Raw genomic sequence first — 57671 nt, 5'->3', positions numbered from 1 at the left:
GCAGAAAGAGTTGTAGATAAAGTTCAGAAAAAACTAGAAAAAGAAACACAAGTAAATTACAAAGATGTATTTACAGATAAAATACCTTTAACCGGTGGTCCATGGAAAAAATATAAAGAAGTAAAAAAATACATAAAAAAGTTAACAAAAGACCTAGAAGAATACGGTTTTGAGCCTTATACGGCTTGGTATTTAACAACTACTTATGGGAAACAATCGGAACAAATAATAGCTAATTTTAATACTAAAATAGGAAAGGATATTGAAGAAAAACTACTATTAGCAGAATTAGATTTTTGCGTGCAAAATGAAATGGTAGCAACACCAATAGATTTTTTTGTTAGAAGAACTGGGCGTTTGTATTTTGATATAGATAGTATAAAAATGTATTTAGAAAGAGTGCTGCTAGAATTTAGTACAATTTTTAATTATTCAGATTCTCAAATAGAAGAGTTTCGTAAAACTATGTTATCCGAAATAGCAAAACATTCAGAATTTTAATCTCCTATTTTTAAGTTTAAAAAGGCTGCATTTATGCAGCCTTTTTTTATATACATAAAACACTTTTTATCTCTTATGTTTTCTTTTGTTAAGAGAAGATTATATTACTTCATTTTTTTAATTAATAGTATTGAATTTCCTTTTTTTTGTTTTCATTTGCCAAAAAAAACGGAACACTATTTTTTGTGTTTTTCTAGACAAAATAAGAGTACTTTTAAGAGAGTATTTTTTAATAAAATTTAAGAATATAATTTATGGCAGTAAGTAATTTAGGAATTATAGGTAGTGAGGAATGGTGTGTTTTTAAAGATTTAGGAGTTCCTGCAATAAAAGCTAGGGTAGATTCTGGTGCAAAAACCTCGTCTATACAAGCCACAAATATTAAAGTGTATTCCAAAGGAGCAGAAGAATGGGTTAAGTTTGATATTAATCCGCTTCAGGAAAATAGAAGTATAACTATAGAATGTGATGCTAAATTAGTAGATCGTAGAATGGTAAAAAGTTCTTCCGGAATTTCTGAAGAGCGTTTAGTAATTAAAACAGCCGTTACTTTAGGAGATGGAGTTTTTGAAATAGAACTAACACTGGCTAATAGAGATACTATGGAGTTTAGAATGCTCTTAGGTAGAGAAGCAATTAACCAGAGATTTATGGTAAACTCTGCAGAGAACTATTTAATCCAAAATTTTACAAAAGAAGAGATAGATGAAAAGTATAAAGCCTATTTTAAAGAAAAAACGGGATTAAAAATTGCGCTGTTAGCAAGTAACCCAAAGTTATATAGTAATAAAAGAATTATAGAAGCTGCCGAGGCTAGAGGCCATGAAATTGTATTTTTAAATGTAGAGCAGGCATATATGAAATTAGATGCCAAGTCTCCAGAAATGCGTTATAGAGGAGGTGCTATTTTAAATGATTTTGATGCTGTTATACCAAGAATTAAACCAGCAGTTACTTTTTACGGTTGTGCACTTATTCGTCAGTTCGATTTTTTAGGGGCGTATTGTCAAAATTCTGCGGAAGCAATTACACAGTCTAGAGATAAGTTATTTGCATCGCAATTATTTTCTAAAAATGATATACAAATACCAATAACTGGCTTTGCAAAATCTCCAATGGATACTAAAGACTTAATACGTATGGTAAATGGAGCACCATTAATAATAAAGCTATTAGAAAGTACCCAAGGTAAGGGTGTGGTTTTAGCAGAAACTAATAAAGCTGCAGAAAGTGTAATTAACGCTTTTAAAAGTGTACAAACAAATATCTTAGTCCAAGAGTTTATTAAAGAAGCAAATGGGCAAGACATACGTTGTTTTGTGGTTAATGGTAAAGTAGTTGCTTCTATGCAAAGACAAGCACAAAAAGGAGAGTTTAGAGCTAATATTCATCAAGGGGGAAAAGCATCTGTTGTAAAAATTACATTAGAAGAAAAAAAGCTAGCTATTAAAGCTGCAAAAGCCTTAAGACTTGCTGTTGCAGGGGTAGATATTATTAGGTCTAATAAAGGGCCTTTATTACTAGAAGTTAACTCTTCTCCTGGTTTAGAAGGTATAGAAAATGCAACAGGAAAGGATATTGCAAATAGTATGATTGTTGCTATTGAAAACAAACTTAAATTTTCGAGCAGTACTGTAAAATAAAATTTCTATACTAGGAAGATTATTAAATCTGCTCCTAAAATTTGTACCTTCGTAGTATGAGAAGCGTATTTATTTTAGGAGCTCTTTTTTTGACTTTTTTTAGCTGTAACACTAAAGAAAAAGAAGTTAGTTCTACACAGAATCAGATAGTTAAAATAGAAACTACAAAATGGCCTAAAAAGCTAACTGTTGCTAGTAAAGCGGCCACTATTTTAAGTGCGTGGCCAGAATTTAATGCTTTTGACTCTAGTTTTGACCCTATTTATGATGTAGAAGGAAAAGAAGATTTAATTTTAATAATAGAAGATTTAATAGAAAAACAGAAGTTACTAGCAAAATCTACATATCCAGAAGAGTTTAATTTACCCCAAGTAAAGAGTAGACAAAAAATAGCGCTTACGTATCTATTAAAAACCAAAGGCGATTTAGAATACCAAATAAACGCGGAAGAATCTGTCATAGAATTTATAAATGCATATAATGCTATGCGTAATCAATTTAATGTGTTGCTTAATAATACATTAAATAATAAACTTATTCTAGATGAAGAATAGTCTACTTTTTGTTTTGTGCATGTGTTTGGGAATGTTTTATTCTTTTTCACAAACTAAAAAAAAACAAATAAATGCCCTAGTAACTGCATGGCACCAAGCAGCTGCAGATGCAAATTTTGATGCGTATTTTGGAAAAATGACCAATGATGCTGTTTTTGTTGGTACGGATGCTACTGAGAATTGGCAAAACAAGGAATTTAAAGAGTTTTGCAAGCCCTATTTTAATAATGGAAAAGCTTGGAGTTTTACTACTATAGAAAGAAATATTTATAGCACAGAAAAGAATATTGCTTGGTTTGATGAGCTTTTAAATACACAAATGGGTATTTGTAGAGGCTCTGGAGTAGTAAATAAAGTTGGCGGACAGTGGAAAATTGCACATTATGTGTTGTCTATTACTATTCCTAATGAGAAAATTAAAGAAGTTGTTTTATTAAAAAAAGTAGAGAAAACTGCTCTAGAACATAAGTAAACTACCTCGGGGCAAGCCCACGAGGTATTTATAGGAAACTGATTTTGATTTCGAGGCAAGCCTCGGAGCATTTAAATCTCGATTATCGAGTAAATAAAAAAGGGAAAAGCAAAGCTTTTCCCTTTTTTAATGCCTATTAATAGGTGTTTATTATTTATTATTTTCAGTAGGTTTTTCTTTTCTGGCTACCAAGGCTTGTTTACTTAAACTAGCTAAGTTAAATTTTGGATCTATAGCAAGAGCTTGATCAATTAAAGCTATGGCTTCATCTACATTAGTCATATCTGCTTTATAAATTGCCAAAGCTTTTAAATGTAAAAAAGCTGCTTTTAAAGGTACTTCGTAAGGTTGCTGGCGTTCATAAAAAGCATATTTCATATCTTCTTTAGCATTAGTAATACCATATTCTATATGTGTTGCAGCTCCAGTTTTATCACCAGTTTGTATTTTTAAATCAGCAATTTCATAAGCTAAATAAACATTTGGAGTCCTTTTGTTTAAAACTTCAAATTGTTCTAATGCTCTTTTAGGTTGGTTTAATGCTTTTAAAGAAATCCCTTTTACCTGTACAGCTAAATCAGAATCCGTATCTATTTTTTCTATTCCTATGGTGTTTAATGCTTGTAAATGTTGATTGTCATTAGCATAAATAAACGCTAAGGTGTCTTTTCTTTGTTTAGAAGGCGCAATAACGTTTAAATGTGTAAGTGCATTAATAACACCATTTACATCGCCTTGTAGCCTCATTTCTTTATAAAAAGCTTCATAATGCTTTTGTAATTCGGTTTTAGTTTGTGCAATAGCAGAAAAGCCTATAAGTAATAGTAGGGCTAAAAATATCTTTTTCATTTTTGTTAAAATTTAGTGTACTAAACTATTAAATAATTTAGAGTAATCTGTTAATATTATCTTTAAAACACATTTTAATAAAAAAAGGGATACTTTAAGCACCCCCTTTTCTATAATTTATTAGTGAATAATTTAAACAACACTAAGTTTTATTTCTTTTTTTGTAAAAGCTCTAAGTAAGCTGGCATAAAAAGCTAAACTTTTGGTATCCTTTTCTATACAAGAGTTTAAAAAATCTTTTAAATTTTCAAAACACAAATTTGTGTAGATTGTACTGAGGTTTGTATTTATTGTTTTTGGATCATATTGTTTATCATCCACAATGATATTCATAGTAACACGGTTTCTATTATAATCTATAGAAACATCTGCTGCATTGTAATGCTTTTTTAATATAGCAACATGTAGTTTGTTAAACTTTGAACTACTTTTTTGAAAGGAGCTACTTCTAGAAATTAAGTTTTCTACATCCAGTAAAATTCTCCTTTTTAAACTTGAATTTTTCATGGCTTTTATATTTAAAAATATAATATAAAGGTATGTATTTCATCGATAAACTTCTGTTTTTCAAGTATATAATTAACACAAAATCCTTCTTTTTGTTGTGAAAAACGTTTGTTTTGATGTGTTTTAACTATAAATAGAGGTGTGAAAATGGTATTTTTTAACATTTATTAGCCAAGTAGAGTCCACTTTTTTGTTGTTTACTTCATTAGAAGTTATATAATTTGGGGGTTTTATGCCCCTTAATAATGCTTCTTGCGTATAATATTCTTTTTTAGTTGGGTGTAATGGGTGTACCGCATTCATAATGGTATTCCACCAACCTTTATTAATAGTAGTTTTAATAATAGAGATACAATCCTGTAAATGAATTAAATTAACAGGGGCATTTCCATTAGTTAAGTTTTCTTTCCCTGAAAGCATTGTTACAGGATGCCTATCCGGTCCAATTAATCCACCAAACCTAATAATAGTAGTTTGTAATTCAGGATCATCTAAGAAAAGATTTTCGCATACGAGTAATTGTTTTCCAGATTCCGTGTTTGCTTGGGTTGGACTTTCTTCGGTAACTGTTCCACTTACATTCCCGTAAACAGCAGTACTACTAATAAATATAATTTTAGAACATTTTACTTTTTTTATTTCTCTATGGAGGAGAGTCATTTTTTTTACAAAATTCTCTTTGTTTTTTCCTCTTAGTCTAGGTGGAGTATTAATAATTACTATATCTAAGGGTTTTAGAAAGGTACTAATGTCTCCTTCAATTTTATTTTCAAAGAATATAATTTTGGAAGCTTTTATTCCATCATTTTTTAATTTTTCTACTTTGCTATGTGTGGTTGTAGAACCATATATAGTATACGCATTTTTTAAAAGTTCTTTTGCTAGTGGGTATCCTAGCCAACCGCAGCCTAAAATTCCAATATTTTTCATATAGTTTGTAGTACTATTTATTGTAAATATAAGCGGTAATATAGTTGTTTTATGTTACTGTAAGTATAATATTTTTTGAATATGAATTTTGTATCAAAATCTTTTTAATGGTGATGTTAATTCAATTAATAGTAATATTTGTTGCGTAATTCATATTTTTTTATATCTTTAGTAATCAACCTAAAAATAACGTATATGGGAATTAAAAGCTTTCAAGGAGTAAGGAAAAGTACTAAAAAGGAATTTGATGCTCCTTTTTTGGTTGAAGATTATATGACAAAAAAACTCCTTACGTTTAGTCCAGAACAATCTATTTTAGAGGTAATGGAGCTTTTTGCTAAAAATCATATTTCTGGTGGCCCTGTTATAGATTCTAATGGGTTTCTTGTTGGTATTATATCTGAAGCAGATTGCATGAAACAAATATCTGAAAGCCGTTATTTTAACCAACCTATTCTAGATAAAAGTGTAGAAAGGTTTATGACTAAGAATGTAGAAACTATTGATAATGACATTAGTATTTTTGATGCTGCAGGAGTGTTTTATAATAGCAACAGACGTAGATTACCTGTAATGAAAAACGGTATTCTTGTAGGGCAAATAAGTAGAAAAGATATTGTAATTGCTGCTTTAAAATTAAGCGGGCAAAATTATAAATAAGTTTACTCTCTTTTAACTATCATATAGTAATCATTATCTAAAGGCAAATAACCTAAATCATAAACAAAGAAATAGGTTGTGCCTTTTTTTGTTGTATAAAGGTTTGTAATAAAATCAAAATCGAACCCTTTATCTAATAACCTAGTTCTAGTGGTGTTAGTTTTACCGTCTTTTAGAGCAAAACTATCTAGTACTCTATAATTTTTTCTAAGTCTGTTATTTATATTTCTAATTAAGTTTTTACTGTCTTTATTTACTTTGTTATTATAAGCGTTTCTACAGTAATCTGAACAGAATTTTTTATCAATTCTACCAGCTATTTCGGTACTACATTCCAGGCATTTCTTTTTCATTAATTACAGTTTTTTGTAATTAAATTTCTCTTCTTTTTTTGTACCATCTTCGTGTTCTATTAGAACGTATATATTTATCTCATTAGTAGTTACTTTTTCCATTGTAAAGCCCTCAAAATATACTTTGTTTTCTTCTATTTTTACAAGTTTAAAATCTATTGTTTCGTCCTTAGTTTCCCAACCTTTTAAGTTGCCACTAAAGTGTTTTAATTGTAATAAAAGTGTTTCTTCTTGTTCTTGAATATGGCCAATTTCATAAAATTGAACTTTGCCATTTACTAGTAGTTTAAAAACAAACATCATGGAATTGCCTAATGGTGGGCTCCATATTTCTTCCGTTATACCTCCAAATGCTTCTCCTTGCCAATGACCAGCAATCCAAGAAACGTCTTCTAAACTTGCTTTTGGAGATTTTAGACCTTCTTCTAGTTGTATCGTATTTTGACAATATATAGGTAAAGAAATAAAGAGGAAAAGGATATAGGAATATTTCATTAGTAATGATTGTATTTAATACAAGATACAAATTATACAAAAATAATTAAATCACTGTTATATCGTGTTTGGTTAATAAACCTTTTAGATTACTGCTAGAAAATTTTGCTTTTTTTATAGTATTAACTTCTGGGTCTAAGCTTATGTTATATGCAGTACTAAAATCTACTTTTTCTAATTTTGTTCTTTCAAAATGGGCCTTATCTAAATTACAATTTTTAAATATGGATTGGTTTAAATTAGTATTCGTAAAATCTACTTGTACTAAACTACAATTTATAAATTTTTGTTTTTTTAAGGTTAACTCATAAAAAGTAGAGAAGTTTAAATTACAATCTGTGAAAGTAAAATCTATTAAAAAAGTATTACACGTTTCAAATTTTACTCCTAACATTTTACTATTCATAAAGTCTACTTCTTTAAAAATAGTGTTAGTTATATTTGTAGAACTAAAATTGCAGTCTATAAAAGTACACTCCATAAAGTTTTGCCCATCTAATAAACCATTCTCAAAATTACATTCTTTAAAAATACAATTCTCATATTCGGCTCTTGACAACCTGTTAGTTGTAAAATCTTGTCCAGTGTATGTTTTATCTACAATAAAAGGGATTTGCATATTTTAGGTTTAAAGTTGTAATGTATTGATTTTGTATTACTTGTAAATGTTAAAAATATGTTAACATATTAATTGTAAGAAAAAACTTATAAAAATATTTTTACTTTCGCTTCGACCCCCAATTTTAATTAAAATTTTGATTATATGTTTTATAATAAGAAAGTAATTTTAATATTGGCGGGAGTATTTTTTTTAATTTTTGAGTCTTGTGAGAAGGAAGAAACAGAAGATATTAAAGATTCTAAGCAAGAGGTTTTTAGTACAGAAACTACCGAAATAATTTCAGATTCCATTTTACGAGCTGTTTTAGAGGAAGAGGATAGTTATAAAGAAGCCATATTAGCAGGAAGGGTAGTAGATATTTCTGGAATGGATGTGGTAAAAAGTAACCCCAAAAAAGTATATGCGCATTATATGCCTTGGTTTCAAAGTTTAGATTTTGATGGGTATTGGGGACAGCATTGGACAATGGCAAATAAGAACCCAAATAATATAGATGCTAATGGTAAAAGAGAAATAGCCTCCTACTATTATCCAATTATTGGCCCATATTCTACTAATGATCCAGATTTACAGGAATATCATTTTTTAATGATGAAGCTATCCGGAATTGATGGAGTAATTTTTGATTGGTACGGAAGCAAAAATGTTTATGATTATGAGCTTATTAAGCAATCTACAGAATCTTTTATGAATAAGATAGATGATTTAGGAATGGAATTTTCCATTATGTATGAAGATAGGGTAGCACAAGATATTTATAATGCAGGACTAGCATCAAGTGTTGTAGATGCTGCTATGATGGATTTTAATTATATTAAAAACACTTATTTTAATAAGTCTAATTTTCTAAAACATAATTCTAAAGAACTTATGTTTGTTTTTGGTCCCGGAACTATAACAACAACAACAGAATGGGATAGTATTTTTTCGGTATTTCCTCCAAATCAAGAGCCTTATTTTTTAACCCTATGGGCTGCACAAAATAGGGTTGGGAATAGTGCTTCTGGTGAATTTTTATGGGTAGCTGGGGATCATCTTTTAGCACATGAATATTATTACGATACTTATTTAACAAATAACTTAGTTACCGTTGGGAGTAGTTATCCTGGTTTTAATAGTTTTTATGAAGAAGGTGGCTGGGGGTTACATCATACTTGGAATATAAACCATGCAGATGGAGATACGTTTGTAGAGACATTAAATTATACGCATCATGAAGCTGCAGATTTTATTCAATTAGTTACCTGGAATGATTTTGGAGAAGGAACCATGTTAGAACCAACAGAAGAATATGGTTTTCTTAATTTACAATTGCTTCAAGAATATACTGGAGTTTCTTATGTTCCTGAAGATTTACAAGTTGCATTAGATTTATATACTGCAAGAAAAGAATTTAAAGGTAATGCTATTGTAGAATACTATTTAAATAGAACGTACTCAAAAATTAAACAATCAAATTTAGAAAGAGCTCGTTTAATATTAAGAGCAGTAAATAGGTTTTATAACCCTAAGTAACTCCTAATAATATACCTAACAGTATGTATTTTTAATGTGATTTACAAGAATATTTTGTAAATCTTAATACATGGTTTTGTTTAATATATAGTTTTAATTTTCAATTAATTAGACTTATCATCATTGGTATATGTATTTATAATATACCAATTGGTATAGTAATTTTAGTATTTTTTAGTATCTGAAATATATTTTCAATTATAAATAAAAAATGAAAACTTTAGGTGTGCTTGTTAGAGCTAAATTGGCATGAAAATGGAGATGATTGTACTATCTTAGTAAACTACCTCGGGGTAAGCCCGCGAGGCATTTATTTGGAAACTAATTTTGATTTCGAGGCAAGCTCGGAGCATTTAAATCTCGATTATCGAGTAAATAAGATACTTTATTTAGGAGTATTAGCGTCTGCCATTTTACGCTCTAATTCTGCCTGGAATTCTTCCATAACAGGTTTAACTGTACTCTCCGGTAAGTCTGCAATTTTAATATACATTAAACCATCAACAGAGTTGTTAAAAAGAGGGTCTACATTAAATGCAATTACTTTAGCATTCTGTTTAATATATTTTTTAATAAGGACAGGTAGCCTAAGATTACCTGGTTCTACTTCATCAATAAGTCTATCAAACTTATTTAAATCTGCCTGGGTTTCGTCAAAAACAAAATCTTTATCGGCATCTTTAAGTTTAACTTTAAATTCTTTTTTAGGACGTATATATTGTGCGACATAAGGATCCCAGTAATTAGATTTCATAAACTCTATCATTAAAGATTTAGAGAAATTAGAAAACTGGTTGCTTATACTTACACCACCTATTAAATATTTATGTTCTGGATGCCTTAAGGTAGTATGTACAATACCTTTCCATAATAAGAATAGTGGCATTGGTTTTTGTTGGTATTCTTTAATTATATAAGCTCTACCCATTTCAATAGAATTTTGCATCATTCCATATAATTCGGGTTCCACTCTAAATAAATCCTGCAAATAAAATCCATTTATACCATGTTCAGGGAATATTTCTGAGCCCATCCCCATTCTATAAGCACCAACAATACATTTTTCTGTATTATCCCACAAAAAAAGATGGTAGTAATAGGAGTCAAAAACGTCTAAATCTATTGCTTTATTTGTGCCTTCGCCAATAGCTCTAAAGGTTACTTCTCTTTGCCTTCCAATTTCCTTTAAGATAAAAGGCATATCTTTTTCTTGTGCTAAGAAAACCTCATAATTTTTACTTTGTAAAAGGCGACAATCTTTTTCTCGTAATTTTTCTATTTCGCCTTGCATTACCTCTGTTGGAATTGGAGAGGCAATTTTCTTAGGAGCTTTAGGTATTTTAAGCGTTGAAGGTATTTGGTCTATTAAGCGCTCTTTTTCGTAGGCGTTGGATAGTATATAGGTTTTTCTTCGTAAAAGCTCTGTAAATTCTTCTAATGTGCCCTGTTCCTTTTGTGTTTTTACAGATATAGGTTGCCCTATACGAATTTTTATAGGACGGTTTTTTTGCGAATATAACTCTGAAGGTAATTTAGCAGTTCTAAATACATCACTTATTTTAGATAAACGATAAAATAATTTACTGTTCTTGGCATGAAAATATATTGGTACAACAGGCACTTCTGCTTTTCTAATAAGTTTTAATGCTGCTTCTTCCCATGGTTTGTCTACTATTAACTTTCCATCTTTATAGGTAGATACTTCTCCTGCAGGAAAAATACCTAGTGGGTGGCCATCATTTAAATGTTTCATTGCATTTTTAAAACCAGCAATACTACTTTTAGCACTTTTGTGATTTTCAAAAGGATTAACAGGTAAAATATATGGTTTTACAGGCTCTAACCTGTGTAATAAAAAGTTAGCAATAATTTTAAAATCTGTTCTATGTGTTAGAATAAGCTTTAATAATAATGCACCATCTATTCCACCTAACGGGTGATTAGATATGGTTATATATGCACCGTCTTTAGGAAGTCTTCTAAAATCTTCTTCAGGTATTTTAAAATCTATTTCGTAATGCTTTAGTATTGCTTCTAAAAACGGAATACCTTCTAGATGTTTGTATGTATCATAACATCTATTTATACTAGATATTCTGGTAACTTTCATTAGAACCCATCCAATAAAAGTACCTAGAAATCCGTATTGTTTTAGGTTAATAGCTGCTGCTACTTCCTTTGCGGTTACTAAACCCATAGAATTTAAAAAATTTCAGAACCGTAAATATAGCAAAAACCAGCTTTAAGCACTTCCTTTTTATATTTTGGAAGTTTTTATTTTACAACTAACTGCACAGTTTCTTTAGCACGTTGTTCTAGTAAAACTTCATTTCCATTTTGTAAAGAGGCTATGGCATCGGAATTAAAATGACGAATTGTATATAAAGAAACACCCTCTTGGTGTACTACTTTAAATCGGCTTTTTAGGGTGTTCAATAATTCTTCTAGACGACCAAATCTATTGTCTACACAAACAGAAAAACTAATAGCAGAGTTTTGTATTAAATCTACCTTCATTTTATATTCATGAAAAAGTTTAAATAGCTCACTAATATTATCTTCCACAATAAAAGAGAAATCTAAGGAAGAGAGTTTCATTAATACCTGGTCTTTTTTAACAATAAAGCAAGGTACTTTAGGCTCTATACCATTTCCTTTTCCTACGGTAGTACCATCATTTTTTGGATTAATAAAAGATTTTACAAGTAGTGGTATTTCTTTACGTTGTAGTGGTTGTAATGTTTTTGGGTGTATTACAGAGGCACCATAAAAGGCAAGTTCTATTGCTTCTCTATAAGATATTTTATTTAGTAATTGTGTTTCTTTAAAATATCTAGGATCTGCATTTAATACACCAGGAACATCTTTCCAGATAGTTACAGAATCAGCATTTAAACAATATGCAAGTATTGCAGCAGTATAATCCGAACCTTCCCTTCCCAAAGTAGTAGTAAAGTTGTTATCATCACTACCTAAAAACCCTTGGGTAATATTAAGAATTTTTTTATCTACAGTTTGGTTTATTTGTTCTTGCGTTTTTTCCCAATTAACAGTAGTATCTCTATACATGTTATTGGTTTTTATTAAGCTACGAACATCTAACCAGTTATTTTGCATGCCAATTTCATTTAAATAGGCACTTATAATACTGGTAGATATTAATTCGCCATAACCTACAACTTGGTCGTATACAAAATTGTAATTAGGAGATTTATTCCAAGCTAAAAAACCTTGAACTTCATCAAATAAAACTTTAACTCTCTTATAAACTTTATGTTCTTTATTTGGAAATAAATCGTGTAAAATAACAGCATGATAATCTATAACTTCTTGTATTTTAGATGATAAGTTGTTTTTATCATCAAAATATGCCCCAACAATGGCTTCCATACCATTGGTGGTTTTTCCCATAGCAGAAACTACTACTAAGGTATTCTTATAACCTACTTCTTGTAATACTTTTACAACATTTTTTACTCCATCGGCATCTTTTACAGATGCTCCTCCAAATTTAAAAACTCTCATTAAGCTTAATTTTTTACCCCGAGTAGGGTTTATTTTATTTATTATTTTTTAAATAGTCTTCTATTCCTTGCTCATCTAATTGTACTACATCCCAGTCTCTCATTACATTTGCCCCTTTAGATTCATAAAAAGATATTGCAGGTTCGTTCCAATCTATTACTTCCCAACTAATTCTTTTTACATTTAATTTTTTACTGTATTTAACTACAGAGGTTAATAATGAGGAACCTAAACCTGTTCCTCTATATTCTTTAGTAACAATAAGGTCTTCTAGGTGTATAACAGGACCTTTCCAAGTAGAATATCTTGGGTATACTAAGGCCATGCCTACAATTTTAGAATTACTTTCTGCAACAAAACAATGAAATAGTGGGTTTTCTCCAAAACCGTTTTTTTCTAATTGCTCTACAGTTACTTCTACAGCATCTTCTTCTTTTTCAAAAACAGCTAGTTCATTAATTAGCCCTAAAACTTGAGGCATATCATTTTTTTTACTATTTCTAATAATAAAACTCATTGTTCAATTTTTTAATTCTAAAAAGCAATTTGTCTGTAAATAAGGCGTTTAACCTTAATATTATTTAGAAGGAAAAACTATCATGTTACAAATATAACACATAGTTATAAATTTAAAAATCAAAAAAAGTCGAAAACGTTATAGTATCACAAAATATGCGATATTTGTAATCAAAATAAACACAATCATAATAATGCTTAAGAAAAACAAAACATTAGGAGAGTTTATTATTGAAAATCAATCTTCTTTTCAATACTCATCTGGAGAATTATCAAAACTTATTAATGCACTTAGATTAGCAGCTAAAGTTGTTAATCATGAAGTTAATAAAGCGGGCTTAGTAGATATTCTTGGAGATGCAGGAGATACTAATATACAAGGGGAAAGTCAACAAAAACTAGATGTTCTTGCAAATGAAAAATTTATTCAAACATTAAAGAATAGAGAAATTGTTTGTGGAATTGCATCGGAAGAAGAAGACGATTTTATTACTATTAATAGTAATGACGAGAATCATCAAAATAAATATGTAGTATTAATAGATCCTTTAGATGGGTCTTCTAATATAGATGTGAATGTATCTGTGGGTACTATTTTTTCAATATATAGAAGAGTAACTCCTGTTGGTACTCCTGTAGAAATGAAAGACTTTTTGCAGAAAGGAAGTGAGCAAGTTGCTGCAGGCTATATTGTTTACGGTACTTCTACAATGTTAGTATATAGTACTGGAGATGGGGTTAATGGGTTTACATTAAACCCTGCATTAGGTACTTTTTATCTTTCGCACCCTAATATGCAGTTTCCTGAAGAGGGTAAAATTTATTCTGTAAACGAAGGTAATTATGTGCATTTTTTACAAGGAGTAAAAGATTATATAAAATATTGCCAAAAAGAAGAAGGGGATAGACCGTATACCTCAAGATACATAGGTTCTTTAGTCTCCGATTTTCATAGAAATATGATTAAAGGCGGAATTTATATGTACCCAAAAAGCAGTATTGCAGAGAACGGTAAATTACGTTTGTTATATGAATGTAACCCTATGGCATATTTAGCAGAACAGGCCAATGGTATTGCTAGTGATGGCTTTGGAAGAATATTAGATATAGAACCAACAGAGCTACACCAAAGAGTTCCTTTTTTCTGTGGGAGCAGAAAAATGGTAGAAAAACTCCATGAGTTTATGGCAAAAAATGCATAAAAAAAAGCGGTCTATTTTAGACCGCTTTTTTTTATTTTAATACTTGTATTATTATTTTAAAAGAGATTGGTAGTCTTCAAAATCTATTCTTCCGCTAAAAATAGCAATAGAACGCTCTATTAATTTATTAGCTTTTTCTGAAGAGTAACCAAGACCAATAGCGTATTTTTTTAGAAGAACCATTTCTTCATCATCTATAAAGTGATCCGAGAAAATTATTCTAAATAAATCGTACAAACGCTCTAATCTTTTTTCAGAATTTACAGGAGGTTCAATAGGATACTTGTTAGCAGGTTTCATTACCTCTTTGTATTCTTCTTCTGAAATATTAAGTTTATTAGCAAAACGATCTAATAAAGTTTTTTCTTGATCAGAAATTACGCCGTCCGATGCAGCTAAAGTAGCCATAGCTGCAAAATGAGCTAAATTACTTTTGTGCTCGCTATTACCGTATAAATCTTTAAATGACATATTTTTTATTGTTTAAGAGCACAAATATAAATTTTTATAATAACTATTTATATTTCAATTATTTTTTAATGTAAAAAAAGAAGATTCCTTTTTGTACACACTATATGTAGAAGTTATATTTGTACAAATTTATACCGTTGACCTATTCTATTATTCAACAAGGTTTTGCACAGTCTCCGCAATCGCAGAAACTGCAAAAAACTATTGCCCAATCCGAAAAAAACATTGCTTTAACAGGAACTACAGGTTCTGCTCTATCATTTATTTTAGCAGATGCTTTTAAGAAAGCAGAAAGTCCTTTTTTATTACTTTTTGATGATAAAGAAGAAGCGGCCTACTACCTAAACGATTTGGAGCAATTTATAGGAGAAAATGATGTGCTTTTTTACCCAGGAAGCTATCGTAGACCTTACCAAATTGAAGAAACAGATAATGCAAATGTACTTTTAAGAGCAGAAGTATTAAATAGGGTAAATTCTAGAAAAAAACCAGCGGTAATTGTTACCTACCCAGATGCTATTTTTGAAAAAGTAGTAACAAGAAAAGAGTTAGAAAAAAATACATTAAAAATAAAGGTTGATGATACGTTAACCTTAGATTTTTTGAACGAGGTTTTGTTTGAATATAAGTTTAAAAGAGTAGACTTTGTAACGGAACCAGGAGAGTTTTCTGTTCGTGGCGGAATTGTAGATGTATTTTCATTTTCTCACGATCGGCCTTATAGAATAGAATTTTTTGGAGATGAGGTAGATAGTATTAGAACGTTTGATGTAGAAACGCAACTTTCTTTAGAAAAAATTTCTAAAATAACTATTATATCAAATGTAGAAAACAAACTCTTAAACGAAACTAGAGAAAGTTTTTTAAAATATATAGCAAAGGATACTGTTGTCTATGTAAAAAACTTAGATTTTGTATTAGATAGATTAGATACTTTTTTTGCAAAAGCAATTACTGCATTTTCAAAATTGTCTGAAGATATAAAGCATGCAGAGCCCCTAGAGCTTTTTGTTAATGCTACTTTATTAAAAAAACAACTTGGCGCTTTTAGAATTGTAACTTCCGGAAAAAATGCATCTGCTTTAGCAAAGGTTGCAACTATACCTACCGAGGAAATTGTATACAAAACAAAACCGCAACCCTCATTTAATAAGAAGTTTGATTTACTAATTAATGATTTAAATGAGAATAATACCAAGGGGTATACAAATTATATTTTTTGTGCAACAGACCAGCAAGCACAGCGTTTTCATGATATTTTTGATGAGGTAGAGGAAGAGGTTCATTATAAAACTATAGTTTTTACTTTACACCAAGGGTTTATAAATGATAATCTAAAAATAGCCTGTTATACAGACCATCAAATTTTTGAGCGTTACCATAAATTTCATTTAAAAAATGGGTACGCCAAAAAGCAAGCTATTACTTTAAAAGAATTAACAAAGCTTGATGTTGGGGATTATGTAACCCATATAGATCATGGAATTGGAAAGTTTGGAGGTTTGCAAAAAATTGATGTAGAAGGAAAAAAACAAGAGGCTATAAAATTAATGTATGGGGAGAGAGATATACTTTATGTTAGTATACATTCTTTACACAAAATATCCAAGTTTACAGGTAAAGACGGTAACCCACCAAAGATTTTTAAGTTGGGTTCTGCAGCATGGAAAAAACTAAAACAAAAAACAAAATCTAGAGTTAAAAAAATAGCTTTTGACCTTATTAAAGTATATGCAAAAAGAAGGTTAGAAAAGGGTTTTCAATATGCTCCAGATAGTTATTTACAACATGAGTTAGAAGCCTCTTTTATCTACGAAGATACACCAGACCAAAGTAAAGCTACAGAAGATATTAAAAAAGACATGGAAAGTGAGCGCCCTATGGATCGCTTGGTTTGTGGTGATGTTGGTTTTGGTAAAACAGAAGTTGCTATTAGAGCAGCATTTAAAGCAGTAGATAACGGGAAACAAGTTGCAGTATTAGTGCCAACTACTATTTTAGCTTTTCAGCATGCGCGTTCTTTTTCAGAGCGTTTAAAAGAAATGCCGGTAACGGTAGATTATCTTAATAGGTTTAAAACTGCTAAAGAAAGAAAATTAACCTTAGAAAATTTAGAAGCTGGTAGGGTAGATATTATTATTGGAACGCATCAACTAGTAAATAAGAATGTAAAATTTAAAGACTTAGGACTTCTTATTGTAGATGAAGAACAAAAGTTTGGCGTATCAGTAAAAGACAAATTAAAATCTATCAAAGAAAATGTAGATGTTTTAACCTTAACAGCAACGCCAATACCTAGAACTTTACAGTTTAGCTTAATGGCGGCAAGAGATTTATCACAAATAAATACAGCTCCACCAAATAGGTACCCTATAGAGAGTGAAGTTATCCGTTTTTCCGAAGAAACTATTAGAGATGCTATTTCCTATGAAATACAAAGAGGTGGGCAATCTTTTTTTATTCACAATAGAATAGAGAATATTAAAGAGGTAGCTGGTATGATCCAGCGCTTAGTGCCAGATGCTAAAATAGCAGTTGGTCATGGGCAAATGGATGGAAAAAAATTAGAAGCACTCATGATTTCTTTTATGAATGGTGAGTTTGATGTTTTAGTTTCTACTACTATTATAGAAAGTGGCTTAGATGTAACTAATGCTAATACCATTTTTATAAATAATGCAAATAATTTTGGATTGAGCGATTTGCACCAAATGCGTGGTCGTGTTGGTCGTAGTAATAAAAAAGCATTTTGCTATTTTATAACGCCACCTTATGAGGTAATGACCAATGATGCTCGTAAAAGAATACAGGCTCTAGAACAGTTTACAGACTTAGGTAGTGGATTTAATATAGCTATGAAAGATTTAGAAATTCGTGGCGCAGGAGATATTCTTGGAGGAGAGCAGAGCGGATTTATAAATGAAATTGGTTTCGATGCCTATCAAAAAATACTTTCCGAAGCTATTAGTGAGTTAAAGGAAAATGAATTTAAAGATTTATATGAAGAGGTAGAAGGCGCCCAAGAGAAAATATATGTAAAAGAAACCCAAATAGATTCGGATTTTGAACTTCTTTTCCCAGACGATTATATTAATAATATTACAGAGCGTCTTACTTTGTATACTAATTTAAATAGCCTTAAAGAGGAAGAAGAATTAGTAAAATATGAGAAAGAATTAGTAGATCGCTTTGGAGAATTGCCAACACCTGCGGTAGATCTGTTAAACTCTGTTCGTATAAAATGGATTGCTAACCAAATAGGGTTAGAAAAAATTGTAATGAAACAGAAAAAACTCATTGGCTATTTTATTGCGGATCAACAGTCCGATTTTTACCAAAGCCCAATATTTACAAGAGTATTGCAATTTGTACAGGCAAATTCAAAAGTTTGTAAAATGAAAGAAAAACAAACAAGAAACGGGCTCCGTTTATTGTTAGTTTTTGAGAATATAAATACGGTAGAAAAAGCATTAAAAGCTTTACAGCCTTTAAAAATTAAGTAGTACCATTTTATGGTATCATTTTTGAAATATAACTAACACCAGTTCTTGAAAAGAGTACTATTATGAAAAAATATATCCTAGGTTTCTTATTATTTTTTAGTGCGTTTGTTTTTGCACAAAATACTATTTCTGGAACCTTTGCGCCAGCAAAAGACTATAGTTGGTTAATTGCATATAGATTAAAGCCTGGGACACAAGTTTATGTTGCAGATACAGCAATTAAAGGAGGTAAATTTACTTTAAACATTCCAGAAAACTCTCCTAAAGGAATGTATAGATTAGTTTATGCGGTTCCACAAGAGGAGTTTTATTTTGATGTGGTTTATAATGGTGAGGAAGATATTAAACTACATTTTACAACAGAAAACGGAGTGTCTTTTTTAGAATCTAAAGAGAATATTATTTTCAATAGTTACTTTAATGAAACACGTACAATAGAAAATGAAATAATTACATATTACTCCTCTGGAAGCACAAATAAGAAACAATATTTAAATCTTATTAAAAAATTAAAAAACATACAGTCTAATTACGAAACTAAATCGGCAGGATTAATGGCTAATACTTTTATAAAAGCTAATAAATTGCAGCTGCCAGAAACATACGTTGATGTTTTTACCTTTGTTTCAGAAAAAAAGAAAAATTATTTTAATGACTTAGATTTTACAAATACAACATTGCAAGCATCTGGTTTCTTAACAGATAAAATTCTTAATTATGTATTTACTGCTTTGCCTTTAGAACAAATGACAAAAGAGGCTACTGAGGGAGTAATACAAGATAATGTAGATCAAGTTAACCTAGAGACTAAAGGGGTAGATTCTAATTATAGATTACATTTATTTTATACTATATGGTCGCAAGCTGCTGCGAGCAAATTTAATGCTACATCAGATTATGTGTTTTCTACCTATTTAAATAAGTTAGCACAAGATTTAGGAAAAAAAGATATTGTAGAAGAGATAGAGCTTCATAATAGATTAAGAATAGGAGCTATTGCACCAGAAATTAGTTGGAAAGAGGAGAATAATGTAAAAACTTTAAATACACTAGAGGGTAGTAAAAACTATGTTTTAGTTTTTTGGAGTAGTACCTGTTCCCATTGTCTAAAGGAACTGCCAGCATTGCATAAAGAACTTAAAAACAACCCAGATATTACTGTAGTTGCAATTGGTATGGAAGAGGATACTAGTAGTTGGGATATAGAAAAAGCTAAACTTCCTAATTTTAAACACGCTATTGCATTAGGTAAATGGGAAAGCAATTATGCAAAATTATATGCTGTAAACCAAACTCCTACATACTTTATTTTAGATAGTAATAAGAGGTTTATTGCTAAGCCAGAAGATGATAAACAGGTAGTAGAATACCTAAAAAAATAACCTCGAGGAAAAGTCCACGAGGTATTTAAATAGCAATTATCTAAAATAATTAGTTTATAAGGTTTTTAAATCCTTAATAGTTTTAAAGGCAATATCTACTTGAGCATCATCCACCAAAATTGTAAATTCATTGGTGGTAGATATTACTTCGTATAAAACAATACCTTCCCATGCTAAACGTTGAAAAATAAAGTAATAAATACCAGGGACAGAAACATTTTCTGCAGGTAACTTTACCGTTATAGAAGATAAATCTTGTGCTTTTTTTGTGCATTTTTCGCCAACAAACAAGTTTTCAACAACACCATCCATTAAATTGCTAATTACAATGTTAATTTCGTTTACACCTCTAGAAGAAGTGTAAAAAACATCTTGGTTAGAGTTTATTTCTTCTAAAAGTTTAGCTTGTTGCTTTAAAATAGTATCCGATGCTAAAAAAGTATAATCAGTTAATGAAGAACGTACCGTTATTTCTCCTATATTTTTTAGGACTTTAATAATTTTATGGGTTGCTCTAAACTCTAAATCATCAGATAAACGTTTAAGTGCCATAACTATGGCTCCATTACGAATGTCTTTACCTAATTCTTCCTCAATTTCTGGTTTTACTATTCTAGAAAGAGAAGTTAAGTTAATAATACCTTGCGCTAGTGCGCTTTGTAAGAATGGTTTTTTCTTAATGTACTGTTCTACTACAGAAGAGATTGTTTTCATTTGGTTGTGGTGTTGTTGTGCAAATATAACAAACTGTTATAAATAAAACAAATTGTCAGAAATGATAATATGCATTTTCTATGTGATTTATTAAATATTCCGTTTTATCCTTACGAATTGTAATAATATCAAACTGTACATCTACATCTAAGTCTAAATCTGTAACATAGTGGTCTGCTGCAAGTATTTGTAATTGCATTTTCTTTTTGGTGACAGTATCTGCTATATTTTCAATAAAGTTGGTACTTCTAGAACGTACTTCTACAATAGCTAATATTTCTCCTTTTTGAGCAATAATATCTACCTCTGCTTTTAAATATCTATAATTTTTTTCTCGAATAGAATACCCTTTCTTTACTAAGAAATTTACAGCTAATTGTTCTCCTTTTTTACCAAATTCATTGTGTTTTGCCATCAAAACAGGGGTTAGTTGTGTATTTCATCGAAAATACAAGGAGTTCAACGTTTATAATTATAAAACATTGTAATTTCGAAAATAATGTTCAAATAAATGGATTGCAATACTATCCATGATTTTGTTACGTTATTACAGAGCCCCAACTCTAAGAACTAAAATACTAATGCCTATATCGCTATGGAATATTTCATTAATTGTAATACTTCTTCATTTGCTGTTTATACTGGTCCTATAGATTACCAAAAAGCAGCGCACCTATATAGAAGACTAGGATTCAGCGCTTCTATAGATACTATTAACACAGCAACTACACAATCTGCAAGTAACTTGGTAGATGCCCTAGTAGATCAAGCCCTTAATACGGCACCTACTACAGCACCAACTTGGGCAGATTGGAATAATAGTAATTACCCTGCAGATGATGATGCTGCACGCCAATTACAAAATACCCAAAGACAAGAATGGAGATTAGCATATTCAAATGATATGCTAGATAATAATCTAAAAGAAAGAATGAGTTTCTTTTGGAGTAACCATTTTGTAACCGAGATAGATATATATGAATGTAATTCTTTCTTGTACCACTATATTAATTGCTTGCAAAGAAATGCTTTAGGTAATTTTAAAACCTTTGTAGAAGAAATAGGGTTAACCAATGCCATGTTATATTACTTAGATGGTGTATTTAATAATGGTAATAATCCTAATGAAAATTACGGTAGAGAGTTGTACGAACTTTTTACTTTAGGAGAAGGTAATAATTACACAGAAGAAGATATTATTGAGACTGCTCGTGCACTAACAGGTTATGTAGAAAGAGGAGAGTTAGGTTGTGAACCTGTGCAATTTGACCCTACAAAACATGATGCTGGTACTAAAACCATTTTTGGACAAACAGATACATTCGATTATCAAGGCGTAATAGATAATCTTTTTGCGCAACGCTCTAATGAAATTGCAGAATTTATTTGCAGAAAATTATATGAATTTTTTGTGCACCCAGATTCTAGAGATGCGGCTAACAATGCTCAAACCATTATAGATGGTATGGCAGCAGTTTTTATTACGAATAATTTTGAGATAGCTCCAGTATTACGCCAGTTATTTAAGAGCCAACACTTTTTTGATGACGAAGCCATTGGTGTAATTATTAAAAGTCCTTTTGACCTCTATTTTAATCTATTTAAAGAAACAAACTTTACTATTACAGATACGAATGTAAGTGAAGCGGTTAATTATAGCTCTTTATTAGGGCAAACCTTATTTGAACCTTTTGATGTTGCAGGTTGGCAAAGAGACCGTTCTTGGATAAACACTAATTTTATGATTGGTCGTTGGTTAACTATAGAAACAATTCTTCTTGGATTTTATGATAGTAACCCAGAACAATTTAGAGAATATGGAATACAAGCGGCAGATCCAGGTGGTGCTACAACCAATGATCCAGCAGCAGTGGCTACTGCAATTGTTAATAAAATATTGCCAAAAGGCCTATTGACACAAGCAGATTACGATACAGCAATAGGAATCTTTAGAGATCCTTATGAAGATAATGGTGTTTATGAAGATAGTCCAGATCCTAATAACTTTTCATGGAATATGACTTTACCTAATGCGCCAACTCAAGTATACCTTTTATTACAACACCTTGGAAGGCAACCTGAATTTCAATTAAAATAAAACCTACTACTATGTGCGATACTCATGATAATTCTCCTCATAAGGGAAAAGAACATAAAGGCCATAATGAAGAACATGCAACTTGGAGTCGCCGTTCTTTTTTACAAACACTAGGAATTGCAGGTTCTGGAAGCATGATGCTTGGTTCAAATCTTTTATCTGCATCAGCCCCATCACGTTTAACAAATGCATTAGCGGACATTGAAACAGATAATATTTTAATATTAATACGATTGTCTGGTGGTAATGATGGACTTAGTACCGTTATACCGATAAATCAGTATGATGCCTATGCAAATGCAAGACCAAATATTTATATACCTGAAAGTAAAATATTAAAACTTACCGATGAGTTTGGTGTGCCCTCTTATATGAGTTCTTTAGAACCTATGTGGGGAGAAGGGCAGTTTAAAGCAGTCCACGGTGTAGGTTATGAAGGGCAAAGCCTTTCCCATTTTACAGGTTCGGATATTTTTGCAAATACCGATTTGGAAACTACAGGTTTTAGTGGAACTAATACTGGTTGGATGGGTAGGCATTTTGAAAATTTATATCCAGATTATTTATCCGATTTTCCTGGTAGTAGACCAGATGGTCCTGCAGCAATACAAATCGGGAGTTATGGTAATTTAGTATTTGAAGGAGAAGAAACTAATTATGCGTTTGTAACTAATAATGTAGACCAATTACAACAAATTGCAGAAACAGGAGTGCAATACCCAGTAGATCAAGCACTTTTTGATGATTGTATGTATGGCGATCAGTTACGCTTTTTAAGAGGTGTATCTAATGTAACCAATGAGTATTCGGGAACTATACATGAAGCGTATTTAAGAGGTCATGATTTACAATGTGTAGAATACCAAGATAATTCTTTTGCTAAGCAATTAGAGCTTTTAGCTAAGCTTATAAAAGGAAATTTAGGTACAAAAGTATATATGATTTCTATGGGTGGTTTTGATACGCATGGGAATCAACCATTAGCACACGAACGATTAATGACTAATCTTTCTGTAGCGGTTAATAATTTTTATGAAGATTTAAAGTGTACTGGTCAAGATGAAAAAGTTTTAAGTATGACCTTTTCTGAATTTGGAAGAAGAATTTTTGAAAATGGCTCCAATGGTACCGATCATGGTAAAGCTGCACCAACATTATTCTTTGGTTCTGGTTTAAAGGGTAGTGCTTTTGTTGGGGAACACCCAACGCTAGACGATCCAGATGGAAGAGGAAATTTAGAATATACCATGGATTTTAGAGATTTATACGGGACTGTTCTTGCAGAATGGTTGTGTGTAGACCCAACAACGGTAAATCAACATTTAAATCCCTTAAATGTAGCAGGATATAATTATACTCCGGTAGATTTAGGATTCCAGTGTCATGCAGAAACGGTGTTTCCAGATATTGCTATGGATGATAGTGAACCAACACTTCCAACTCAACCAGGTTCAGATGAGGATGCAGAATATAGTCCAGAGTTATTAAATCAAATAGTTCATGAACCTTATTACCCAATACAAGGGTCTCCGTCTATTCATATAGAAATGCCATTTTCTGCAGTTGTAGATATTAAATTATATAATATAATGGGGCAAAATGTAGGAACTGTGTATAGCGAAAGAATGTCTGAAGGTTCTACAGAAATAAACATTAGAGAAATGTTGCCAAATTACCTTGCAACCGGAAAATATATTTATAGAATAAATGTACAGAATAAAAAAATGAGTAAGTCTGTTATGGTTGCTTAAAAGTATCCCCACTATGTACTTAGCCTTCTGTATACCTTGGTATTTAGAAGGCTTTTTTATGCCAACTTAGATTTATTATTTTTTGTAGAAAAAGTAAGCTCTTTTTTAATTTTATGGCTCTTGTCTTTATGTACTCTAGTTATGTTAGAGTCTATTTTTTCATTTTCCTTTGCTATATCTTTAGCAAGTGTAAACTTTTTGGGGTTTCCAACACTCATAATTTTTTATTTTGTAAGATTTATCCTATAATTTAACATAAATATTTTAAATTTCGTATACTTTTTCGATGAGTAACACATTTTGCTTTACTACTCCTATCGTTTTCTAATTTCATTTACTTTAGAATGCTAACAACTAGCCTCAAAATCTGTATTTTTGTTGCTTAATTAAATTTATACATGTCTACACAGCAAAATAAACCTTCCAGATATACAATTACAGCAGCATTACCGTATACTAACGGACCAATACACATTGGACATTTAGCAGGAGTATATGTTCCAGCAGATATTTATGCACGTTTTTTGCGATTAACAAATAATGATGTGGCTTTTGTTTGCGGTAGTGATGAACATGGAGTTGCTATCTCTATGAAAGCAAAGAAAGAAGGTATTACTCCTAAGGATGTAATAGATAAGTATAATGGTATTATAAAAAAGTCGTTTCAAGATTTTGGGATTACATTTGATAATTATTCTAGAACATCAGCAGAAATTCATCATAAAACAGCTTCAGAATTTTTCAAAACTTTAAATGATAAAGGGGAGTTTATAGAAGAGACTACTGCACAGTTATATGATGAAGAAGCAAAACAATTTTTAGCAGACCGTTTTGTAATTGGTACGTGCCCTAAATGTGGTAATGAAGAAGCATATGGGGATCAATGCGAAAATTGTGGTTCCTCTTTAAATGCAACCGATTTAATAAACCCAAAATCTACTATTACTGGAGCAGTGCCAACATTAAAAGAAACCAAACATTGGTTTTTGCCGTTAGATAGACATGAGGATTTTTTAAAAGAATGGATTTTAGAAGGACATAAAAAAGATTGGAAGCCTAATGTTTACGGGCAATGTAAGTCTTGGATAGATGATGGATTAAAGCCGAGAGCAGTTACTAGAGATTTAGATTGGGGTATTCCTGTGCCTGTAGAAGGAGGAGAAGGAAAAGTTCTTTATGTTTGGTTTGATGCACCTATAGGCTACATTTCCTCCACTAAAGAATGGGCAGCTCGAGAAGGAAAAGACTGGGAGCCCTATTGGAAGTCTGACGATACTAAAATGGTACACTTTATTGGTAAGGATAATATTGTTTTTCATTGTATTATTTTTCCAGCAATTTTAAAAGCCCATGGGGATTATATTTTGCCAGAAAATGTACCAGCAAATGAGTTTCTAAACCTAGAAGGGAATAAACTTTCTACCTCTAAAAATTGGGCAGTGTGGTTACATGAGTATTTAGAAGAATTTCCAAACATGCAAGATGTTTTGCGTTATACCTTAACGGCAAATGCTCCAGAAACAAAGGATAACGATTTTACTTGGAAAGATTTTCAAGCACGTAATAATAATGAACTAGTTGCCATTTTCGGAAACTTTGTAAACCGTGTAGCAGTATTAACGCATAAATACTATGATGGAGTAATTCCTGAGCCAGCAAAATTTTCAGAAATAGATTTAGCGGCTTTGGCAGAAGTAAAAAAATATCCAGAAATAATATCTAGTTCTATAGAAAGGTATCGTTTTAGAGAAGCAGGGCAAGAGCTTATGAATTTGGCGCGTTTGGGTAACAAATACTTAGCAGATGAAGAGCCTTGGAAGTTGATAAAAACAGACGAAGAGCGTGTAAAAACAGTAATGTATGTGGCATTACAAATAGCATCTGCATTAGCAGTACTTAGTGAACCTTTTTTACCATTTACATCAACTAAATTAAAAGGAATTTTACAGTTAAATAATCTTACTTGGGAGGATATTTCAGAGAAAGATATATTAATAGCTCCTAATCATCAAATTAATAAAGCAGAATTGCTATTTAGAAAAATAGAAGACAAAGAAGTGCAAGCACAATTAGATAAATTAGAAGCTACTAAAAAGGCAAACGAAAATGCTAATAAAGAAGTAACGCCTCAAAAAGATACAATTACTTTTGATGATTTTTCTAAGTTAGATATGCGCGTTGGTACAATCATAGAAGCAGAGAAAATGCCAAAAGCAAAAAAATTATTGGTGTTAAAGGTAGATACTGGTCTAGATACAAGAACCATTGTTTCTGGTATAGCAGAGAGTTTTAAACCAGAAGAAATAGTTGGTAAAAAAGTTACGGTATTGGTTAACTTAGCTCCAAGAGCACTACGTGGTGTAGAAAGTGAGGGAATGATATTAATGACCGAAAATGTAGAAGGAAAATTAGTTTTTGTAAATCCGGATGATGAAGGCGTTTCTAACGGGGAAACAATAAATTAAAATTGTAATTTTATAAAAAAAGAAAAGATATGTTATCAAAAAAAATAGAAAAAGCATTAAATGCCCAAATAAAAATAGAAGCAGAATCTTCACAAATATATTTAGCAATGGCTTGTTGGGCTGAGGTTAAAGGACTAGAAGGTGTTGCAGGATTTATGTATGATCAATCACAGGAAGAGCGTGATCATATGCTTAAGTTAGTAAAATTTATAAATGAGCGTGGCGGTCATGCACAAATATCACAATTAGCAGCTCCTAATGTAACTTTTACTTCTTTTAAAGAAATGTTCGAAAAATTATTAGAACATGAAATTTTTGTATCCAGCAGTATTAACGATTTAGTACATATAACTTTAGAAGAAAGAGATTATGCAACACATAACTTTTTACAATGGTATGTGTCTGAACAAATAGAAGAAGAAGCTATGGCACGTACTGTTTTAGATAAAATTAACCTTATTGGTAATGATAAAGGAGGATTGTATTTGTTTGATAGAGATATAGAACAATTAACAGTTACCTCTGCATCTATGGATACTCCAGAATAATTTTTTACAACTACTTATTTAGATTAAATTAAAATAACATATATTTGTTGGCAACAAATAATAATGTTGTTTTGGGAAAAAATAAAAAAGCAATAAAAAGATTAGCAAAGACGGTTTCTATTAACCCAAATAAGCTAAAGAGTAAATGTTGCAATAAGTACAAGAAATCGGAAAGTAAGCGTTGCGGTAAATGTCCTTGTTTTGATTTACTTAAAAAAGTAGCTTAATTAGTTTAAAATAAATTCTATTATTACAGTAGAGTTAAATATATTACAGGCCTTATAAATTAATTTATAAGGTTTTTTTTATGATAAATTATATACTTAAACACACCAATCTTCCTGAAAAAGGGATTAAAAATACTATAGAGCTACTAAAAGAAGATTGTACAGTTCCTTTTATTTCTAGGTATAGAAAAGAACGTACAGGGAATCTAGATGAGGTTCAAATAGGGCAAATAGTTACGTTTAAAACACAATTTGAAGCTCTTGAAAAACGTAAAAAAGCAATACTAAAAGCATTAGAAGAGCAAGAAGTAGTAACTTCTGAGCTTGTCCAGAAAGTTAATAATGCGCCAGATTTAACTACGCTAGAAGACATATATCTTCCATATAAAAAGAGCAAAAAAACAAAAGCAGAAGCTGCAAGAAATAAAGGTTTAGAACCTTTGGCCAAAATAATTATGGCACAGAATGCTACCGATTTGGAGTTTACGGTATCTAAATATGTTAATAATCTTGTGGAAAATGAAGAGGACGCTCTAGAGGGTGCTCGCCATATTATTGCAGAATGGGTTAATGAACGGTCTGATATTAGAAATCAAATAAGATATCAGTTAGAAAAATTTGCACAAATAACAACTAAGGTTATTAGTACAAAGAAAAACGATGAAAAAGCGCAAAAGTTTCGCGATTATTTTGATTGGAGTGAATCTTTAGGAAGATGTCCATCGCATAGATTATTAGCTATTTTAAGAGCAGAAAATGAAGGTTTTATTCGTGTGAAAATAGAGGTAGATGCGGAAAGAGCTTTGTCTAAAATAGAAGACCGTATTATTAAAAGCAATAATGTTTGTAGTATCCAAATTTCTATAGCAATAAAGGACGCATATAAAAGATTATTGTACCCTTCGTTGTCTAATGAAAGACTAAAACTTGCTAAAGAAAAAGCAGATGAATCTGCAATATTGGTTTTCTCTAAAAATTTAAAACAATTACTATTAGGCTCTCCATTGGGAGAAAAAAGAATTTTAGCTATAGATCCCGGTTTTAGAACAGGATGTAAAATGGTTTGTTTAAGTGCGCAAGGAGATTTAGAACACAATGAAACTATTTACCCTCATGCGCCCCAGAATGATAGCTCGGGAGCTATAAAGAAAATAAGTTCTCTTGCAGATGCCTACAAAATAGAAGCAATTGCAATAGGAAATGGAACAGCCTCTAGAGAAACAGAGCAATTGGTTAAACGTGTTCATTTTAAAAATGAGATAGAAGTTTTTGTGGTTAGTGAGGCAGGAGCATCTATTTATTCTGCTTCAAAAATAGCAAGAGAAGAATTTCCTAATTACGATGTTACCGTAAGAGGGGCAGTATCTATAGGAAGAAGGCTAGCGGACCCTTTAGCAGAACTAGTAAAGATTGATGCAAAATCTATTGGCGTTGGGCAATACCAACATGATGTAGATCAAACAAAATTGCAAAACTCTTTAGATACTGTAGTAGAAAGCTGTGTAAATTTTGTTGGGGTAAATATAAATACTGCGAGCACCTCTTTATTAAGTTATGTTTCTGGTATAGGTCCTAAATTGGCAGAAAATATTGTAACTTATAGGAATGAAAACGGTCCTTTTAAAAGTAGAATAGCTATTAAAAAGGTTCCAAGATTAGGTGGTAAGGCTTTTGAGCAAGGAGCGGCTTTTTTAAGAATAAAAAATGCAAAGAACCCTTTAGATGACTCTGCCATACATCCAGAAAGTTATGCAATTGCCGAAAAAATGGCAAAAGATAAGGGAGTTGCTATAGAAAATCTTATTGGAGATAAAAAAGAGTTAGATGCTATTAATCTTAGTAAATATATATCTGACAGTGTGGGTCTCTTAACATTAAAGGATATCATTAAAGAGTTAGAAAAACCAGGATTAGATATACGAGAAAAAGCAAAGGTTTTTACATTTAATCAGAATATAAAATCTATAACAGATTTAAGAGAAGGGCAACTATTGCCCGGAATAGTAAATAATATTACAAATTTTGGTTGTTTTGTAGATGTTGGAATAAAAGAAAGTGGATTAATACATGTTTCTAATTTAGCAGATACTTTTGTAAAAGATGTTAATGAACATGTAAGCTTACAGCAACAAATTATTGTAAAAGTTTTGGAGGTTGATGTGCCAAGAAAACGTATTCAATTAGCTTTACACAATTAAAACTATATATATGGAACCTAAAAAAACAAATACTTTGTTTTTATGTAACCTGTCAAAAACAGTACTACTTTTTCTTTTGTTTTTTTCAGTGATTTCTTTTGCGCAGGATAAAACAATAAAAATGCCAGAAACCAGGTGGAAAATGTTAAGCTATGACATGGGAAATGTATTTAAAGGGGTAGGATACTCTTATACAAGACCACTACATTGGCAAGGTAAGCAATGGGCAAATTTTGGTTATACTGCTGCTGGTACAAGCTTAATTTATTTAGTAGATGAGCCAGTATCCGATTATTTTATTGGAATAAAAGATGATATTCCAAAAGGAATAAGAGATTACGGTTTTAGTGTTGGTAGCCCTACTAATAATTATATGATCACGGGAGCAGTTTATGTAACAGGTTTAGTTTTAAAGGACGAAAAATTAAGAAGAACAGGAGTTTTATTAATTGCATCTGCTACTTCAGCAGGGCTATTGCAACAAGTATTAAAATCGGCAGTAGGTAGGGCAAGACCTTTAAGCGGAAAATCTAGTGACACTTTTAGACCTTTTTGGGCAGGAAATAAAAAGTATCATTCCTTTCCTTCTGGGCATACTATTTTAGCAATGACAAATGCCCATGCTATTGCAAAGCAATTTAAAAATCCTTGGGTAAAAACGGGGATTTACGCCGTTGGCTCTGTTCCTGCAGTTTCTAGGTTATGGGAGGGGAAACATTGGCTTTCAGATATCGCTTTAGGTGTAGCAATTAGTATTTTTACAGTAGAATCTATAGATCGCTATTTAGATTCTAAGTATAATGAAAAGTATAACCAAGGAGATAAAAAAATTAGCTGGAATCTTAATTTTGGTCCTGGACAAATTGGAGTAGTTGGTACCTTTTAAAGTTTATATATACTTAAAAGGTATATTACTCGTTTTCGTTAGTAGAAATTAATAATTAACAACCATTAAAAATTACACATGAAAAAAATTGCATTAGTAGCATTTTTGCTTATCACGGGAGCAACTCAAGCTCAAAAATTAAAAGAGATTGATGGAAACCCAAAAGATTTAAAAGGTATTAAAGAGTATGCTCTTGAGTTTGATTATTCTGATTTAGAGATTCCAAAATACGATTCGGAAGAAGATTTTTTAGCAGATAAAATGAAGAAGAGAGAAGAAAAAGAAGCTGGTTTGGGAGAAAAATTTAAAGCTTCTTGGTTTTCGGATAGAGAAGAATTTTATGAGCCTAAGTTTATAGAATCTTTCAATAAAAGATTTGATGATGGAGAACTTTCGGTTTCTAGTGACAATGCAGAAGCAGAATACACAATGAAGGTACATTCAAATAAGATATATGCAGGATACAATGTTGGTATTGTAAGAAAAAATGCAGAGATAGATGTAACTTTTAGTGTATATGAAACTAGTAATCCAGGAAATGTTTTATTCTCTGGAAAATTTTACGATGTACAGGGCTATGGTGCTATGGGTAATGATTATAATTCTGGTTATAGAATTTCTGAATGTTATGCTAAAGCAGCAAAATCTTTTGCAGCGTATCTTAAAAAGAAAGCTTTAAAATAAGAAGTTTTAAAAATTTAAAAAAGGGAGCAATTTTTAATTGCTCCCTTTTTTGTTGTTACACGGTTTGGTTTTCCATGTCTATTACCTTTGCAACAGTCCTTACCAAACGATTATGATTTTTTACAAAAGGGTTTGTTTTATCCCAAACATAACCAGCTAATACAGCGCATATTTGCTTTTTTATTTCAGGATTTTCTGGCCTGTGAAAAAATATTTTTTGTAGGTTTCCTGTATACCACTCTTTTACATAAGTAGCAAAAACATCTACACCTTCTTTTATATAGCCATAATAGTCTTCTTCCCAGTTTACCTCTTCTCCTTTTAATTCTTTTGCTGCTAATTTTGCGGCCAGTAAAGCAGATTCGGTAGCAAATGTTACACCAGAAGAAAATACAGGGTCTAAAAATTCTGCACTATTACCTGTAAGCGCATATCCTTTACCGTAAATTTGTTTCACAGATTTAGAGTAATTTTTAATAAGTTTTGGTTCAAAGTCAATAGCTACTTCATCAAAACGGTCTCTGTAATAACTAGATAGTTTTATTATTTCTTTTAGCTTTTCTTCGTTGGTACCTTTAAAAGATTCCATGTATTCTGTAGGTCCTACAAGACCTAAACTAGTATGACCATTAGAAAAAGGAATTACCCATAACCAGGTTTCTTTACTTAAAACATCAAACGTTATTAAAGTTCCTTCTACTCCTTCAGGTCGTTTAGTGTCTTTAACATGCGCAAATATTGAAGAATGTTTTGGTAGCGGAGATGGCTTATCTAAATCTAATATTCTGGGTAATACTCTGCCGTATCCACTTGAGTCAATAATAAATTTAGCAAAAATTTTAGAAATTTCACCTTTGCTATTTTTTAAAGTAATTGTAGAGCCTTCATCAGTTATAACGACATCCGTAACTTCTTGTTCAAAAGCAATATCTACACCTCTTTCTATTAGTGTATTAGTTAATATAGTATCAAAATCCGCTCTGGGTACTTGCCAGGTCCAATCCCAACCTTCGCCATGTTTTTTTGCAAAGTCAAAATTACAAATTTCTTCTCCTCTCATAAATCGAGCGCCAGATTTAACTTCAAACCCAAAATCTTTTAAGGGTTGTAATAAATCTACTTCATCAAAATGATCCATACATCTTGGTAAAAGACTTTCCCCAATTACAAATCTAGGGAATGTACTTTTTTCTACAACTTTTACTTTAAAGCCATTGTTGTGCAAATAGGAAGCTGCTACTGAGCCAGATGGTCCTGCTCCTATTATTAATACTTCAACATTTTCTTGAATCATCTTACAAATTAAATTGGATATTTATTAAATAATGTAAATTTGCACAGCAAATTAATCATTTTTATTTATAAATTGCCGCTTATTTAAGTATAGCCAACATTAGATGCCAAAAATTAAAGGAAAGTTAGGAATTACAGATTTTTATAATGTAATTTTCAAAGGAGAAAAGTTAACTATAGACCCAAAAGTTGTAGCTACAATTAATGAAAGTCATAATTTTTTAAAAGAATTTTCTCAGAATAAAGTAATCTACGGAGTAAATACAGGATTTGGGCCAATGGCTCAATATAAGATTAAAGATTCTGAAAGAATTAAATTACAATACAATCTTATAAGAAGTCATGCTTCTGGAACAGGAAATCCAATAGCTCCAAAATATGTAAAAGCAGCAATGCTTGCTAGGATTAACACATTAAGTTTAGGGAATTCTGGAATTCATATTTCTGTTGTTATGTTAATGATAGAATTAATTAATAGAGATATAACTCCGTTAATATATGAACATGGTGGTGTTGGAGCTAGTGGAGATTTGGTGCAGTTAGCGCATTTAGCACTGGTTTTAATAGGAGAAGGGGAAGTTTTTTATAAAGGCGAAAGAAGACCAACAGAACAAATATTTAGAAAGGAAGGTTTACAGCCAATTTCTGTAGAACTTAGAGAAGGTTTAGGGCTTATTAACGGTACTTCTGTAATGACAGGTATTGGTATTGTGAATACCATATATACTCGTAGACTTTTAGAATGGATGATTTCTTCGTCCTCTGCAATAAATGAAATAATGCAAGCCTATGACGATCATTTGTCTGAAGAGCTAAATAATACAAAAATGCATAAAGGACAGCGAGAAATTGCACGTTCTATGCGTAGCCATTTAAAAGATAGTGAGTTAACAAGAAAAAGAGAGCATCATTTATATACTAATAATGATGGTGTCTCTGTTTTTGAAGAAAAAGTACAAGAGTACTATTCTATTAGGTGTGTACCACAAATATTAGGGCCTGTTTTAGATACCTTAAATGGTGTAGAAAAAATAATGATAGAAGAAGTAAACTCTGCTAATGATAATCCTATTGTTAATGTAGAGAAAAAGCATGTATATCATGGCGGAAATTTCCATGGAGACTATGTTTCTTTAGAGATGGATAAGCTAAAAATTGTAGTTGCTAAAACTAGTATGTTGGCAGAAAGACAACTAAATTATTTAATGAATTCTAAGTTAAACGATATACTTCCGCCTTTTGTTAATTTAGGAGAATTAGGTTTAAACTTTGGAATGCAAGGAGTACAGTTTACAGCAACTTCTACTACTGCAGAAAACCAAATGTTGTCTAATCCTATGTATGTGCACAGTATACCAAATAATAATGACAATCAAGATATTGTTAGTATGGGTACTAATGCAGCCTTAATAACCAAAAAAGTAATAGAAAATGCTTTTGAGGTTATGGCAATAGAGTTAATTACTATAACACAAGCAATAGAGTATTTAGGAGTTCAGGATAAAGTTTCTTCTAAAACTAAAGCTTTATATTCTAAAATAAGAAAAATTGTTCCCCCGTTTAAAGAGGATCTAGTTATGTATCCTTTTGTTAATCAAGTAAAAGATTTTATTATTAACAACGAAAACTAAGTATTATGAAAAAAGGGGTTTTATTCATTTTAACTATTTTATTATCAGTGTCATCATTTTATGCGCAAGAACTTGCGTTGGTTAGAGAAAATGATATGTTTGGGTATATTGATAAATCTGGAGCATATGTAATTGAGCCTCAGTTTGATAAAGCAGCAAGTTTTTCGGGAAAATATGCCGCTGTTAGAAAAGATGATAAGTGGGGTTTTATTAATGTAAAAGGAGAATGGGTAATTAAACCAGAATATGACAAGGTAAAAAGATTTAATTCTGGTTATGCTTTAGTATATAGTAATGAGGTTTGGAAATATGTAGATGGAACAGGAAAACAATTAGAAACTCCTGTGCCAGATAAGTATTATGATTTTAATGATGGTGTAGCCTTATTTAAAAAAGGAGAAAAAATAGGAATTTTAGGAACAGATGGTAAACTTATTTTGGAGCCTAAATATGAAATTGTGAAAAATTTCTGGGAAGGACATGCTAAAGTAAAAATTGGAGAATCTTGGGGACTGATTAATAAAAAAGGAGATCTTGTTGTACCTGCAGATTTTAAAGAAATAAGTAAATATAATAGCAATGGTATATGGGGGAGAAAAGGTGAAGATTTTGGAGTTATTGTTAATGGTAAATTGCAAGTTGTACCTGGTGCTACAAAAATATGGGATTTTCATTCCTCATCTAAACTTACATATGCTAGGAAAGGAAAAACGTGGGGTTTTATTAATGCAAGTGGCCAATGGGTTATAGACCCAACTTTTAATAAAGCAAAAGCTTTTGTGAATGGATTGGCACCAGTTTTAAAAGGAAAAACCTGGGGGTATATTAATGAAAAAGGAGAAGAGGTAATTCCTTTTGATTATAGAGATGCAGAAATCTTTGGAGATAAAGGTTTGGCTCCAGTAAGAGATAAAAAGTGGGGATTTGTAAATGCATCTGGAACATTAGTAATTCCTATGGAGTATGATATATCTGGCGGATTTTCTTTTGTAATGTCTGGATTTAAAAAAGGTTTTATTAATGGTTTAGCCAAAGTAAAGTCTAATAAAAAATGGGGCTTTATTAATGAAAAAGGAGAAGCTCTAGGAGGCAAATGGTTTCAGAATGCAGAAAACTTTGTAGATACTAGTAAATAACTTTAGAAAGCATCATAAATAAATGAAGGAGAAAATTGCGCCTAAAAAATATGCTCTTGTAACTGGAGGGTCTCGTGGAATAGGAAAAGCTGTTTGTATTCAGCTAGCTAAAGATTCCGAATATAAAATTCTAATTAATTATAATAGTAACCAAACAGCAGCAGAAGACACTTTAAAAGAAGTTGAGAATGCCGGTGGTTCTGGAGAAATTATTCAATTTAATGTTGGGAATTTAGAAGAGGTAAAAGCACGTTTAGATGCTTGGCAAGAAGCAAATGAAAATGCAATTATTGAAGCTGTAATTAATAATGCAGGAATTACAAAAGACGGTCTATTTATGTGGATGAAACCAGAAGATTGGTCTAGTGTTATTAATACAAGTTTAAATGGCTTTTTTAATGTTACCAATCACTTAATTCAAAAATTACTTGTAAATAAATACGGAAGAATTGTAAATATGGTTTCTGTATCTGGCCTTAAGGGGACTCCGGGTCAGACCAATTATTCGGCTGCTAAAGGTGCAATTATAGCAGCAACTAAAGCATTGGCGCAAGAAGTTGCTAAAAGAAACGTTACTGTAAATGCTGTAGCTCCTGGTTTTATTAAAACAGATATGACTGGGGAATTAGATGAAAAAGAATTAAAAAGAATGATTCCTGCGAATAGATTTGGGGAAGCTCAAGAAGTAGCAGATTTAGTTTCTTTTTTAATTTCTAAAAAAGCTTCTTATATTACAGGAGAAGTAATTAATATAAATGGAGGGATATACTCTTAAATGAGTTTGTAGGTAATGAGAAGAGTGGTAATAACGGGAATGGGTATTTACTCTTGTATAGGCAAAAATCTAGATGAGGTAAAATCTTCCCTATATGAAGGTAAATCTGGAATTGCTTTTGATCAGGAAAGAGAAGATCTTGGATATAGATCTCCACTTACTGGCATGGTAGACACACCAAATCTTAAAAAAGTTCTTTCTAGACGTCAACGTATTAGTTTAGGTCAAGAAGGTGCTTATGCTTATGCCGCAACACATGAGGCGCTTACTAATGCAAAAATTTCACAAGATTTTTTAGATGTAAATGAAGTAGGTGTTATTTATGGGAATGACAGTACAGCCAAATCTGTAATAGATTCTATAGATACGGTGAGAGAAAAGAAAGATACTACCCTTGTTGGTTCTGGTGCAATTTTTAAAGCTATGAATTCTACCATAACCATGAACCTTTCTACAATATTTAAATTAACAGGAATTAATTTTACGGTGAGTGCAGCTTGTGCAAGTGGGTCTCATGCCATAGGTATGGCGTATCATTTAATAAAAAGTGGTATGCAAGATTGTATTATTTCGGGAGGGGCTCAAGAAATTAACCCTTTGGCAATGGCTAGTTTTGATGGGTTAGGTGTTTTTGCAATAAATAATGAAAATCCAACAAAGGCATCAAGACCTTTTGATAAAGATAGGAGTGGACTTGTGCCAAGTGGTGGTGGTGCTACCGTAATATTAGAAAGTTATGAGTCTGCAGTTAAAAGAGGAGCTCCAATTTTAGGAGAGATTGTTGGGTATGGTTTCTCATCAAATGGGGGGCATATATCTACGCCAAACGTAGATGGGCCATCTAAAGCAATGAAAAAAGCTTTAGAAGATGCTAATATGAATGCTTCACAAATAGATTATGTAAATGCTCATGCAACATCAACTCCTGTAGGAGATGCCAATGAGGCAAAAGCAATACATCAAGTTTTTGGAGATTATCGTCCATTAGTAAGCTCAACAAAATCTATGACCGGGCATGAATGTTGGATGGCTGGGGCTAGTGAAGTAATATACTCTATGCTAATGATGCAAAACTCATTTGTAGCACCGAATATAAATTTAGAGAATACAGATGAAGATTCCGCTAAATTAAATTTAGTAACCAAAACCGTAGATAAAAAAATTGATGTATTTTTATCCAATTCTTTTGGGTTTGGAGGAACAAACTCTGCGCTTGTAATAAAAACAATATAATAGATGGATAAAGAAGTTATTATTGAAAAGATAAACGACTTTCTTATAGATGAATTTGAGGTAGAACAAGATGATATTCATCCAGAAGCTAACCTTAAAGATACTTTAGAATTAGATAGTTTAGATTTTGTAGACCTTGTGGTTGCAGTAGAGTCTAATTTTGGAGTAAAACTAGTTGGTGAAGACTTCATTAACGTTACTACATTACAACATTTTTACGACCTTATTGAGAAAAAATTAGGCTAACATTGCAATGGCAAAAAAGTGGGAAGGAAAATCCAAAGGAACCGTTTTAGGGTATAAAATCTTTGTTTTTTTTATAAAAACTTTAGGTCTGTCTTTTGCCTACTTTATATTAAATTTTGTCGTTGTTTACTACTTTTTCTTTTCCAGAGAAGGTAGAACATCTAGTTATGATTATTTTAAAAATCAGTTAAAATATTCTACCCTAAAAAGCACCATAAGCGTATTAAAGAATACCTATGTTTTTGGGCAAACTATAATAGATAAAGTTGCTATATCTAGCGGTTTAAGAAACAAATTTACTTATGAGTTTGATGGCGTAGAGGAAATAAATAATCTCCTTAAAGAAAAGCAAGGAGGTATTCTTATTAGCGCTCATGTTGGGAATTTTGAAATAGCAGATTTCTTTTTTGATGAAATAGATCATGATTCGCAAATTCACCTTGTAACAACAGATAGTGAGCATGAGCAAATAAAAGAATACTTAGAAAGTGTTACAGGAAAATCTAATATTAAGTTTATTCTTGTTAATGAAGAATTAAGCCATATTTTTGAAATAAAAACTGCGCTTGATCAAGGAGGTTTGGTGTGTTTTACAGGGGATCGTTATTTTGAAGGAAATAAAACCTTAACAGAAAAACTATTGGAAGATGAGGCAGAATTCCCAGCTGGACCTTTCTTAATGGCATCTAGATTAAATGTTCCTGTTCTTTTTGTATATGTAATGAAAGAAACAAAAAAGCATTACCATTTATATGCAAGAAAAGCTAAGGTAGAGAATAGGAATGCCCAGGCTTTATTAAAAGAATACACAGAAAGTATGGAGTGGATGTTGGAAAAATATCCTTTACAATGGTTTAATTATTTTAAATTTTGGAATTCTAAAAAAGTAGAATGAAAGAAATACTAGTTATACATTATTCTCAAACAGGGCAGTTAACAACTATTCTTAAAAATATGATTACCCCAATTTTTAAGGAAGAAATTAATGTAACTTATTATGAAATAAAACCCGTAAAATCTTTTGAATTTCCTTGGGGAAAAGATAGTTTTTATGATGTTTTTCCGGAGACTTTTTTACAAATACCCTCAGAGATAGAAGCACCTCCAGAAGAAATTTTAAACAAAAAATTTGATTTGGTGGTTTTAGGTTACCAAGTTTGGTTTTTAACTCCCTCAATACCTATTAACTCTTTTTTAAAATCAGAATTTGCAGAAAAAATAATGGGTAATACACCTGTTATAACTGTTGTAGCTTGTAGAAATATGTGGTTGCAAGCACAAGAGAAAGTAAAAAGACTTTTAGCAAAAGCCAATGCAAATTTGGTGGGGCATTTAGCTTTTGTAGATAAGCATATTAACCATATTAGTGTTATAACTATTGAATACTGGATGTTATCTGGTAAAAAAGACCGTTACTTAGGAATTTTTCCTAAACCAGGGGTGTCAGATAAGGATATAAAAGAGGCAAATAAATATGGCCCACCAATTAAAGAAGCATTAGTGAAAAATGATTTTTCAACACTTCAAAAAACATTTGTAAAGCTAGGAGGTGTTATTGTAAATCCATACCTAGTAATGACGGATGAAAGAGGTAATGTTATTTTTTCAAAGTGGGCAAATCTTATTATAAAAAAAGGAAAGTCTGGAGCGCCTAAAAGAGTAAAATTTCTTAAGGTTTTTAAGTATTATTTATTATTTGCAATTTGGGTTATTGCACCAATAGTTTTTATTGTATTTTTGTTGACTTATTTGCCTACGCACCTTAAAAGAAAAAGAGAGAAAGAATATTTTTCTTCGGTTTATTTAAAGGAAAATTCATGAAAGAAGTATACATAACAAGAATATCTAAGTTTTTACCCAATAAACCAGTTGATAATGATCAAATGGAAGAAAAACTTGGAAAAATTGGAGGAAAAACATCAAAAGCAAGACGTATTGTTTTGCGTAATAATAAGATTAAAACTAGATATTATGCCATTGATGAAAATGGCCAGGTAACCCATAATAATGCGCAGCTTACAAAAGAGGCTGTAGAGAATTTATGTGATTCTAATTTTACAACAAAAGATATACAGCTGTTATCTTGCGGAACATCTAGTCCTGACCAAATATTACCTTCTCATACCTCTATGGTACATGGTTTTTTAAAGAATGGTAATATGGAAATAAACTCTCCGTCTGGAGCTTGTTGTTCTGGAATGAATGCTTTAAAATTTGGATTCCTTTCTATAAAAACTGGTCAAGTAGAAAACGCTGTTTGTGCAGGTTCTGAAAGAACCTCAAGTTGGATGCGAGCAGATGTTTTTGAAGACGAAGTAGAGCAACTTAGTGCGTTAGAAGATAGCCCTATTTTGGCTTTTAATAAAGATTTTCTACGTTGGATGCTATCGGATGGTGCTGGTGCTGTTCTATTAGAAAGTGAGCCTAAAGGGAGCACGCCTTTAAAGGTAGAATGGATGGAAGGTTACTCTTACGCCCATGAAATAGAAGCATGTATGTATGCAGGAGCAGATAAATTAGAAGATGGCAACTTAAAACCTTGGAGCGAGTTTCCTGCAAAAGAATGGGGAAAAATATCCTTGTTTGCAATGAAACAAGACACACGTTTATTAGGTGAAAATATCTTAGTAAAAGGTGTAGATAGTTTAAAATTAGCTTTTGAGAAAAACAATATTGGTCCAGAGGACGTAGATTATTATTTACCTCATATATCGTCCTATTATTTTAAAGAAAATCTTTATGATGAACTAAAATTACAAGGGGTAGAAATTCCTTGGGATAAGTGGTTTTTAAATTTAGAGAGTGTAGGTAATGTAGGAGCAGCATCTATATATGTAATGTTAGAAGAATTGGTGGCTTCTGGAAAGCTAAAAAAAGGAGATAGAATACTTCTTCATGTTCCGGAAAGTGCTCGTTTTTCTTATACTTATGCATATTTAACTGTATGTTAAATGAATGTAGTAGAACAACCAATTACAGATGAAAGTTTTATACAAAACTTAATACCACAAAAATGGCCATTTGTAATGGTGGATACGTTGTTCTATTTTTCAACCGAGAAGATAATTTCTGGCTTTAAAATAAAAGAAGAAGACTTATTTTCATCTAATGGTTATTTTCAAGGTCCTGGTTTAATAGAAAATATGGCCCAAACCGTTGCCTTACATACCGGGTATTCTTATTTTTTAAAAAACCAAGAAGCACCTACAGGGTATATAGGTTCTATAAAAAAAGCAAAAATAATTAAGCTTCCAAAAGAAGGACAAGAACTAAAAACCACAGTTGTAATTTTACATGACATAATGGGGGTAACTCTAGTGAAAATTGAAGTGGAGTGCGAAGGAGAAATTATTGCATTAAGTGAAATGAAAACCGTATTAGCAAAATAAAAAATACGTGGGCAAAAATAAAATTGGCATTAAAAACTTTCTACCTCATAGAGACCCAATGCTCATGGTGTCTTATATTACTCATATTAATGACGATAGTGCCACAGGAGAATTTCAGATAAATACCGATTGTGTTTTTGTAAAAGATGGTGTTTTAAAAGAACCAGGCCTTATAGAGAATGCTGCGCAAGTTAGCTCTGCGGTTGTGGGGCAAAGTTTTTTTGAAAAAGGAGATTTAGAAGGTAAAACTAATACTATTACAGGTTATATAAGTGCAATTAAAAAAGTAACCATAAACCAGCTTCCAAAGGTAGGAGATACCATTGTGACGAAAACAAAGTTAGTTTCTAGGTTTGATACTGAGGGAGTTAGTATTTGTACTATTGAAAGCGCTATTTTTAATAATGATGAATTAATTGTAGCTTGTACTCTTAATTTTCTAATTCACGAAATATAGAGATGAAGAAAAACGAAGTACCTCAGGATAAAAGTAATCTAGAGTCGGCAAATATTAAAGAAATGTATTATGCTGTAGATGAAAATGGAGAATATACTACAGAATTAAGTACAGGGTGGGACCCTAAAACCATTGCTTTAGATAATGCTATTAAAGACATAGAAGAAAGAACCGAGATTGCTAAGCAAAAAGTTCTAAATAATACTACCAGTCCTATTGAATATTATATGGAACTCCATAAAATGGATGTTGGCATTTTGGCAAGTTATGTAGGTATGTGGGCATGGAGAGTAAAAAGACATTTTAAGCCTTCTGTTTTTAAAAAATTAAATAAAAAAACACTTCAAAAATATGCCGATATTTTTGATATTACTGTTGAACAACTAAAGGATATTCATAAATAAAGTCCATGGAAATAAACTTTACCCACAAACAATCTGCACATTGTGAAAATGGCGTAGTGTCCAATTTAATGCGTTTTAATGGTTTTGAAGTTAGTGAACCAATGGTTTTTGGCATTGGCTCTGGATTATTATTTAGTTACCTTCCTTTTTTAAAAGTTAATCATGCTCCTGTAGTTACGTATCGTGCAATGCCAGGAACTATTTTTAATCGTTTTGCAAAACGTACTGGGGTAATAATAAAGCGCGAAAAATTTAGTACTGCACAAAAAGCTAAAGCAAGGTTAGATGCCAATTTAGAAAAAAATAACCCTGTAGGTTTACAAGTTGGGGTGTATAATTTAGTATATTTTCCAGAGGAATATCGCTTTCATTTTAATGCTCATAATATGGTGGTATATGGGAAAAAAGATGGAAGATATTTAATAAGTGATCCTGTTATGGAGGAGGTTACCTCTTTATCAGAAAAAGAGTTAGAGAAAGTTCGTTTTGCCAAGGGGGCATTTGCTCCGAAAGGACACATGTATTACCCTATAGAATTTCCAGAGAAATTAGAATTAAAAAAGGCAATTGTAAAAGGTATTAAGCATACCTGTAAAGATATGACTGCTCCTGTTCCTCTTGTTGGGGTAAAGGCTATTCGTAAAATTGCAAAACTAATTCGTAAGTGGCCAGCTAAAAAAGGAGTTAAAACTGCCAATCACTATCTAGGACAAATTGTTCGTATGCAAGAAGAGATTGGTACTGGTGGGGGTGGCTTTAGGTATATTTATGGTGCTTTTTTACAAGAAGCAAGTAAGATTTTAGAGAATGACCAACTTTCTACACTATCTAAAGAAATTACACAAATTGGAGATTTATGGCGAGATTTTGCTGTAGATGCTTCTCGTATTTATAAAAATCGTAGTGCTACCGAAGATGGTTATAATAAAGTAGCTGATCAATTGGCTACCATTGCAGACAAAGAAGAAGCTTTTTTTAAAAAATTAAAGAAAGCAGTCTAATTTTACATAAGAATGATAACTATTAACCAACTGTCTAAAAAATATAAGGATTCAGAAGAATTTTCGGTGTCCAATATAGATTTGGTAATAGAAAATCAAGAAATTTTTGGTTTACTGGGGCCTAATGGTGCCGGAAAGACTACGTTAATTTCTATGCTTAGTTCTTTAATAAAACCAACGGAAGGTTCGTTTACAATAAACGAACTTACCTACAAACAGAATAAAAACAAGCTTAAACAAATTATTGGTATTGTTCCGCAGGAATACGCTTTGTATCCATCATTAACAGCATATGAAAACCTTTTTTATTTAGGAAGTATGTATGGCCTTAAAGGAAATACCCTTAAGCAATTAATAGAACAACATATAGAAATTCTAGGTTTAACCGAGTTTTTAAATAAAAAAATTCTTCATTTTTCTGGTGGAATGAAAAGAAGAATTAACCTAATAGGAAGTATTTTACACGAGCCAAAAGTTTTGTTTTTAGATGAACCAACAGTAGGTGTAGATGTACAATCTAAAAATGCGATAATAAGTCATTTAAAAGAATTAAATAAAAATGGAGCAACCATTGTTTATACATCGCACCATTTAAACGAAGCAGAAAATTTTTGCACTAGAGTTGGTATTATAGATCATGGAAAACTTATTTGTAATGGCAAACCTTCTGAATTAATAAAACAAGAAGAAGGAGCTCATAATTTAGAAGAAGTTTTTATTGCAAAGACAGGGAAAGAACTCAGAGATTATGTATAAACTTTGGGCATCAGCATATAAAGAATTTTTGCTTCTAATCAGGGATTTGGGAGGAATGGCCATTCTTTTTGTAATGCCATTAATTTTATTAATAACCATTACTTTAATTCAAAATAACACCTTTAAAACCATTAAGGATTCCAAAATTCCTATTCTTTTTGTAGATAATGATAAAGGTTCTGTCTCGCAACAAATAAATAAAGGACTTACGAGTACTAATGCTTTTGAAGTAATAAATAAGGCTTCAGAACAAGATGCCAAAGACTTAGTTTTTAAGGGAGATTATCAATTAGCAATTATAATACCAGAAAACTTATCTTCAGATTTAGAAATAAAAGTAAATGAAAATGTTGATGGCATTCTAGCTAAATTTGGAGTAGAGGAAGAGTTAGAACCTAGTATTTCAAAAAAGAATAAAAAGAAAGAAGTTAAACTTTATTTTGACCCTGCAACCCAACAATCTTTTAAGAGTTCTGTAAAGAACGGCATAGACAGAGTAATTTCGGGCATAGAAATACAAACTATTTATAAAGCTTTTGAAGCTCAATTATCAGATGAACCTAGTGCGGAACCAATTTTTGACACCAATAGTTTTATCTCTTTTAAGGAAATAGTCCCGGAAAGTGCTAAAAATGCTATACCAAATGCCAGTCAGCATAACATTCCTGCATGGTCCTTATTTGCTATATTTTTTATTATACTACCGCTTTCCATAAACATGGTAAAAGAAAAATCTCAAGGCACTTTTGTTAGGTTACGAACAAATCCTGTTTCTTATGCCACGTTTTTAGGGGGTAAAACTATAGTATATTTGGGAGTTTGTATAGTACAATTTATACTTATGTTATTGGTAGGCTTGTATTTGTTTCCTGTTATTTCTTTACCAGAAATTAATATTACAGGAAAATTGCCATTGCTATTAATCGTTTCCTTATTTGCAGGTCTTGCAGCTGTAGGTTTAGGATTATTACTTGGTACAGTTTTTAAAACACATGAGCAGTCTGCACCATTTGGAGCAACATTAGTAGTTATTCTTGCAGCATTAGGTGGCGTTTGGGTCCCTGTTTTTGCAATGCCAAAATTCATGCAAATTCTATCAAATATATCTCCAATGAATTGGGGATTAAATGCATTTTATGACGTTTTTTTAAGAAATGTAGGTTTTTCAGAAATTATTCCAGAAATTACACTCTTGTTTTTATTTTTTATAATTACAACAACAATAGCCATACTTTATAATGAAAAAAAAATTGCGGTCTAAACCCTCAAAGGAAATTTCCTACACTAGTGAAATTCGTGTGCGTTTTGTAGAAACGGATCCATTAGGAATTGTATGGCATGGTAATTATATACAGTATTTTGAAGATGGTAGGGAGGCTTTTGGAAGACACCATGGTATTTCTTACTTAGATCAAAAAGATAATAATTTCTCTACGCCAATAGTAAAATCTAACACAGAACATAAATTACCATTGCGTTATGGAGATATAGCTACTGTTAAAACAACTTATGTAGATTCCCCCGCTGCAAAAATGATCTTTAAGTATAAAATTTTTAATCCTGAAGGAGAAATTGTTTGTACTGGAGAAACGGTTCAGGTTTTTGTAGAATTAGGAGGTGAATTATCCTTGACAATTCCTGATTTTTTTATGAAGTGGAAAAGAAAAGTGGGTTTAATAGATGCATAAAATTTACCTCTCCTATAACAATATAGTTTCGTCTTTTGGCTTTAATAGTAATGATGCTGTTACTAAGATTAAAGATGAAATTACTAGTTTAAAGCTGGTTAATAACAAAGCGTTAATGCCAGAGTCTTTTTATTCTTCTTTAGTAGATAAAGAAAAATTAGAAAAAGAATTTGCGAGTTTAAATTCTAAAAATAAATATACTACATTAGAGAAAATGATGATACTTTCTCTAAGTAAAGTTATTTCTGCAAGTAAAACTAAAATCACAGAACGCACAGGGTTAATTATTTCTACAACCAAAGGAAATATTGATGCTTTAGAGGTTAACTCTACGCATAATGAAGATAAAGCATATTTATCTGAATTAGGAAAAGCAGTGAAAACTCATTTTGGGTTTTTAAAAGAACCTTTAGTTTTGTCTAATGCTTGTGTTTCTGGTGTTTTAGCAACATCAATAGCAAAGCGCTTAATTAAACAAGATTTGTTTGACTCTGTTTTTATTGTTAGCGGAGACTTGGTTACAAAATTTACAGTTTCTGGTTTCAATTCTTTTCAGGCGCTAAGTAATGAACCATGTAAACCATATAGTAAAAATAGAACAGGAATTAATATAGGGGAAGTTGCAGCAAGTATTTTGGTAACAAAAGATATTTCTAATTTAGCACCCGAAGCAGTAGAGATTTTAGGAGACGGTACCGCTAATGATGCAAACCATATTTCTGGTCCTTCAAGAACAGGAGAAGGTTTGTTTAGGAGTGTAAATTCGGCGCTTAAAGAGGCTAAAATTCTTGCTTCAGATATAGATTATATTTCGGCTCACGGAACAGCAACAATCTTTAACGATGAGATGGAGGCCATAGCTTTTGATAGGTTGCAAATGAACAAAACGCCACTTAATAGCCTTAAGGGTTATTTTGGGCACACTCTAGGTGCTTCAGGTTTATTAGAAACTATAATAGGAATGCATTCCATGCATAAAAATATACTTTTTGCCTCCTTAGGTTTTGATGAAATAGGAGTAAGTAAAACCATAAATGTTATTAAGAATTCTGCAGCTAAAAACCTTACTATTTTTCTAAAAACAGCTTCTGGTTTTGGAGGTTGTAATACAGCAGCAATTTTTAAAAAAGTAAAACACTAATTATTCAAAATTAAATAAATGCCACAAAAACACATGAAAGCAATAGATGCATTAGAAGAAGCACAAAAAATTGCTTTCGCACCGTTTATTTTTCAAACCTCAGTTTCTTTAAAAAAACTAGGGGTTTTAGATTATATTTTTGAAAAAAATAAATCAGGAGGAACTACTATAGACGAAATAGCAAAAGATTTATCTGTTAGTGAGTATGGTTTAGGTGTTTTGTTAGAAATGGCAGAAAGCTCAGATATTGTTTATGTTAACGAAGAAAATAAATATGAACTTACTAAAGTGGGGTATTTCTTAGCGTTTAATGAAACTGCTAGAGTTAATATGAATTTTACTAATGATGTTTGTTTTAAAGGGTTATATCATTTAAATGATTCCATAAAAACAGGAAAACCTTCTGGTTTAAAAGAATTAGGAAAATGGGATACCATTTATGAAGGGTTATCTGTTTTGCCAGATGAAATTAAAAAGTCTTGGTTCGAGTTTGATCACCATTATTCCGATGGTGCTTTTGAGGAGGCTTTAAAAATTCTTTTCAGAAATAAACCAAAACAAATTTTTGATATTGGTGGTAATACTGGAAAATGTGCTTTGCTATGTTGTAAGCATGATCCAGATGTTAAGGTTAAAATATTTGACCTACCTGGGCAACTAAATGTGGCACTTAATAACGCAAAAAAGAATAATTTAGACCATAGAATTTCTGGACAAGAGATAGATTGGCTGTCTGAAAACCCAAAAGTAGGAACTGGAGCAGATGCTATTTGGATGAGCCAATTCTTAGATTGTTTTTCTGAAGAAGAGATTGTAAAAATACTATCTACCTGTGTAGAAGGTATGAATGAGGATACAGAGCTTCTAATTATGGAAACTTTTACAGACAGGCAACGATTTGATAATGCTAAATTTATTCTAGAAGCAACTTCTTTGTACTTTACGGTACTTGCCAATGGTAACAGTAAAATGTACAGAGCAGAGGTTATGATTAAACTAGCAGAAAAGGCTGGGTTATATATTAAAGAAGATATTGCTATAGGAGAATATCATACCATATTAGTTTGTAAAAAAAGATAAGAATAATTGAGTTCTAAAACTTACATAAAGAGTTATTGTCATATAAAAAACAATTCTATTTTGTTAAATGGAGAATTGCTTTATAAAGGCTCAGAAGAAGAGCCTTTTGCGGACTTTATAAAAATGGCATATAAAAATTTGGAAACAGATTATTCCAAGTTTTTTAAAATGGATAGCTTAAGTAAATTAGCTTTTTTAGGAGCAGATGTTTTATTAAAACATGAAAATGTTGTTCCAGAAATGGAAGAAAATATTGCACTTGTTTTCTCTAATAACGCCTCTAGTTTAGATACGGATAGGAAATATCAAAAATCTATAGAGGATAATGATAATTTTTATCCAAGTCCGGCTGTATTTGTATATACATTACCTAATATTTGTATGGGCGAAATTAGTATTAAGCATAAACTGTATTCTGAAAATAGTTTCTTTATCTTTGAAAACTTTAATCCAGATTATTTATATGCATATAGTGCTGGTTTAATAGAAGAAAATAAAGCAGAAAAGGTTTTATGTGGTTGGGTAAATGTAGATAAAGAAGAGTATACCGCTTTTTTATATCTAGTAACAAAAGAGAAAACAGAAATACCCCACACAATTAAAGAAATAAATAGTAGATATTAAATATTATGGAAGCGTTAAAAGAAGAGTTAAAAAATAAGATTATTGAGCAGTTAAACTTAGAGGATGTTTCAGTGGATGAAATTGCAGATAATGACCCTTTGTTTGGAGAAGGCTTAGGGCTAGATTCTATTGATGCTCTTGAACTTATTGTAATGTTAGATAAGGATTACGGGATAAAATTATCGGATCCAAAAGAAGGAAAAAAGATATTTGAATCTATAGATACAATGGCTACTTATATTTCAGAAAATAGTCCTAAGTAAGAATCTTTAATTTTAAAAAGATTCTGTATTATTTTAAAACCTATGAATAAGGGAGTTGCAATAACTGGAATGGGAATTATTTCTGCGATTGGAAACAATGTAGAAGAGAATTATAGTTCCTTAATTTCTGGCAACAAAGGCATTTCTAGAATTTCTAAGATAAATACTATTCATAAAAATGCTATTATGGTTGGTGAAATTGCTTTCACTAACAAAGAGCTAGAAGAACAATTAGGAATATCCCCAGATAACAATTATTCTAGAACAGCTCTTATAGGATTAGTTGCGGCTAAAGAAGCTATAAAAGATGCTAATATTCTAGATATTGCTGCGTACAAAACTGGATTAATTTCGGCAACAAGCGTTGGTGGAATGGATATGACAGAGAAGTACTATTACGACTATCTAGAGAGTGATGCGCATAGAAAATACATAGAGGGCCATCATGCAGGAGATTCTACGCAAAAAATAGCAGAAGAGTTAGGTGTAAAAGAGAGCTTAGTTACTACTATTAGTACTGCATGTTCATCTGCAGCAAATGCTATAATGTATGGAGCCAGACTTATAAAATCTGGGAAGTTAGACCGCGTTGTGGTTGGAGGCGCAGATTGCTTATCAAAATTTACCATTAATGGTTTTAAAACCTTAATGATATTATCTGACACCTATAATACTCCTTTTGATGAAAATAGAAAAGGGCTAAATTTAGGAGAAGCAGCAGCTTTTTTAGTTTTAGAATCTGATGCTTTAGTAGCTAAGGAAAATAAAAAAGTATTGGCCTACGTAAAAGGATATGGGAATGCTAATGATGCATACCACCAAACAGCATCTTCTGAGAATGGAGATGGCGCTACTTTAGCAATGGAAAAAGCTTTAAAAGTAGCTAATTTAAGACCAGAGGCTATAGATTATATAAATGCGCACGGTACTGCAACAGGAAATAATGATTTATCGGAAGGTAGAGCTATTCTACGTGTTTTTAAAGATGCCGTTCCAGATTTTAGTTCTACAAAACCATATACAGGACACACTTTAGCAGCAGCAGGTGGTATAGAGGCAGTATACTCTATTTTAGCACTTCAGAATAATGTGGTATTTCCTAATTTAAATTTTACAACTCCTATGAAGGAGTTTGCAATTAGGCCGCAAGTAGAAATAAAAGAAAAAGAATTAAATACAGTTTTATCAAATTCTTTAGGATTTGGAGGAAATTGTTCCACCGTAATATTTTCTAAATAATGAAAAAAGTTTTTATAAACGGTTGTGGTGTTATTTCTGCTCAAAAAACTTTTGATAACAAAGCGTTTTTAGAGGAGGTAATTACCTATAATGACAGAGTTATGCCTGTGGTAAACCCTGTTTATAAAGATTTTATTTCTGGCGGTGCAGCTCGTAGAATGGCTTTAGGTGTAAAAATGGGCGTAGTCGCTTCTAATCTTGCTATGCAAGACGCGCAACTAGATTCTGTAGATGCAATAATCACAGGAACTGGAATGGGGTGTTTAATAGACTCTGAAAAATTCTTGAGTAAATTAATAGATAATAACGAGGAGTTTTTAACGCCAACTTCATTTATACAGTCTACACATAATACCGTTGGCGGTCAAATAGCTCTTGGTATACAATGCAAAGGATATAATTTTACGTATGTACATTCTGGAGCGTCTTTTGAGTCTGCTTTATTAGATGCACAATTACAGTTGTCTTCTGGCGAAGAAGAAAATATACTGGTTGGTGGGGTAGATGAGAATGCACCACATACCCTAGAGATTCACAAACTTATAAGATTTGTAAAAGAAGAAAATACAGATACTTCTTCTTTATTAGAAAGCAATACTTCTGGAGCTATTTTTGGAGAAGGAGCAGGTTTTTTTACGCTTTCTACCAAGGAACAAGAAAGTTCTTATGCGCAAGTAATTGCTGTAGAAACGCTAAATACACTTTCAAAAGAAAATTTAGAAGAACGAATAATTTCTTTTTTAGAAGAAAACGGTTCTAATGTATCCGAAATAGATGCTGTTATCCTAGGTAATAATGGCGATGTAGATTTTGACAGGTATTATAATCTGCTTTCTGAAGGTGTTTTTGCAAATACACAACAAGTATATTACAAACATTTATGTGGCGAGTATAATACGGCATCTTCTTTTGGCTTTTGGCTAGGAGCCAAGATTCTTAAAACCCAATCCATTCCAGAAGTGGTTAAACTAAATAAGAAGCAAACTAGTACTTTAAAAACCATTCTATTATATAATCAGTATAGAGGAGAAAATCATAGCTTCACTTTACTAAAACAATGCTAAGGTTTGGTACTATAAATAGAATTGTAATTGCACTTTTCTGTTTGTTATTAATTACAAATTATTGGCTTGCTGTTCCTGTTTATTTATATGGCATTATTGCTTTTATTTGGTTTACGCTAACAGTTTTTGGTTCTTTCTTTATTCAATGGAATTACCATTTAACATCCCATCATAAAAATAAAAAAATAGAAGAAAATAAAGTTGCCATTACTTTTGATGACGGTCCGCATCCAGAATTTACTCCTCAAGTTTTAGAACTTCTAGAAAAATATAATGCAAAAGCTACTTTTTTTTGTATTGGTAAAGAGATAAAGGAACACCAAGCTATTGTTTCTACGATATTAGAAAAAGGGCACACTATAGGGAATCATACGTATTCTCATACTCGTAATTTTGGGTTTTTAAGTACAGAAAAAGTAAAGCAAGAATTAGAGCAAACTAACGCTCTTGTAAAAGCTATTTTTAATAAAAGTATGCGCTTATATAGGCCAGCTTTTGGAGTAACAAACCCTAGAATTAAACAAGCGGTACAGGATACAAATTTAACCTCAATAGGTTGGAGTGTTCGTTCTTTAGATACTACAAAAAGGTCAAAGAATATGGTGGTGCGTAGAATAACCAAAAACTTAAAAAAGGGAGATATTATTCTTTTGCATGATACTAGTGCTAAAAGCGTGGCAGTTTTGGAACAGTTATTGTTATTTTTACAGCAGAAAAAAATGCAGTCTATACCTGTGAATGAATTGCTAGATATTGTAGCTTATGAATAAAATAGTATATTTTCTTTTTATTGTAGCTTTTGGAACGGTTGTAACGGCACAAACAAAAATGAGCTCTCAAGAGGCTAATGCATTAAAGAATAAGGTAAAAGTTACGGCAGATAAAACCCAATCTATCTCCAGTGATTTTACGCAATACAAACATTTAGATTTTTTGTCTAATGATATAGAGTCTAATGGGAAGTTGTCTTTTAAAGCTCCGAATACAGTAAAATGGGAGTATGTAAAACCTTTTGCGTATTCCGTTTTGTTTAAAGGAGAAACCCTGTATATAAATAATGAAGGAGATAAGAGCAATGTAGATATTGGTTCTAATAAGTTATTTAAAGAACTAAATACGCTTATAGCTGCTAGTATAAAAGGCGATATGTTTAATGAAGAGTACTTTACTATCACCTATTTTAAAAAAGATAAAAATAGCGAAGTTCATTTTGCTCCCAAAGACCCAAAACTTTCCGAATTTATAAAAGTTTTTCATATTACATTTACTAGTAATGGCGATGTTTTAGAAGTGAAAATGGTAGAGCCATCTAATGATTATACACAGATTATTTTTTCTAATCGTAAAGTAAATAAAGTAATTCCAGATGCGGTATTTGCTCAGTAGTATTTGTTTTTTTGTTATGGTTTCCTGTTCAAGTTATCCCAAGAAAAATGGTTTTACAGAAAGTAATGTAAGCGTTTCTCAAGTTTACAATCCTTATTTTTCTAATGCGGCAAAAGATTACGTTTATAAAGCCGATTTGCAATTTTATAAAAAGAAATTCTCTGGAATTATTATCATAAAAAAAATTACAGATAAAGAGCATAGATTGGTTTTTACAACGGAAATGGGAAATAAAATTTTCGATTTCTCATTTTATCAAAATACGTTTAAGGTAAATCATGTCTTAGAAGAGATGAATAAAAAAATTATTTTGAATGTATTAGAAAGAGACTTTACAACATTAGTAAAAGAATTTAATGTAAGCACCCAAACCTATACTAAAGAAAATTTAGAAGTTAAAGAAGCAGAGGTGTTAAACAAAAACCATTTTTATTTTTATAAGAATATAGGTTTAACAAAAATTGTTAGAGAGAATAATGGAAAGGAAAATGTGATATATCATTTTTTAGACATAGAGGATACTGCTGCAAAGCGTATTTTAATAGAACATAAAAACATCAAATTAAAAATACAATTAAAAGGAATTTAAGATGAAGAAGATAATTTTGGCAACTCTTTTTTTTGCTTTTTCTATAGTAGGTTTTGCACAATCTAAAGTAAACCCAGGAATACGTATAGGGGTAAATAGTGCTAACATTTCTAATACTAATCTAGAGGATAAAATAGGACTTAATGGCGCTGTTTTTTTAGATGTTAGGTTCACAAAATTTTATGCCTTACAACCAGAAATAGGGTTTTCTAATCAAGGTGGAGAGTCTGCTAACGGTGGAGAGGATTTGAATATAAACTATATTTCTATAGCTGCAGTAAATAAATTTTATGTAGCCCCCAAACAAGGGTTTCACTTTATTTTGGGGCCTAGTTTAGATTTCGATTTTGATAATAATTTTATCAATATAGTTAATGATACAAATGAGTCTGATGTTACACCAATAGATTTATCTTTGCTTTTTGGAATAGGGTATGAATTTCCTTTTGGGCTTACAATAGAAGCGCGTTACAAACAAGGGCTTATTAATATAGACTTATTTGATGATTTTTTTGACGATTACAATGAAAATAACACAAGCTTAAATAATGTTTTTCAAGTAGGTGTAGCTTATAAATTTAAGATTTAAAATATGTTGATAGAAGGATTATATAGTGTAGAAAATTTAGTAGAAGAAGAGGCAACTGTAAATGCAACTATAAAAATATATAAAGAGCACGATATTTTTAAAGGTCATTTTCCTGGAAATCCAGTAATGCCAGGGGTTTGTATGATTCAGATTATAAAAGAACTTACAGAGAAAGCAACAGGAAAGCAGCTGTTTTTATCCGTATCTTCTAATATTAAATTTATGGCAATTATTAACCCAGAGAAGAATGATACTCTTAATCTTACTTTGGCAATTACAGAAGTAGAGGATACTATTAAGGTTAAAAACACAACCTCTTTTGAAGAAACCCTTGCATTAAAATTAAGTGCAACCTTTAAAATTATAAGCTAATATGAAATTATTCTTTAGTAGTATACTTTTAATACTAAGCTTTCTAAGTCCTAATTTAACTGAAATTAGGAAGAATTTTATTTTGGCAAGTGATAGTAAAGAAGTTTCTGAAAAACTATATACAGCTTTAGAAAATATTACTAAAGAAAGTAAACCAATTTTAGTAGCTTATAAAGGAGCATCAGCTACTCTAAAAGCAAAACATAGTAAGGGAATAAAACAAAAAAAGAGTTTCTTTAAAGAGGGGGTAGGGTATTTGGAGTTTTCTATAGAGAAAGCTCCAAAAAACATTGAAATACGTTGTCTGCGGCTAAGTGTGCAGGAGAATTCTCCAAAAATATTAAAATACCAGAAAAACATAGAAGAAGACAAGCAATTTTTAATAGATAACTATAAGAAAATTACAGATAAAACTATTAAAAAGTTTATAAAGGATTATGTAATGCAATCTTCTCTTTTTGATGCTTCTGAAAAGAAGTTGTTTTAGTATATTCAATTGTTATCTTTGTGAAAAACTAAAGTCTTTGTAAAAGACCCCCACAACACATATATTTTTGGCAGAAAACACATCATCTATAAAGGAGTCTATGGAGCAGCTAAAATGTTGTGTAGTTATCCCAACCTATAATAATCAAAAAACCTTAAAAAGAGTTATTATAGGTGTTCTTGCGTATACCCAAGATATTATTATAATAAATGATGGTTCTACAGATGCTACTTCCAATGTTTTAGAAGAGTTTAAACATTTAAACTGCATACTATTACAAGAAAACAAAGGAAAAGGTAATGCGCTAAGAGTAGGTTTTAAAAAGGCATTAGAGTTAGGTTTTACCTATGCAATTACGATAGATTCTGACGGACAGCATTTTCCAGAAGATATTCCTGTTTTTATTAATGCTTTAGAAAAAGAAGAAACTAAAAATGTTCTTTATATAGGTGCTCGTAATATGGGGCAGACTGATGTTCCTAAGAAAAGTAGCTTTGGAAATAAGTTTTCTAATTTTTGGTTTTGGTTTGAAACTGGAATAAAACTAAAAGACACCCAAAGTGGTTTTAGGTTATACCCTCTAGCAGAGTTAATGGACTTAAAATTTTACACTCCTAAATTTGAGTTTGAAATAGAGATTATTGTAAGAGCAGCATGGAAAGGAACTTTGGTAAAGAACTTACCAGTGCAAGTTACCTACAATGAAGAGGAAAGAGTGTCGCACTTTAGACCATTTAAAGATTTTACAAGAATAAGTATATTAAATACTTGGTTGGTATTAATTGCTTTGCTTTATATTAAACCAAGAGATTTATACAGGCGCTTTAAAAAAAAAGGATTTAAACGATTTATAAGGGAAGATTTTTTGCAGAATGATGATTCTCCAAGAAAAAAAGCACTTTCCATAGCATTAGGAATTTTTATTGGTCTTTCTCCATTATGGGGTTTGCATACCGTAATAGTTATTTCTTTAGCCATACTTTTAAACTTAAACAAAGTCTTAGCATTTACTTTTTCTAATATAAGTTTACCACCATTTATACCTTTTGTGTTGTATGCAAGCTCTAAAGTTGGGCAATTTATGTTAGGAGATTACTATTCCTATACCATAGAAGAAATGACCACTAATTTTGAAGGTCTTAAACACCTAAAAACATATATAGTTGGTAGTTTAACGCTCGCTACGTTTGGAGCCATTTTATTTGGACTCTCGGCTTATTTATTTTTAACTGTTTTTGAGAAAAAAAAGCTAGTAAGTCATAATGGGTAATTTTCTATATAAAATATATAAACTATTACGTAAGCAAAAAGTTGTTGGCTTACTCTCCTTCTTTAGTATTTTAATTGTTTTTGGTTTTATTGCTAGTAAAATTTCTTTTGAGGAAGACATTACAAAGTTAATCCCTGTTAATACCAACAATAAAGACTATCAAAAAGTATTGCAGACCGTTAAGTTTACAGATAAAATTATTGTAAACATAAAAAGAGAACCTAATAGCAAGGTTTCCGATATTACTGCTTATGCAAATACGTTTTTAGATAGTTTGTCTAGAGAAAAAGACTATGTAGAAAATATTCAAGGGAAAGTTTCGGATGCTGTTGTTTTTAATACGATTGATTTTGTTTACAAAAATTTACCGCTTTTTTTAGAGCCCTCAGATTATAAAATTCTGGAACAAAAAACAACAAAAGATAGTTTATTAAGTATTACAAAGCAGAATTACAATACCCTTATTTCGCCTACGGGAATAATTGCAAAAAAAACAATTTTAAAAGACCCTTTAGGGTTGTCTTTTATGGCAATGAAAAAATTGCAGAGTTTAGGCGTTGGGGATGATTTTACACTAAAAGATGGCTTTTTGCTAAGTAAAGACGAGCAGCATATTTTACTTTTTATCACCCCAAAATACCCTTCTAGTGAAACCGATAAGAATACTAGCTTTTCTACATCGCTATATAAAATACAAGAAGAGTTAAACACAGCATTTAAGGGTAAAGTAAGTAGCGAATATTTTGGAGCTGCCCTAGTTGCAGTAGCTAATGCAAACCAAATTAAAAAGGATATTCAATTTACAGTAGGTATAGCATTAACCCTGCTACTTGTAATTCTAATCTTTTTCTATCGTAAAATTACAGTGCCTATTGTCCTTTTTTTACCAACTATTTTTGGAGGACTATTATCCGTAGCTATTCTTTATCTTCTACGGGGTAAAATTTCTGCAATTTCCTTAGGAATTGGGTCAGTGCTTTTGGGAGTTACCTTAGATTATTCCTTACATATATTAACACATATAAGAAATAACAAGAGTATAAAAAGTTTGTATATAGATGTTGCGCCATCTATTTTAATGAGTAGCGTAACAACAGCAAGTGCATTTTTATGTTTGTTGTTTATAAAATCGCAAGCCTTACAAGACCTTGGTATTTTTGCAGCTATAAGTGTATTAGGGGCATCATTTTTTGCTTTGCTATTAATTCCTCAAATATATAGTGCTAAGAAAGAAAAGGTTTCAAAAAAGAATATTTTAGACCGTATAGCATCGTATGAAATTCATAAAAATAAAATTGTCCTTTCTGGTATAGCTTTAGCATTAGTAATTAGCATTTTTACGTATAATAAGGTGTTGTTTAACACGGATATTGCTAAGATGAATTATGAGCCTAAAGAGTTATTAAATGCTCGTAATAATTTAGAAGCATTGACAGATATTGGTTCAAAATCTATCTACGCAGCAGCATATGGCAATAATTTAGAAAGTGCTTTACAAGTTAATGATAGTATTTACAGCCTATTACAAGAATATAAAGATAAGGGTGTAATTAAAAATTATAGCTCTATAGGTGCACTGGTAACTTCAAAGAAAAAGCAACAAGAAAAGATTAATAGTTGGCAACAATTTTGGACTACAAACAAAACCAAACAAACTAAAAACGACTTAATAGTTGCTGGGGAGAAACTAGGTTTTAAACCAAAAACATTTGATACTTTTTATGCTGCTTTGGAAAAAGAGTACCAACCTTTAACTTTAGAGGATTATACTGCTATAAATGTATTGGCTATAGAAGATTTTATTGGCACTAAAGAAGATTTTACAGCGGTAACTTCTTTGTTAAAAGTAGAGACTCCAAAAAAAGCCCAAATCATTAAGGAATCTCTTAGGAATAAGAAAACCATTTTAATAGACCGCCAAGGAATGAATGAAGCTTTCCTGGGCAATCTCAAAAACGATTTTAACCGTCTAATAGGTTATTCTGTACTTGCAGTTTTAATCTTATTGCTTCTTTTTTATAAAAGCTTTTCTTTAACCTTAGTAACAGGAATTCCTATTTTCTTAACCTGGTTTTTAACTATTGGTATTATGGGACTGTTAGGTATAGAGTTTAATATTTTTAACATCATTATTTCTACCTTTATTTTTGGTTTGGGAGTAGATTATAGCATTTTTATTACCAACGGTCTTTTGTCAGAAAATAGAACAGGAGAAAAAATAGTGCCAACACATAAAACATCCATACTATTATCGGTAATTACAACAATTTTAGGAGTTGGGGTTTTA

59 protein-coding genes (2 of these 59 running past the window's edge) are annotated in these 57671 nt (G+C 31.2%); 45 read left to right on the top strand and 14 right to left on the bottom strand.

The window, feature by feature from the left end; genetic code table 11:
• The 4 genes from CLV91_RS03080 to CLV91_RS03065 form a co-directional block, all read left to right on the top strand.
• Positions 1-501, top strand: partial view of a glycerol-3-phosphate dehydrogenase/oxidase gene (locus tag CLV91_RS03080; protein ID WP_121063861.1) — the final stretch only. Its footprint begins 1149 nt before the window's first position; the window shows 501 of its 1650 coding nt (coding positions 1150-1650); its start codon lies beyond the left edge, outside the window; it ends in the stop codon at positions 499-501.
• A gap of 254 nt (positions 502-755) precedes the next feature.
• Positions 756-2144: a 30S ribosomal protein S6--L-glutamate ligase gene (rimK, locus tag CLV91_RS03075; protein ID WP_121063859.1), complete on the top strand. Its 1389-nt coding sequence runs from the start codon at positions 756-758 to the stop codon at positions 2142-2144.
• 56 nt (positions 2145-2200) lie between these two features.
• A complete protein-coding gene (locus tag CLV91_RS03070; RefSeq protein WP_121063857.1) occupies positions 2201-2698 on the top strand; it encodes a hypothetical protein in 498 nt (165 codons plus the stop codon).
• The gene (locus CLV91_RS03065; RefSeq protein ID WP_121063855.1) at positions 2688-3170 is read left to right on the top strand and encodes a nuclear transport factor 2 family protein; all 483 of its coding nucleotides are present in this window, start codon (positions 2688-2690) and stop codon (positions 3168-3170) included. The genes CLV91_RS03070 and CLV91_RS03065 overlap by 11 nt, the downstream gene beginning before the upstream one ends.
• 150 nt (positions 3171-3320) lie before the next feature.
• Here the strand turns inward: CLV91_RS03065 and CLV91_RS03060 are convergent, their stop codons facing one another.
• The 3 genes from CLV91_RS03060 to CLV91_RS03050 form a co-directional block, all read right to left on the bottom strand.
• Entirely contained in the window at positions 3321-4019 is a 699-nt protein-coding gene (locus CLV91_RS03060; RefSeq protein WP_121063853.1) for a hypothetical protein, read from the bottom strand.
• A gap of 132 nt (positions 4020-4151) precedes the next feature.
• Positions 4152-4526, bottom strand: coding sequence for a hypothetical protein (locus CLV91_RS03055; RefSeq protein ID WP_121063851.1), 375 nt, complete (start codon positions 4524-4526; stop codon positions 4152-4154).
• Between the two features lie 123 nt (positions 4527-4649).
• Positions 4650-5456 (bottom strand): NAD(P)-binding domain-containing protein, encoded by an 807-nt coding sequence (locus CLV91_RS03050; protein WP_121063849.1) that lies wholly within the window; start codon positions 5454-5456, stop codon positions 4650-4652.
• A gap of 195 nt (positions 5457-5651) precedes the next feature.
• Here CLV91_RS03050 and CLV91_RS03045 point away from each other — a divergent pair, with 195 nt between their 5' ends.
• Positions 5652-6116 (top strand): CBS domain-containing protein, encoded by a 465-nt coding sequence (locus CLV91_RS03045; RefSeq protein WP_121063848.1) that lies wholly within the window; start codon positions 5652-5654, stop codon positions 6114-6116.
• 2 nt (positions 6117-6118) lie between these two features.
• On the opposite strand, the gene CLV91_RS03040 is transcribed toward CLV91_RS03045, so the two are convergent.
• The 3 genes from CLV91_RS03040 to CLV91_RS03030 are packed head-to-tail and all read right to left on the bottom strand — an operon-like array spanning position 6119 to position 7583.
• Positions 6119-6469: a hypothetical protein gene (locus tag CLV91_RS03040; protein ID WP_121063846.1), complete on the bottom strand. Its 351-nt coding sequence runs from the start codon at positions 6467-6469 to the stop codon at positions 6119-6121.
• A gap of 3 nt (positions 6470-6472) precedes the next feature.
• On the bottom strand, positions 6473-6964 hold the full coding sequence (locus CLV91_RS03035) for a DUF6265 family protein (protein ID WP_121063844.1): 492 nt from the start codon (positions 6962-6964) through the stop codon (positions 6473-6475).
• A gap of 46 nt (positions 6965-7010) precedes the next feature.
• On the bottom strand, positions 7011-7583 hold the full coding sequence (locus tag CLV91_RS03030) for a pentapeptide repeat-containing protein (RefSeq protein WP_121063842.1): 573 nt from the start codon (positions 7581-7583) through the stop codon (positions 7011-7013).
• Between the two features lie 144 nt (positions 7584-7727).
• Here CLV91_RS03030 and CLV91_RS03025 point away from each other — a divergent pair, with 144 nt between their 5' ends.
• A complete protein-coding gene (locus tag CLV91_RS03025) occupies positions 7728-9101 on the top strand; it encodes a glycoside hydrolase family 71/99-like protein (protein WP_121063841.1) in 1374 nt (457 codons plus the stop codon).
• A gap of 385 nt (positions 9102-9486) precedes the next feature.
• Here CLV91_RS03025 and CLV91_RS03020 read toward each other — a convergent pair whose 3' ends face one another.
• The 3 genes from CLV91_RS03020 to CLV91_RS03010 all read right to left on the bottom strand — a co-directional run bounded on the left by CLV91_RS03020 (position 9487) and on the right by CLV91_RS03010 (position 13143).
• Complete coding sequence (locus CLV91_RS03020) at positions 9487-11298, bottom strand: GNAT family N-acyltransferase (RefSeq protein ID WP_121063839.1); 1812 nt, start codon at positions 11296-11298, stop codon at positions 9487-9489.
• A 77-nt stretch (positions 11299-11375) separates the two neighbouring features.
• Entirely contained in the window at positions 11376-12626 is a 1251-nt protein-coding gene (locus tag CLV91_RS03015; protein ID WP_121063837.1) for an aspartate kinase, read from the bottom strand.
• A gap of 34 nt (positions 12627-12660) precedes the next feature.
• Positions 12661-13143 carry a GNAT family N-acetyltransferase gene (locus CLV91_RS03010; RefSeq protein ID WP_121063835.1) on the bottom strand — a complete coding sequence of 161 codons (483 nt, stop codon included), beginning with the start codon at positions 13141-13143 and terminating at the stop codon, positions 12661-12663.
• Between the two features lie 193 nt (positions 13144-13336).
• Here CLV91_RS03010 and fbp point away from each other — a divergent pair, with 193 nt between their 5' ends.
• Positions 13337-14344, top strand: a complete 1008-nt coding sequence (fbp, locus tag CLV91_RS03005; RefSeq protein ID WP_121063833.1) for a class 1 fructose-bisphosphatase — start codon at positions 13337-13339, stop codon at positions 14342-14344.
• Between the two features lie 51 nt (positions 14345-14395).
• Here the strand turns inward: fbp and CLV91_RS03000 are convergent, their stop codons facing one another.
• Positions 14396-14815: a tellurite resistance TerB family protein gene (locus CLV91_RS03000; protein ID WP_121063831.1), complete on the bottom strand. Its 420-nt coding sequence runs from the start codon at positions 14813-14815 to the stop codon at positions 14396-14398.
• Positions 14816-14952: 137 nt separating this feature from the next.
• Here CLV91_RS03000 and mfd point away from each other — a divergent pair, with 137 nt between their 5' ends.
• The gene (gene mfd / locus CLV91_RS02995; protein ID WP_121063829.1) at positions 14953-18318 is read left to right on the top strand and encodes a transcription-repair coupling factor; all 3366 of its coding nucleotides are present in this window, start codon (positions 14953-14955) and stop codon (positions 18316-18318) included.
• A 62-nt stretch (positions 18319-18380) separates the two neighbouring features.
• Positions 18381-19700, top strand: a complete 1320-nt coding sequence (locus CLV91_RS02990; RefSeq protein WP_121063827.1) for a TlpA family protein disulfide reductase — start codon at positions 18381-18383, stop codon at positions 19698-19700.
• A 54-nt stretch (positions 19701-19754) separates the two neighbouring features.
• Here CLV91_RS02990 and CLV91_RS02985 read toward each other — a convergent pair whose 3' ends face one another.
• Positions 19755-20414 carry an aspartate kinase gene (locus CLV91_RS02985; protein WP_121063825.1) on the bottom strand — a complete coding sequence of 220 codons (660 nt, stop codon included), beginning with the start codon at positions 20412-20414 and terminating at the stop codon, positions 19755-19757.
• Between the two features lie 55 nt (positions 20415-20469).
• Positions 20470-20829: a YraN family protein gene (locus CLV91_RS02980; RefSeq protein WP_121063823.1), complete on the bottom strand. Its 360-nt coding sequence runs from the start codon at positions 20827-20829 to the stop codon at positions 20470-20472.
• Positions 20830-21009: 180 nt separating this feature from the next.
• Here CLV91_RS02980 and CLV91_RS02975 point away from each other — a divergent pair, with 180 nt between their 5' ends.
• Together CLV91_RS02975 and CLV91_RS02970 are read left to right on the top strand one after the other, a co-directional pair.
• Positions 21010-22512 (top strand): DUF1800 domain-containing protein, encoded by a 1503-nt coding sequence (locus CLV91_RS02975; RefSeq protein ID WP_121063821.1) that lies wholly within the window; start codon positions 21010-21012, stop codon positions 22510-22512.
• 11 nt (positions 22513-22523) lie between these two features.
• The gene (locus tag CLV91_RS02970) at positions 22524-24263 is read left to right on the top strand and encodes a DUF1501 domain-containing protein (protein WP_121063819.1); all 1740 of its coding nucleotides are present in this window, start codon (positions 22524-22526) and stop codon (positions 24261-24263) included.
• 56 nt (positions 24264-24319) lie between these two features.
• On the opposite strand, the gene CLV91_RS16780 is transcribed toward CLV91_RS02970, so the two are convergent.
• Positions 24320-24481 (bottom strand): hypothetical protein, encoded by a 162-nt coding sequence (locus tag CLV91_RS16780; RefSeq protein ID WP_170146690.1) that lies wholly within the window; start codon positions 24479-24481, stop codon positions 24320-24322.
• 180 nt (positions 24482-24661) lie between these two features.
• On the opposite strand from CLV91_RS16780, the gene metG reads away from it, so the two are divergent.
• The 5 genes from metG to CLV91_RS02940 all read left to right on the top strand — a co-directional run bounded on the left by metG (position 24662) and on the right by CLV91_RS02940 (position 31271).
• On the top strand, positions 24662-26728 hold the full coding sequence (gene metG, locus CLV91_RS02965) for a methionine--tRNA ligase (protein ID WP_121063817.1): 2067 nt from the start codon (positions 24662-24664) through the stop codon (positions 26726-26728).
• Between the two features lie 29 nt (positions 26729-26757).
• Complete coding sequence (locus CLV91_RS02960; RefSeq protein ID WP_121063815.1) at positions 26758-27276, top strand: ferritin; 519 nt, start codon at positions 26758-26760, stop codon at positions 27274-27276.
• Positions 27277-27583: 307 nt separating this feature from the next.
• Positions 27584-29701, top strand: coding sequence for a Tex family protein (locus tag CLV91_RS02950; RefSeq protein ID WP_121063812.1), 2118 nt, complete (start codon positions 27584-27586; stop codon positions 29699-29701).
• 121 nt (positions 29702-29822) lie between these two features.
• Positions 29823-30587 carry a phosphatase PAP2 family protein gene (locus CLV91_RS02945; RefSeq protein WP_245987130.1) on the top strand — a complete coding sequence of 255 codons (765 nt, stop codon included), beginning with the start codon at positions 29823-29825 and terminating at the stop codon, positions 30585-30587.
• 78 nt (positions 30588-30665) lie between these two features.
• Positions 30666-31271 carry a hypothetical protein gene (locus CLV91_RS02940; RefSeq protein ID WP_121063807.1) on the top strand — a complete coding sequence of 202 codons (606 nt, stop codon included), beginning with the start codon at positions 30666-30668 and terminating at the stop codon, positions 31269-31271.
• A 55-nt stretch (positions 31272-31326) separates the two neighbouring features.
• Here CLV91_RS02940 and CLV91_RS02935 read toward each other — a convergent pair whose 3' ends face one another.
• Complete coding sequence (locus CLV91_RS02935; RefSeq protein WP_121063805.1) at positions 31327-32565, bottom strand: NAD(P)/FAD-dependent oxidoreductase; 1239 nt, start codon at positions 32563-32565, stop codon at positions 31327-31329.
• Between the two features lie 103 nt (positions 32566-32668).
• Here CLV91_RS02935 and CLV91_RS02930 point away from each other — a divergent pair, with 103 nt between their 5' ends.
• From CLV91_RS02930 to CLV91_RS02790, 29 genes are all read left to right on the top strand, one after another.
• The gene (locus CLV91_RS02930; RefSeq protein ID WP_121063803.1) at positions 32669-34195 is read left to right on the top strand and encodes an HAL/PAL/TAL family ammonia-lyase; all 1527 of its coding nucleotides are present in this window, start codon (positions 32669-32671) and stop codon (positions 34193-34195) included.
• 5 nt (positions 34196-34200) lie between these two features.
• Complete coding sequence (locus tag CLV91_RS02925; protein WP_121063801.1) at positions 34201-35331, top strand: WG repeat-containing protein; 1131 nt, start codon at positions 34201-34203, stop codon at positions 35329-35331.
• Between the two features lie 22 nt (positions 35332-35353).
• Positions 35354-36106, top strand: coding sequence for a 3-oxoacyl-ACP reductase FabG (fabG, locus tag CLV91_RS02920; protein ID WP_121063799.1), 753 nt, complete (start codon positions 35354-35356; stop codon positions 36104-36106).
• A 15-nt stretch (positions 36107-36121) separates the two neighbouring features.
• The gene (locus CLV91_RS02915) at positions 36122-37339 is read left to right on the top strand and encodes a beta-ketoacyl-[acyl-carrier-protein] synthase family protein (RefSeq protein WP_121063797.1); all 1218 of its coding nucleotides are present in this window, start codon (positions 36122-36124) and stop codon (positions 37337-37339) included.
• Between the two features lie 3 nt (positions 37340-37342).
• Positions 37343-37585 (top strand): acyl carrier protein, encoded by a 243-nt coding sequence (locus tag CLV91_RS02910; RefSeq protein WP_121063795.1) that lies wholly within the window; start codon positions 37343-37345, stop codon positions 37583-37585.
• A gap of 7 nt (positions 37586-37592) precedes the next feature.
• Positions 37593-38480 (top strand): LpxL/LpxP family acyltransferase, encoded by an 888-nt coding sequence (locus tag CLV91_RS02905; protein WP_121063793.1) that lies wholly within the window; start codon positions 37593-37595, stop codon positions 38478-38480.
• Positions 38477-39406 (top strand): dialkylrecorsinol condensing enzyme DarA, encoded by a 930-nt coding sequence (locus CLV91_RS02900; protein WP_121063791.1) that lies wholly within the window; start codon positions 38477-38479, stop codon positions 39404-39406. The genes CLV91_RS02905 and CLV91_RS02900 overlap by 4 nt, the downstream gene beginning before the upstream one ends.
• Entirely contained in the window at positions 39403-40536 is a 1134-nt protein-coding gene (locus CLV91_RS02895; protein ID WP_121063789.1) for a beta-ketoacyl-ACP synthase III, read from the top strand. The genes CLV91_RS02900 and CLV91_RS02895 overlap by 4 nt, the downstream gene beginning before the upstream one ends.
• The gene (locus CLV91_RS02890; RefSeq protein ID WP_121063787.1) at positions 40537-40974 is read left to right on the top strand and encodes a hypothetical protein; all 438 of its coding nucleotides are present in this window, start codon (positions 40537-40539) and stop codon (positions 40972-40974) included. It begins immediately after the preceding gene.
• A gap of 7 nt (positions 40975-40981) precedes the next feature.
• Positions 40982-41431 carry an ABC transporter permease gene (locus CLV91_RS02885; protein ID WP_245987129.1) on the top strand — a complete coding sequence of 150 codons (450 nt, stop codon included), beginning with the start codon at positions 40982-40984 and terminating at the stop codon, positions 41429-41431.
• Between the two features lie 2 nt (positions 41432-41433).
• Positions 41434-41835: a hypothetical protein gene (locus CLV91_RS02880; RefSeq protein ID WP_121063785.1), complete on the top strand. Its 402-nt coding sequence runs from the start codon at positions 41434-41436 to the stop codon at positions 41833-41835.
• A gap of 5 nt (positions 41836-41840) precedes the next feature.
• Entirely contained in the window at positions 41841-42836 is a 996-nt protein-coding gene (locus tag CLV91_RS02875) for a BtrH N-terminal domain-containing protein (protein WP_121063783.1), read from the top strand.
• A 12-nt stretch (positions 42837-42848) separates the two neighbouring features.
• Positions 42849-43592, top strand: coding sequence for an ABC transporter ATP-binding protein (locus CLV91_RS02870; protein WP_121063781.1), 744 nt, complete (start codon positions 42849-42851; stop codon positions 43590-43592).
• Complete coding sequence (locus CLV91_RS02865; RefSeq protein ID WP_121063779.1) at positions 43585-44853, top strand: ABC transporter permease; 1269 nt, start codon at positions 43585-43587, stop codon at positions 44851-44853. Before CLV91_RS02870 ends, CLV91_RS02865 begins: the two co-directional genes overlap by 8 nt.
• On the top strand, positions 44831-45280 hold the full coding sequence (locus CLV91_RS02860; protein WP_121063776.1) for an acyl-CoA thioesterase: 450 nt from the start codon (positions 44831-44833) through the stop codon (positions 45278-45280). Before CLV91_RS02865 ends, CLV91_RS02860 begins: the two co-directional genes overlap by 23 nt.
• Positions 45273-46421 (top strand): beta-ketoacyl-[acyl-carrier-protein] synthase family protein, encoded by a 1149-nt coding sequence (locus CLV91_RS02855; RefSeq protein WP_121063774.1) that lies wholly within the window; start codon positions 45273-45275, stop codon positions 46419-46421. Before CLV91_RS02860 ends, CLV91_RS02855 begins: the two co-directional genes overlap by 8 nt.
• A gap of 33 nt (positions 46422-46454) precedes the next feature.
• The gene (locus CLV91_RS02850) at positions 46455-47501 is read left to right on the top strand and encodes a methyltransferase (protein WP_245987128.1); all 1047 of its coding nucleotides are present in this window, start codon (positions 46455-46457) and stop codon (positions 47499-47501) included.
• Positions 47502-47507: 6 nt separating this feature from the next.
• Positions 47508-48125 carry a 3-oxoacyl-ACP synthase gene (locus CLV91_RS02845; protein ID WP_121063770.1) on the top strand — a complete coding sequence of 206 codons (618 nt, stop codon included), beginning with the start codon at positions 47508-47510 and terminating at the stop codon, positions 48123-48125.
• A 5-nt stretch (positions 48126-48130) separates the two neighbouring features.
• Positions 48131-48388 (top strand): phosphopantetheine-binding protein, encoded by a 258-nt coding sequence (locus tag CLV91_RS02840; protein WP_121063768.1) that lies wholly within the window; start codon positions 48131-48133, stop codon positions 48386-48388.
• Between the two features lie 42 nt (positions 48389-48430).
• Positions 48431-49627: a beta-ketoacyl-[acyl-carrier-protein] synthase family protein gene (locus tag CLV91_RS02835; RefSeq protein ID WP_121063766.1), complete on the top strand. Its 1197-nt coding sequence runs from the start codon at positions 48431-48433 to the stop codon at positions 49625-49627.
• Positions 49627-50691, top strand: a complete 1065-nt coding sequence (locus tag CLV91_RS02830) for a beta-ketoacyl synthase N-terminal-like domain-containing protein (RefSeq protein ID WP_121063764.1) — start codon at positions 49627-49629, stop codon at positions 50689-50691. Before CLV91_RS02835 ends, CLV91_RS02830 begins: the two co-directional genes overlap by 1 nt.
• Complete coding sequence (locus CLV91_RS02825) at positions 50685-51461, top strand: polysaccharide deacetylase family protein (RefSeq protein WP_121063762.1); 777 nt, start codon at positions 50685-50687, stop codon at positions 51459-51461. Before CLV91_RS02830 ends, CLV91_RS02825 begins: the two co-directional genes overlap by 7 nt.
• Positions 51454-52077, top strand: a complete 624-nt coding sequence (locus tag CLV91_RS02820) for a LolA family protein (protein WP_121063760.1) — start codon at positions 51454-51456, stop codon at positions 52075-52077. Before CLV91_RS02825 ends, CLV91_RS02820 begins: the two co-directional genes overlap by 8 nt.
• On the top strand, positions 52058-52666 hold the full coding sequence (locus CLV91_RS02815) for a hypothetical protein (protein ID WP_121063758.1): 609 nt from the start codon (positions 52058-52060) through the stop codon (positions 52664-52666). The genes CLV91_RS02820 and CLV91_RS02815 overlap by 20 nt, the downstream gene beginning before the upstream one ends.
• A 1-nt stretch (position 52667) precedes the next feature.
• Complete coding sequence (locus CLV91_RS02810) at positions 52668-53255, top strand: porin family protein (protein WP_121063756.1); 588 nt, start codon at positions 52668-52670, stop codon at positions 53253-53255.
• 3 nt (positions 53256-53258) lie between these two features.
• On the top strand, positions 53259-53627 hold the full coding sequence (locus tag CLV91_RS02805; RefSeq protein WP_211333185.1) for a hotdog family protein: 369 nt from the start codon (positions 53259-53261) through the stop codon (positions 53625-53627).
• Position 53628: 1 nt separating this feature from the next.
• Entirely contained in the window at positions 53629-54114 is a 486-nt protein-coding gene (locus tag CLV91_RS02800; RefSeq protein ID WP_121063754.1) for a hypothetical protein, read from the top strand.
• A 100-nt stretch (positions 54115-54214) separates the two neighbouring features.
• The gene (locus tag CLV91_RS02795; protein ID WP_211333199.1) at positions 54215-55384 is read left to right on the top strand and encodes a DUF2062 domain-containing protein; all 1170 of its coding nucleotides are present in this window, start codon (positions 54215-54217) and stop codon (positions 55382-55384) included.
• Positions 55377-57671: the 5' portion of an MMPL family transporter gene (locus CLV91_RS02790; RefSeq protein ID WP_121063750.1), read on the top strand. Its footprint extends 1380 nt past the window's final position; 2295 of the gene's 3675 nt are visible here — the first part of the coding sequence; it begins with the start codon at positions 55377-55379; its stop codon lies beyond the right edge, outside the window. Before CLV91_RS02795 ends, CLV91_RS02790 begins: the two co-directional genes overlap by 8 nt.

This window comes from Maribacter vaceletii, assembly GCF_003634105.1.
Taxonomy (GTDB): domain Bacteria; phylum Bacteroidota; class Bacteroidia; order Flavobacteriales; family Flavobacteriaceae; genus Maribacter_B; species Maribacter_B vaceletii.
Note: the sequence above shows the minus strand (reverse complement) of the source record. Positions and strands in the feature narration are given on the sequence as shown.

Excerpts from the sequence above, each read along its gene's own strand:
- rimK (WP_121063859.1), top strand. The coding sequence starts at position 756 with ATGGCAGTAAGTAATTTAGGAATTATAGGTAGTGAGGAATGGTGTGTT.
- CLV91_RS03070 (WP_121063857.1), top strand. The coding sequence starts at position 2,201 with ATGAGAAGCGTATTTATTTTAGGAGCTCTTTTTTTGACTTTTTTTAGC.
- CLV91_RS03065 (WP_121063855.1), top strand. The coding sequence starts at position 2,688 with ATGAAGAATAGTCTACTTTTTGTTTTGTGCATGTGTTTGGGAATGTTT.
- CLV91_RS03060 (WP_121063853.1), bottom strand. The coding sequence starts at position 4,019 with ATGAAAAAGATATTTTTAGCCCTACTATTACTTATAGGCTTTTCTGCT.
- CLV91_RS03055 (WP_121063851.1), bottom strand. The coding sequence starts at position 4,526 with ATGAAAAATTCAAGTTTAAAAAGGAGAATTTTACTGGATGTAGAAAAC.
- CLV91_RS03050 (WP_121063849.1), bottom strand. The coding sequence starts at position 5,456 with ATGAAAAATATTGGAATTTTAGGCTGCGGTTGGCTAGGATACCCACTA.
- CLV91_RS03045 (WP_121063848.1), top strand. The coding sequence starts at position 5,652 with ATGGGAATTAAAAGCTTTCAAGGAGTAAGGAAAAGTACTAAAAAGGAA.
- CLV91_RS03040 (WP_121063846.1), bottom strand. The coding sequence starts at position 6,469 with ATGAAAAAGAAATGCCTGGAATGTAGTACCGAAATAGCTGGTAGAATT.
- CLV91_RS03035 (WP_121063844.1), bottom strand. The coding sequence starts at position 6,964 with ATGAAATATTCCTATATCCTTTTCCTCTTTATTTCTTTACCTATATAT.
- CLV91_RS03030 (WP_121063842.1), bottom strand. The coding sequence starts at position 7,583 with ATGCAAATCCCTTTTATTGTAGATAAAACATACACTGGACAAGATTTT.
- CLV91_RS03025 (WP_121063841.1), top strand. The coding sequence starts at position 7,728 with ATGTTTTATAATAAGAAAGTAATTTTAATATTGGCGGGAGTATTTTTT.
- CLV91_RS03020 (WP_121063839.1), bottom strand. The coding sequence starts at position 11,298 with ATGGGTTTAGTAACCGCAAAGGAAGTAGCAGCAGCTATTAACCTAAAA.
- CLV91_RS03015 (WP_121063837.1), bottom strand. The coding sequence starts at position 12,626 with ATGAGAGTTTTTAAATTTGGAGGAGCATCTGTAAAAGATGCCGATGGA.
- CLV91_RS03010 (WP_121063835.1), bottom strand. The coding sequence starts at position 13,143 with ATGAGTTTTATTATTAGAAATAGTAAAAAAAATGATATGCCTCAAGTT.
- fbp (WP_121063833.1), top strand. The coding sequence starts at position 13,337 with ATGCTTAAGAAAAACAAAACATTAGGAGAGTTTATTATTGAAAATCAA.
- CLV91_RS03000 (WP_121063831.1), bottom strand. The coding sequence starts at position 14,815 with ATGTCATTTAAAGATTTATACGGTAATAGCGAGCACAAAAGTAATTTA.
- CLV91_RS02990 (WP_121063827.1), top strand. The coding sequence starts at position 18,381 with ATGAAAAAATATATCCTAGGTTTCTTATTATTTTTTAGTGCGTTTGTT.
- CLV91_RS02985 (WP_121063825.1), bottom strand. The coding sequence starts at position 20,414 with ATGAAAACAATCTCTTCTGTAGTAGAACAGTACATTAAGAAAAAACCA.
- CLV91_RS02980 (WP_121063823.1), bottom strand. The coding sequence starts at position 20,829 with ATGGCAAAACACAATGAATTTGGTAAAAAAGGAGAACAATTAGCTGTA.
- CLV91_RS02975 (WP_121063821.1), top strand. The coding sequence starts at position 21,010 with ATGGAATATTTCATTAATTGTAATACTTCTTCATTTGCTGTTTATACT.
- CLV91_RS02970 (WP_121063819.1), top strand. The coding sequence starts at position 22,524 with ATGTGCGATACTCATGATAATTCTCCTCATAAGGGAAAAGAACATAAA.
- CLV91_RS16780 (WP_170146690.1), bottom strand. The coding sequence starts at position 24,481 with ATGAGTGTTGGAAACCCCAAAAAGTTTACACTTGCTAAAGATATAGCA.
- metG (WP_121063817.1), top strand. The coding sequence starts at position 24,662 with ATGTCTACACAGCAAAATAAACCTTCCAGATATACAATTACAGCAGCA.
- CLV91_RS02960 (WP_121063815.1), top strand. The coding sequence starts at position 26,758 with ATGTTATCAAAAAAAATAGAAAAAGCATTAAATGCCCAAATAAAAATA.
- CLV91_RS02950 (WP_121063812.1), top strand. The coding sequence starts at position 27,584 with ATGATAAATTATATACTTAAACACACCAATCTTCCTGAAAAAGGGATT.
- CLV91_RS02945 (WP_245987130.1), top strand. The coding sequence starts at position 29,823 with ATGCCAGAAACCAGGTGGAAAATGTTAAGCTATGACATGGGAAATGTA.
- CLV91_RS02940 (WP_121063807.1), top strand. The coding sequence starts at position 30,666 with ATGAAAAAAATTGCATTAGTAGCATTTTTGCTTATCACGGGAGCAACT.
- CLV91_RS02935 (WP_121063805.1), bottom strand. The coding sequence starts at position 32,565 with ATGATTCAAGAAAATGTTGAAGTATTAATAATAGGAGCAGGACCATCT.
- CLV91_RS02930 (WP_121063803.1), top strand. The coding sequence starts at position 32,669 with ATGCCAAAAATTAAAGGAAAGTTAGGAATTACAGATTTTTATAATGTA.
- CLV91_RS02925 (WP_121063801.1), top strand. The coding sequence starts at position 34,201 with ATGAAAAAAGGGGTTTTATTCATTTTAACTATTTTATTATCAGTGTCA.
- fabG (WP_121063799.1), top strand. The coding sequence starts at position 35,354 with ATGAAGGAGAAAATTGCGCCTAAAAAATATGCTCTTGTAACTGGAGGG.
- CLV91_RS02915 (WP_121063797.1), top strand. The coding sequence starts at position 36,122 with ATGAGAAGAGTGGTAATAACGGGAATGGGTATTTACTCTTGTATAGGC.
- CLV91_RS02910 (WP_121063795.1), top strand. The coding sequence starts at position 37,343 with ATGGATAAAGAAGTTATTATTGAAAAGATAAACGACTTTCTTATAGAT.
- CLV91_RS02905 (WP_121063793.1), top strand. The coding sequence starts at position 37,593 with ATGGCAAAAAAGTGGGAAGGAAAATCCAAAGGAACCGTTTTAGGGTAT.
- CLV91_RS02900 (WP_121063791.1), top strand. The coding sequence starts at position 38,477 with ATGAAAGAAATACTAGTTATACATTATTCTCAAACAGGGCAGTTAACA.
- CLV91_RS02895 (WP_121063789.1), top strand. The coding sequence starts at position 39,403 with ATGAAAGAAGTATACATAACAAGAATATCTAAGTTTTTACCCAATAAA.
- CLV91_RS02890 (WP_121063787.1), top strand. The coding sequence starts at position 40,537 with ATGAATGTAGTAGAACAACCAATTACAGATGAAAGTTTTATACAAAAC.
- CLV91_RS02880 (WP_121063785.1), top strand. The coding sequence starts at position 41,434 with ATGAAGAAAAACGAAGTACCTCAGGATAAAAGTAATCTAGAGTCGGCA.
- CLV91_RS02875 (WP_121063783.1), top strand. The coding sequence starts at position 41,841 with ATGGAAATAAACTTTACCCACAAACAATCTGCACATTGTGAAAATGGC.
- CLV91_RS02870 (WP_121063781.1), top strand. The coding sequence starts at position 42,849 with ATGATAACTATTAACCAACTGTCTAAAAAATATAAGGATTCAGAAGAA.
- CLV91_RS02865 (WP_121063779.1), top strand. The coding sequence starts at position 43,585 with ATGTATAAACTTTGGGCATCAGCATATAAAGAATTTTTGCTTCTAATC.
- CLV91_RS02860 (WP_121063776.1), top strand. The coding sequence starts at position 44,831 with ATGAAAAAAAAATTGCGGTCTAAACCCTCAAAGGAAATTTCCTACACT.
- CLV91_RS02855 (WP_121063774.1), top strand. The coding sequence starts at position 45,273 with ATGCATAAAATTTACCTCTCCTATAACAATATAGTTTCGTCTTTTGGC.
- CLV91_RS02850 (WP_245987128.1), top strand. The coding sequence starts at position 46,455 with ATGAAAGCAATAGATGCATTAGAAGAAGCACAAAAAATTGCTTTCGCA.
- CLV91_RS02840 (WP_121063768.1), top strand. The coding sequence starts at position 48,131 with ATGGAAGCGTTAAAAGAAGAGTTAAAAAATAAGATTATTGAGCAGTTA.
- CLV91_RS02835 (WP_121063766.1), top strand. The coding sequence starts at position 48,431 with ATGAATAAGGGAGTTGCAATAACTGGAATGGGAATTATTTCTGCGATT.
- CLV91_RS02830 (WP_121063764.1), top strand. The coding sequence starts at position 49,627 with ATGAAAAAAGTTTTTATAAACGGTTGTGGTGTTATTTCTGCTCAAAAA.
- CLV91_RS02825 (WP_121063762.1), top strand. The coding sequence starts at position 50,685 with ATGCTAAGGTTTGGTACTATAAATAGAATTGTAATTGCACTTTTCTGT.
- CLV91_RS02820 (WP_121063760.1), top strand. The coding sequence starts at position 51,454 with ATGAATAAAATAGTATATTTTCTTTTTATTGTAGCTTTTGGAACGGTT.
- CLV91_RS02815 (WP_121063758.1), top strand. The coding sequence starts at position 52,058 with ATGCGGTATTTGCTCAGTAGTATTTGTTTTTTTGTTATGGTTTCCTGT.
- CLV91_RS02810 (WP_121063756.1), top strand. The coding sequence starts at position 52,668 with ATGAAGAAGATAATTTTGGCAACTCTTTTTTTTGCTTTTTCTATAGTA.
- CLV91_RS02805 (WP_211333185.1), top strand. The coding sequence starts at position 53,259 with ATGTTGATAGAAGGATTATATAGTGTAGAAAATTTAGTAGAAGAAGAG.
- CLV91_RS02800 (WP_121063754.1), top strand. The coding sequence starts at position 53,629 with ATGAAATTATTCTTTAGTAGTATACTTTTAATACTAAGCTTTCTAAGT.
- CLV91_RS02795 (WP_211333199.1), top strand. The coding sequence starts at position 54,215 with ATGGAGCAGCTAAAATGTTGTGTAGTTATCCCAACCTATAATAATCAA.